Below are 57671 nucleotides of genomic sequence, written 5' to 3'. Positions count from 1 at the left end.
GAGGGCGAGCTGGCGTCGCTGCGGGCCGCCCACGACCGCGCCGACTGGGTGCTCACCCTCGACCGCAACCTCGGCCTGGACTTCTACACCAGCGGGCCGGAGTACATCCTCGACTACGCCCCGGACTTCCTCGACGGCCTCGGCCCCCGCCTGACCGTGACTACCGCGCATCGCGGCGAGGTCGAACGGCTGCTCGCCGACGCGATGGGCGGGCTGGACCTGATGGCCGAGGAGAACTCGGTCCGCTCGGTCCTCGAACACCTGCAGGTGGTGTCGGGCCGGCTGGCCCTGCGCCTCGTCGCCCGCTCCAGCCTGGCCACCGAGGCCGTCGGCCTCGCCGTGCTGATGGCGCACCTGCGGCAGCGCGGCGAGCTGGACGGCACGATCGTCGTGCCCGTCGACGCCCACCAGGAGGTATTCGGCGACAACCGCTCCGGCGACGAGGCCGTGCGGCGCTGCGACGTCCTGCTCGTCCGGACGACGGCGCGGACCGTGCGGATCGACTGCGTGGAGGTCAAGACCCGCCGAGCCACGGCCCTGCCGATGGCGCTGGTCGACGACATGGTCGACCAGCTCGACGCCACCGTCGACATGCTGCACACGACCTTCTTCCGCTCCGACCCGCCGCGCGTCGATGCGGAGCTGCAGCGCGCCCGGCTCGGCGGGATCCTGCGCCACCACGCCGACCGGGCCCTCGCCATGGGGCTGCTGGACGACCGGCGGCGCATGGATGTCGAGCGGCTGGTCGAGCGGGTCGAGGACGGCGCGCTCGTTCCCGAGATCGCGCGGCGCGGGTACGTGGTGAACCTGGGAGACAAGGCCGGGCTGCCGAGCGAGCACCGCGGGGTGCCGATCCACGTCCTGTCCGCCTCGGACCTCGGGGCTGCCGGGTTCACGCCGAGCCGGCGGGAGGGGGCGCGGGCTGTTGAGCCGATCACGGAGCGGCGGCCGTCGCCCCGGCCGCGGCCGATCGCTACGCCACCGGCCAGCGGTGGGGTGCCCGATGGCGCCGCGCCGGCGCGGCCCTCCATGCCGCCTCTCCTTGAGTCGAATCAGCCGGATGCCTCGTCACCGGATCCCGGCTCCAGGCCGCCTGCCGCAGGTTCGATGCCGCCCGCGCCTCTCTCCGGGGCGCCGAACGCGGGCTCGTCGGCTGGTGCGCCCCCGACGTCGGCAGCTCGAACCGGGCTGCCTTCCTCGGCGGCGCCGGACACAAGCTCGTCGGCTGGTGCCCGGCCTTCTGCGGCACCGGCGGAGAGCTCAGCACCGCCCGGCGCGGGGCAGCCGTCGCCGCGCGGGCAGATGCCGCACCCGGGGGTCGCGGACACGTCGCCCCTGCCAGCGGTGACCCCGCCCGCGGGTGGTGAGTCGGTCCCTGCAGCGGTTTCGACCCCGCCACGGCCGTCGCCGCACCCGCGGGCACCGGCAGCCGGGGAGCCATCGCCTGAAACTGGGACCCCGGACGGGGCGTTGCCCCAGGTCGTCGACGTGGTCCTGGGCCAGGACCGGCACGCCGCCGACGTCCGCTGGCGGATCAGCACCGCCGGCAGCCCGCACCTGTTCGTGCTCGGCATCCCCGGCCAGGGAAAGTCGGTGACGACCCGCAGGATCCTGAACTCGTTCGCCGAGCAGGGCCTGCCCGCCCTCGTCCTGGACTTCCACGGCGACATGGCCGCCGCCCCCGCCGGCGGTGCCGCGGTGCTGGACGCCTCCCAGGGCCTCCCGATCTCCCCGTTCGAGCTGGACAACCCCCGCCGCTACCGAGAGGCGGCGTGGGAGCTCTCGGAGGTGATCGGCTACGTCTGCGGGCTGGGGGAGATCCAGCGCAACGTGGTCTACGAGGGCGTCCGCGCTGCGTACGAGAAGCACGGCTACGGCGGCCTCACCGCCCCGACCGGCCAGCCGACGATGGACGAGCTCGCCGCCGCCGTCACCGAGGCCGAGTCCACCGGCCGCAGCCGCAACGTCGTAGCCCGCCTCCGCCCCCTGAGCGACTTCGGCCTCTTCACCGACGACCCCGGCCAGACCTTCGCCGACCTGCTGCGCCGCGGCCTCGTCCTCGACATCCACGGCCTGATGGAGCAGGTTCAGATCGCCGCCGGCGCGTTCGTGCTGCGGAAGGTCTACCGGGAGATGTTCCGGTGGGGGCAGACCGGGCAGCTCCGCCTGGCGGTCGTTCTCGACGAGGCGCACCGGCTGGCCCGCGACGTGACCCTCCCGAAGATCATGAAGGAGGGGCGGAAGTACGGCGTCGCGGTCGTCGTCGCGAGCCAGGGTGTGGACGACTTCCACAAGGACGTGCTGAGCAACGCGGGCACAAAGGTCGCGTTCCGATGCAACTATCCGCAGAGCCGGACGGTGGCCGGGTTCCTGCGGGGGAGGGATGGGCAGGACATGTCGGCGGCACTGGAGCAGCTGGCGGTGGGCCAGGCCTACGTTTCGACGCCGGAGCAGGCGACCGCACGGAAGGTGTTCATGGCGAACCAATGAAGTGATCTCAACGGGTTCCAGGTGAGGCGTCGCTTGCTCACCTGGACGCTCCTGCCTCGATAAGTCACATCCTTGCTCGCTAAGGGCACCCGAACCCACGCGGGAGGCTCGGGTTAGCGCTGGTCCCTTGAGTCCCTACCCCACGTCCCGGGGCTGTCCGGGCGCGCATCCGGCGGCGAGGTGGATCTGGTCGACGAACCACGCAAGCTGTTTGATGAGGATGTCTCGCTGCTCGTCGACGCCGAGCGCGTTCAGCGGGAAGGACGGCCTGAACTCGATCTTCGAGGCGGGCAGGGCAACCGCGGTGACGCTGTTGAGACGCCTGCGTAGGCTATCGCGCAGCTGGGGATCATCGAACGGCTCGCGTACTGCAAGGTACTGGAACACGACCTCGCATCGACCGCTCGGGTACATCGTGAGGGGCCAGATGCCGCTTCGATGACCGAGCGGGTTCGGGGCCATCAGGAAGCAGGATGTCTCGGCCCCCACACCGAAGTGGAGGTATCCGCCCATCTCGGCCCAGGCAACAAGGACACGTTCCACCGCGGCACAGATCTCAGGCTTCTGGCGCTCCGCGAGCTGGTCGAAGAAACTCTGTCGGCGGGCGTTCTGATCGTCGTCGGGAGTGGTGGCGACGCCATCCGTCCCCCGGCCTGCGATCAAGGGCTCGACCGAGCTCTCATGTTCGTCCGATCCAGCGTTCAGGTTCCATGTGTCGGCTAGTAGCTGCATAGCGGCACGCTGACGTTGTTCAAGCAGCTCGGGCGTCCAGTCACGAAGGTTGATGACCTGACTGGTGAGTGCGAACGCCACGACTCCCTTTTTGCCGGTAAAGTACTTCTCCTTCTTGACTGCGAAATCGTAGTTCTGCGCCTGCGCGTTCTTTGTCCGGTTCAGGAGGACGAGGTTGGCGATCCGGTGGGTCCAGTAGGCGCGTTGCCGATCGTTGAACACTCGTCGCCACGTACTCGATGCCGATGGGTTTTGGGGTAGTACGTGTTCGACCGTGATGATTTTGTGGTCGTAGGAGACGCCCGGGGCGTTCGCGAGCTCCTCGTCGAGGCGCAGCAGGACATACCGACGAACGCGTGCCTGCTGGTAGATCTCGCCGCCGAGTAGTCGCAGCATATCCGCCTGCTCGAGGTCGCTGAGTGCCAGCGGTTGCGCGCGTAGGCCGCTGCCTCCTTCCAGTGCCCGGAGCAGGAGCCCATACCGCTGCTGGCGCTCCGTCGGCCCGACCCGACGGATCAGTAGACTCGCGGCGAGTCTTTCGAGATCGGTAAGGAAACGCACCAGCCATTGCGGATCGTTGCCATGCTTGCGCAACGCCCACAGCGCGGGCGGCTGCCAGTCGACGTTGTCGAGTTGCGCCAGCCGTTTCAGCCACAGGTTGACCGCCTCCGCACCTGTGTTCGCCTTGTACGACTGCCCCAAAAGGACGGCGTAGGCATCCGCGTAGGGCTCGAGTATGTCATCGACGAACTCTTTCGACCGCTTGCTGTAGTGGTCGAGCACCTGCTCTGGGAATTCACGCAGTAGCTCGCGCGGGGCCCGCTGCTTGGCGAAGATCATGCGGATATGGGCGAAGAGGCTGGAGAACGCATCCCGTCCCAGCTCCTGCTCGGCGTCCTCCCACTTGCCGTTGTAGTAGCTCCGGTCCGCCTCCGGAATCTCGCCGATGACCCGTGCCTTGAAGTTGTCGGTGGGGCGCAGGTCTAGGCCGCGGTCGTTCATCACCGAGAAGATGCGGTGGGCGCTGTCCAGGTCGGGCGTTGTCACGACGACGAGGTAGGTCCACTTGTCGACCAGCTTTGCCAATGCGGTCCGACGATTGTCAGTCCACCCGGACAGCAGGTCGTAGTAGATCTTGGCGTTGGCCCGGAGTGCGACCTGCGCATCGTTCGTTGTGATGGGGCCCGGCTCGGCCACGAGGGCATGCAGCCCTCCGGGCTCTTGGACGTGCTTGCGGAAGAAGACCCGGTCCCTGGGTCGTAGAGCCAGTCGGGGCTTGGTCTCGATGTCCTGCAGATCGTCGCCCGGCTCCAGGATTCTCTTGTCCAACCCGTCGGCGATGTTCTTGTTGAGGCTTAGTTCCCGAAGTACGGCCAGGAGAATGGTAAGTGTCGTCAGGCGCTGCTGACCGTCGATGATGTCGCAGTCGGGACTCTCGTCTTTCTTGACCAACACGATCGAGCCGAGGAAGTACGGCTCCTCCGGGCTGTGGTCGAGCGCTAGAACCAGGTCATCCAGGAGTTCCTGAGCCTGCTCGGGTTCCCAGGCGTAGGGGCGTTGGTATGCCGGCACGGTGAGGTCGTAGTCACTGCAGAGAACCTTGCTGATCTGGCGTTCGTGCGCTTCGAGCTTCTTGACCACGTGCACTCCATCCCGTCCAGTGGGCTGGACGTTACGCGGGACTGCTTCGAGCCTTCGCGAAAGTCCCCGAAAGCCGCCTCTCGGCAGAGACCACGTCAGGCAGGCGGAAACTAGGTGTGGCCGAACCTGGCCAGGGGCGGGCGTTTCAGATCCCGTTGAGGTCAGGGAGCTTCCGGGACGAGGTGGGATACTGCGATGAGCCGCGCCCTGATCGTCGAACCAACTTTTCGCATCCCGTAGAGCGCTATCGTCTCGCGGAAGACCGCGATCGGATCATCCCATCCGATGTCCGCAGCAACCTGCTCCATCACCACCGCGAGTTCTGCTGGCGGGATCTGGTCGAAGGTCCGGGGCCCGAGCTCACGCGGGACTGCGATCGGCTGATCCGGCAGTCGGAAGGTCCGGGGCTTCACACCCGACTCGCCCAACGGATCGTCCTGGATCAGCCGACCCTGCCGAACGGCCGAGCTGACCGCCGAGTTCAGGATCTTGGCGATCTGGGAACCGACCTTCTGGCCTGCCGCGGCACGGACGTAGACGCTGTGGAGGCGGTGACCGACGATCGGGCCCTCGACTGCCGCCACCTCGACGAGGCCGGCGACGATGTCGGGCCGGGAAGCCGTCACGACGGGATGCAGAGAACCGGCGAATGACGTGTACGGGGCCAGCAGTGGCGATCCCGGATGCACCACCGGAACCACGGGTGTTGCCTCGATAGTGATGGCGTCGGCGAGCGCTGATGGAGCGGAGGAGTGAGGTGTCGGCAGATCGTCTGGTTCGTCGTCGGTCGCGTCGGTGTCGGCGATCTCACCAGGATCGATCTCGTCAGCCGCATCGAGGTCCGGAGTCGCATCGGTGACCGCGGACGGTTCCTCCGCGGGTACCACCACCTGTTCGGAGATCGACGAGGTCCAGCCGGACGGGTGGATCTCCAGCTCCGCCAACCGCTCCCACAACGGCGCCAACGCCTTGGCCGGATCGAGGTAGAACTCCGACTCGAGCACCCGGAAGAAGTGCCACCCACACCGTTCGAGCTCCCGCTGGCGCGCCATGTCCCGCTGGTAGGCGTCGGGGCCGTGCCAGTAGTCCCCATCACACTCGACGGCCAGTCGCGTCTTCCCGCCCACCACGACGAGGTCGATGCTGTAGCCCAGCGCCGGGAACTGTGGGATCACGCTGTAGCCGCGGTCCAGCAGCCGGTTGCACACGCGCTGCTCGAAGAGCGAGCCGAAGGGCGTGATCGGCACGTCCTCGGGGACCAGCGTCTCGACTACCCGGTCGTCCCCGGCTGATGCCCGTTTCTGCACGCCGTAGCAGTAGTCGAGGAGCTGGAAGCGCATGTCCTCCGTGTTGCTCAGCTCGTCGAGCCGCACCGAATGGAACAACCACATCTGGTCCTTCGCCCGCGACGCGGCCACGTTGTAGCGCTGGACGTACAGGTTCGCGGTGAGTGCGGTGAGCCGCCGGTCCTCACGTGGCGCGGCGACCATGGAGAGGAACATGACGTCTCGTTCCGAGCCCTGGAAGTCCGCGGCGTCGCCGCACCGCAGGTCGCGGGCCGTCCACTCCTCCGGCGAGATCCGTTCGAGCAGCATCTTCTCGATCGCCTTGGCCTGTGTCGCCCCGAGAAGCGAGATCACTCCGAAGGTGAGCCCGTCGTAGCGCGGGTCGACGATGCACTTCTCGATCTGGTCGACGACCGCCTCGACCTCAGGCTGGTTGATCCGGCTGCTCGATGAGCCTCGCTCGTACCCGTCCTCGATGAAGACCGTGCGGATCGGCTCGAGGCGGTCCGCGCCGAACTGCCGAACCGGGATCAGGCGCACGCCGTCGGGCTCGTAGGCGATGCGGTTGGAGAAGCCGATGATCTCGGGAACGCAGCGCCGGTGTTCGACGAGCGTGAGCATGCCGCTGAAGCGCATCTTGGCCTCGTCGAACAGGCTGCGCTGCGGATCCTGCCACGTGGCGCGGAACTGGTCGTCGTACAAGTACTGGTTTCCGAGATCGCGGAGCTGCTGCTGATCGACGCCCACGGCGGACGGGGAAACCTGCTTGTCGTCGCCGATCACCACGATCCGCGGGGCGAGGTACTGGAGGAACGACGCCTCCAGGCCCGCCTGTGATGCCTCGTCGACGATGACGACGTCGAACATGCCTGGCTCGATGCGCAGCTGGTCCGCGATCCGATACAGCGGCATGATCCAGACAGGAACTGCGGGGCGGCAGCGGTCCATCGCGTCGCGGATCTCAGCCTGACGCTGCGCGCGGTACTGGCCACCGGTCTTGCCGAATCGGCGGACGAGCGATGCGTACTGCTCCAGGCTGGCGCGCGAGCCCCGGGAGAGCCTGGTGGGCGCAACCGCGTGGGTCCATGCCCGGGTCGCCGAGAGCTCCTGGACGTGCTCGCGAATGCGGTCCTCGACCCGGTTGATCTCTTTCTGCAGCGCGTTGACGTCGCCGGCCGCCTGCTCGGCGATCCACGTCCCCGCGGCGGTCCAGCGCCACGATTCGGCGAAGGTGGGCAGCAGGCCGTCCCAGACTGCGTCGGCCGGATCTGCGGCGACGGCGGCGGCGAGGGCCGGGACGGCAGCCGTCAGCCGCTGTTCGGCGTCGTCGCGCTGGAGCACCTGGGCCCGGACGAGGTGCAGGCGGCCGAGGCGCTCGTATGCGGTGGCGTACGCCGCGTGGTCCCGCCGTCGCACCGTGTCGAGGAGCTCGGTGAGGACGGGCTCTGAGTCCGGCCAGCGTTCCTCGTCGGCGATGTGCTGGACCAACGCCTGAATGGGCCGGGTGGCTTCAGCAGCGGCCTCGGCTGCCGCTACCGCCTCCGGCAGCGCGATGTATGCCTGCAGCTCGCGGGGTTCGTGCCAGTTCGGCCGGGGCAGTCCGGCAGCGTTCAGGTACTGCTCCTCACGGTGCAACTCGACGCCGAGCCCGAGCACCCGGTCGAGCAACCTCAGCTCCATGACGTGCCACTGGAGGCGCTCCTGCAGCGTGTCCTCCGGCGGGATCACGACGGTGGCCGGCCAGGCCCGATCAAGGGCTGCGAGCAGCCGGTCGCCCTCGGCCCACGTCAGGAACGCGCGAACCTGGGGCGCGGTGCAGGGGGCCGAGCCGTTCACCCGGACCCGCTCGAATAGCAGCACGGCTTGCTTGACCTGTCGGGCGGCGAATGCGCCGACCTTGGGGAGCCCGTCCGGCCCCAGCTTGATCTTGCCGCCGCCTTCCAGATGCTCCGCAAGCGCGGTAGCGAGGAGGTCCAGCCCGGCGGCCTCCCCATGGACGCGGACGTCGGTCACCGGTCCAAGCGACTCCAGCACCGGGGCGGTCTGGTCGGTGAGCCGCGCCATCTCGGCTCGTCGCGCGGCCCAGATCTGGCCGCGACCGTTGCGAACGTCGTCGAGCGCCTGGTGCACCCATTGCTCACGACGCTGCATCAGCGCGTGCATCTCCAGTGCGACTCGGTGAAGACGTTCGGTGAGACCGGCGCGCGCCTCGTCGCTCAGCTGCTGTACGCGGGGATACGCCGGATGCCTGCGCAATCCGTCGAAGCGGGCGGCGTTCTGACCTGCTCGTGCCTCGGCCACAGCGAGGTCGGCCAGCCGCTGTGGAGGAACCACGGCGTCGATGGAGACCAGGCGCCGAGCAGCGTGGGGCTCGTCGGCGATCAGCGCCTCGTCGAGCAGTTGGTGCCGCCACCGGATGACCTCGTCGGTGGCGAGCGGGGGCTCGCCGCCCGCGCTCTCCAGGTACTCGTTGATCCACTCGTAGTCCGGCTGCTCTGACTCCCGCTGTCGTGCGATCGCCGCGAGGGTGCCTCGGTAGCCGGCGACCTCGTGCTCCCGGACCTCGCGCTCTCGTGCGTCGAGCAGGCGGTGGTGCAGGCTCGCTCGACGGCGCCGCAGCTCGTCGATGAGACGGAGGTGCTTGCCGATGGCGCGTTGCGCGTCGTCCGGGTCGTGCTCAGCGGCGGTGGACGCAATGCGCTCGACGGCGACCCGCAGGTCGGACATGTCCTCGCGGGACGCCCCGACAACGGCCACGGCAAGTGGCCGGATCGGCTCGGGCAGCTTCTCGCGCACCTCTTTGAGCGCCCGGTCCGTCTGCGCGGTGACCAGCACGCGCTTGCCCTGCGCGAGGAGGTGGGAGATGAGCACCGCGGCCGTGTGCGTCTTCCCGGTCCCGGGAGGGCCCTGGATGAGGGTCTGCGCGTGGGAGTCCACCTGGCGCAGGATCTTCAGCTGCATCTCGTTGACCGGCAGGGGGAGGAAGGACTCGTCGTCCACGCGGACGAGCGCCCCGTCGGTCCGTTCGCCAACCTCTCCAGCAGTGGCCTCGGGGATGTGGTCGGGGTCGATCAGGGGCAGGACGCCGTCGGGGACGACGCCGCTCGCGGTGATCTGCTCGACGATCCGGCGGAAGATCTCGACGAGGCCCTGCTGCGAACGCTTCCGCAGGAGCAACGCCGGCGCGAACGCGGCAACCGGTCGGCTGGTCACCGTGGCGGGAACATCCTCGTCGCGGTACTCGGCTTCGGACGACAGAACGTGGACGATCCGTCGGGCGAGCTCGCCCATCCGGTCGCGGTCGAGTGGGTGGACCTGCTCGGATCGGGCGCGGTCACGCACCGCGTTGATGTGCTGCGGGTTGCCGAGGAGGCGTGGGTCGAGCATCTCGAGTTCGACCCGGGTGCTGCTGTCGGCGCTCTCGTCGATCGAAACGGTCAAGCGCCCGGAGTCGTCATCGAAGTGGACCTTCACGGGAATGGTGAGCATGTGCCGGCGGACCTTCGGATGCCGATCCGGGTTCCAGGCGAGCAGGCCGGCTCCGAGCACGAGTTCGAGCTCCTCGGGGTGGCCGGTCGCGCTCACGTACGTCGAGAAGAGCTCGCCATAGAAGGAACGCGCGGGTTCATCGCGGAGGTCCTGCTCGGCCCACGCGTGCCACTCGCGCTGGTACTGCTCGAAAGCTGCAGTGACGTCAGGACGTTCGTCCAGCGGGATCCGCTGTTGCGCCGGCGGGCCGGCGGGGTCCGAGTCGGGAGATTCTTCTGCGACATAGAGCTCGTCGCGCAGAGTGGGGGCGCGGCGAGGATCGTCGCTCCGACCCTCGAGCCACGGGGCGAGGTCCTTGGATGGCTGTGGCGGGTCGATGCGCAGGACCCGCTCGACGGTGAGCACGGGGTCCGACAACTCAGGTGTACCGCCGTGCAGAGCGGTCTCGAGGGCCGGATGGCCCGGCAACTCGTGGAGCCAGTGAACGGCGCCGTCGCGGCGATAGGAGTCGAGGTCCGAGACGCTCGGGTTCTTGAGTTGCTGGGCCTGGCCGAGGAACGAGAAGAGTCGGACAGCTCGACCGACGAGGGACTCCGAAGCGCTGGCCTCGTCGAGAGCGGCATCGATCACCTTTGTGCTACCCCATCCATCGCGCGCGCAGGCTCCTGCGCTGACATCTGCCCGCAAGACCAGCGAGGCCGACGGAGCGACCTGATGATCGAGTCAGCCCTTCCGCACTTCGCGGTCTGCAAACCGCTCGTTACATCTCGCTGCTCCGGGCGGCCGGCGTTTCGCCAGGGCGCGCGGGCCGCGCTGCTCGGGGGCGCTACTCAGCCGCTGAGCGAGACCCGCGCGTCGTCACCGATCATCGAGTCGTTCAGGTCGTTGGCGGCTCGCGTCACGACGGTCGGCGGGTCGAACACGCCGCCCTGGCTAGGCATCTGCTGCGAGCGCACCCTGCGTCCACCTCGGTCCGCTCCTGCGCTGTGCCCTGATGTGAAAGGGCTCTTACGCGTCTAACCGTCTCCACGCTGTTGGAGCGCGCGGAGCTGGCGGCGGACGTGCTCGGGATCGAACCGGAAGTGCCCGCCGGCGGTGATTAGGTCCGGCTCGATCAGTCCGGCCTTGACGTAGCGCCACAGGGTGCTGCGGGACAAGCCGAGACGCTTGGCGGTCTCGCCCGTCGTCAACAGCTCCTCCTGGGCCACGCGTGCAACGTATGCACCAGAACCGAGGGTTTGGTGGCTACTGAGACGATCGCAACCCATGCTAGCGTTTGCAACGTTTTGGAGCAGACGGGCCGACGAAGGTGCTGGTGACACCCGCGACGGCCCTTGATCCCGACCCTGGCGAGAGGGACGAGACCCATGCATGAACCTACCGATTCGGTCGCCGCTGCCCTGGCTGACATGCCTTACGTGGTCGCGGCGCTCCTCCGCGACCACATACCGGACGCCAACGGGCGATGCCGCGCATGCGGCCGGCCCGGCACCGGAACACCCCACCTCGCCGCGCCGTGCGCTCTGAGCCGGATCGCTGAAGCCGCTCGAGTGATCCGTACACAGCGCCGCAGGTGACCTCCGCCGTGGTGCTCGCCTCACGCATGCGCGCGCGGCCGTGATCGCGGCCGTGATCGCGGTCGCGGTCACTGATCGGCTGGTGGGGACCTCTACCGCAGACTTGCTTCCGATTGTTGCTGCATGACGGCGAGTTCGTCGCGCGCTCTGGTCGCCGCGACGTACACCAACGACCGCCTGCGCAGCTCGGCATCCTCGCGTTCGGCCCCGTCGAGCTCGGCGAGGCGCTGCTGTTCGGCGGCGGATTGCGAGCCGACATCGGCGAGAACCACCTTGGAGAACTCCATGCCCTTGGCCCGATGCATGGTCATGACTGACACGCGGCCCGCGGCCAGGGTGTCGCGGTCGACGATTCGGGCGGCCACGCCACGTTCGGCCAGGCCGTTCGCGAGCCGTTCACAGCGGAACTTGTCGCGGGCCAGGACAGCGATGGTCGCCGGCGGGGTCCCGGCATCGAGCCAGGCAGAGACCTGTGCGGCGATGGCCTCCAACTCGTCGGTCAGAGAGCTGACCGTCACCAGGCGTGGCGCGGGGCCGGTGCGAGCGGAGCGGTAGCCGGTCGACTCCGGGGATTCCTCGAGGTCGGTGTAGTCGGCGCCGTCGAGAATCGTCATTGCGTAACGCAGGTTCTGGGCGGTGGTGCGGTAGTTGAGGGTGAGCCGCCGGGATCGGCCGACGATCTTGATGCCGTAGCGGCCGAGGACCGTCCGGGGGCCGTAGATGCGCTGGTGGGAGTCCTCGGCGATGAACAGGTCGTCCGAGCCCTCTGTGGCGAGCGCACGCAGGAGCTGCCAATGGGCGGGCGAGAGGTCCTGCCCCTCGTCGACGAGCACGTGGTCGGCGAGCGGCCCGCTGCGCTGCAGGTGAGCACCGGCGACGGCCGCGGCCTCGGCGAAGTCGAGTTTGCCGTCGACGCGGACGTAACTTCGGTAGGCGCCCAGCAGCGACCACACGCCGGCCCGTCGAGCGCGGTCGAGTGCGACACCGCGGCCGGGGCGTCGGACCCGGAGGTAGTCGGCCTCGGAGTGAACCCGGTTGGGCAGGACGACGAGGCCGTACTCGGCGGCGAGGAAGGTCTCGTTGGCGATCTCCGTCGGCAGGTCCGTCCCGGCGGTGTCGAGCGCAGAGCGCCAGCTGGTGGACAGGACACGTCCGTTCGGGTCGCTGCGGTCCTCGCCGAGGACCGTGCGCACGGCGTCGCCGACGTCCGGGCCGGCGCCGCGGATGACGGCGGAAGCGAGGGCGTCGACCCCAGTGACATAGACACCGGGCGCACCGAGTTCCGAAGCCTGCGGGACACGAGGATCGAGCTGGGCGAGACTCTCTCGCAGCGCGCTAGCCAAGGTCGTGGTGAAGGTGGTGAGCACGATCCGGGCATTCGGGTTGCGTCTCGCCAGGGCACGGGCGCGGTGGACGAGCACGACCGTCTTTCCGGTGCCAGCGCCGCCGGAGAGCCGGAACGGACCCTTGAAACTCTTGTCGATGTAGCGGCGCTGCTCGGGGTGCAGGAACACCCGCCACGCGCCGAAGTCGCCCTGCTCGATGACGCGGCGCAGCTCGTCCTGGTCCCCGATGAAAGAGAATTGAGCCCGGGCCGCGGGACGCTGCAGCGACTCCAGCAGCTCGGTGTCCTGGCTGTCGGACTCCGGAGCCGGCCGGGTGAGGTCGAGGCGCTCGATGATTTCCTCGACCGTGAGCGCGGAGGCCAGGTCGAGCAGGATGAGGCCGAGCCAGCCCTCGTGCCGCATGGCGAGGGCCAACAGGGCGTCCTCGTTCGGCGCGACTATGGCGGCGTCGGCGACGTCGTCGGGCACACCGAGACGGTCGACGAGATCTCTGCGGGTACGGCCGAGCCTAGTGAGCAATGGCTCCGACTCGGACGCGATGAGCTCGGTGACGGCGGGTTCGGGAACGGCCGGTTGCGGTGTACTCGGGGCAGGTGCCGGCGGTGGGCCGACCTCCTCGATCTGCGGAAGCCCGTTGATCGGGTTCATGCTCAGCCGGACCTTGCGGGCGACGTCGATGGCGTCATCGTGCGGCCAGACACCGTGGATGACGTAGTGCGGTTCGCCATTGCTGTCCAGGCGGAACATCACGGCCCGCCAGAACTGGCTGACTCTGCCGGTGCGCACGCGAGGGTCGGCGGAGTGGGCGATCGGTTCCACGTGCAGGCCGGGGATCGTGTCGTCGGTGGAGAGCTTCTGCAGGAACGCCATGGCCTGGGCGCGCACAGAGCCGTCGAGCTTGACCGGCCACTTGGTCATGATGATCGTGGGCACTACTGGCTCCCTCTCGCGCCGGCGTCGGCGAGTGCGGTGGCGATGACGTCCGCTCCGGGTTCGACGAGATGCCACCCGGCAGTGGTGAGGTCGGCGCGATCCTCGGCAGGCATGTGCGGCATCGCCACAGCGACCTGCAGGGCCGGCCAGGACAGGTCGATCGGAATACCGTCCGGCCCCTCGGCGCCCACCTTCGGGAGCGGCAGGCCGCCGGTCCGCGCAAGTTCAGCTACGAGCTCTCGCTCGACGCCTGGTGCGGCCTTGTCGAAGATCTGCTGCCACTCGGGGGTCAACTCCGAATTTGCCGTCGGTGCGGGAGTCGGCACCGGTTCCGATGCGGCGGCGAGACCGGTCGTAGTGATGACGGTCGGCCAGTCGCGCAGCGCGAGCGCGTTCGACAGCCGCAGCCACTCCCTCCACGCCTCGACGTGGCCGGAATCGAGGACAGCCTCGCGGTCGTCGAGCACGAGTGCGGTGTGGACGGATGCCCCTACCGCCTCGACAGCCAGCGCGCAGGCGCCGGAACGCCAGACCTTGACCGGGCGGCCACCGGGGCCCGTCGCCGTGACATCCAGCAGTACCGAGCGGACGGCCTCGGTGAGGGACGCGCCATCGGGCAAGGTCACCGTCGCCGCCGCAGCGGTCGGGAACAGTGGAACCGCGCGGGCTACGGTCATCGTGTTCGTCGGGGACGGTCTGCTGATCCAGTCGATCAGCCAGTCGACCGGACCGCCACGCAGCCCGTCGTAGGCAGCGGGGGAGGCCATGAACGCCTGCCGCGTGATCAGCTTCTGCACCAGCTTGGGGTTGTACCACGAGGGCGGGGCGGACGTGCCCTTCTCGGCCGCGACGACGTCGGCGGCGGTGACGGCCAGGACGACCCGGCCGGTATCGCGCAGGATCTGGCGCTTGGCCGCGTCGTCGGCGAGCCGGTTGTGCGCGACGGTGGCGTGATAGGCACGGCCGTCGGTGAAGATGGCGACGACGGGCACAGTGGTGTCGTTGGTCTCCAGGATGAAGTCGGGCCGGGAGTTCTGCAGATTCACCTGCGGAGTCAGCGTCCAGTGCCGGTGCTGGCCGGCCAGGGTGACGTGCACGGTGTTGCCGTGAGCACTGGGAACCTCGGTGACGGTGGCGCCGGTCGTGCGCAGCCGCTCGACCAGCACCTTGCGGAAGCGCTGCTCGAGATGGGACTCGGCATCGTCAACCGGAGGCTGGTCGGTGATCGTCCAGGCACTCGGTATGCCGTCCGGGTCGACGCCCAGCAGCGTCCGCAGGTGCCGTTCCGCCGAGGCCCGAGACGCCCGCGGTACCTGTCGGGGTGCGACGAAGGGCAGCAGGCAGCGGTGGCAGGCCTGCCGGGATTCTGCCCGGCACTCGCAGTCGCGGACGCGTTCCCACGCGGTCACCAGCAACCGGTACAGCCGGTCGTGGTCGGCTAGTTCGGCGAGGTAGCCGGTGCCGCCGGGCACGGCGTCGTGCAGCAGTACCGCCTGGTGATTCTCGGAGCCGTCGGACGGGGTCGGGTCGACAACCTGCTCGATGCGGATGTGGTCGGGGTGCCCGCCGAGCTGCTCTCGCAGTCCCAGCAGCACGGCGGCGGACAGGCTGGGGACGGCGAAGTCGTCGCCGATGGTCACTGAGTTCGGCAGCCGCAGCAGCAGGCCCTGCGTGCGCAGGGTCCTGGACAGCGCGACGGTCGTAGTGTTCTCGCCGGTCGCGGTGCGGTAGCGGCACCAGGGGCGGTGCTCGTGCGGGCGGTTGCGGCCGGTCTCGGTGTCGAGCTTGCCGCAGCCGGCGCAGACCCGGAACAGTGCGCCGGAGTACTCGCCGCCGGCGATCGTGCGGTCGCTGCCGTGCCCGGGGACGCCGATGTTGACCCATCGCAGGTCCATGGCCCGGACGAAGGTGGCACCGAACCCGATGTCGTCGACGAACCAACGGCGCCCGATCTGAGCCGGGTCGACGTCGGCGGCGGTGACGACGCCGAAGTTGCGGCTGTCCCGCTGGTCGCGTCGGTCGGAGATGACCGCCTCGTCCCGGCGGATCTCGGCGGTGACGTGGGTCAGCTCGACGACGTCGAGCCGCTGGCCGGTGTCACCGATGCCGGTGCTGCCGCACCGCGGGCAGACCTGCGGGTGCTGTTCAGTGCCCTCGGAGGCGATGTCCACGGCGTAGCCGCAGGCTGGACAGAACACCCACGGCCGGATCGCCACCCGGTCCACACCGAGGTCGACTGCGTCGATGGCGATCTCCAGGCCGCGCGCGTAGAAGCGGTTGCCGGGAGCGAACTCCCGGATCGCCTGCGCCGAGCCGCGCTGCAGCCGGTCGTGCCCGGTCTCGAACTTCCCGGTGTCCGGGTTCGTCCAGCTCAGCCCGATGTCCAGGGTGACGCTGTCGTCGAGCAGCGTGTAGTTGGGCAGCAGCCCGTGCTCCTCCAGCACTCCGATCCAATACTCGCCGCGCAGGTGCGCGAGCTGGCCTCGGGTCAGCTTGAGTGCGGTCTGTGCCGATCGCAGCGCTCGCCGGTCGTCGTCGGTGGCGGCGGAGGAGTCGGCCTTCGCCTGCAGGTCGGGCAACAGCGTCTCGATCCTGGTCCGGCGGTGCCGGAGCGTCTCGACGGTGTGTTGCCAGCGGGCGCTGGCCGTCCGCAGCTGATGGGCGTAGCCGCTGCTACCAGGCCCGTGCGGGGGCGTCAGCCAGTCGGACAGGTCGGTGAGGACGGTCGGTGGGAGATCGTCGAAGGTGGCGCCGAACCGGGCGACGTGGTCCTCGGCGTGCTCCTCGGCGTGCATGATCAGATCACCCAGGAATGAGCCCGGCTCGGCTGAGTCGATCGCGGCGGGCGCCGACTGCGGGTGCCTGCGGTGGGAGTCGCGGGCGAACTCGTCGACCAGGTGCGCGGTGTACTGGCGGCGCAGGATCTCCTCGGCCCGCAGGTAGGTGGCCGGCGGGCGGACCTCCCCGTTGATGACCGAGAGCGGGTCGCCGAGCTTGGGCAGCTGCTCGCCGCGGCCGGTGAGGTAGGCGAGGTTCAGCGCGTTGCCGGTGAGTCGTCCTGCCCGGCCGACCCGTTGCAGGTAGGCGGCGACGGTGCGGGGTAGCGAGGACAGGAAGACCGCGGACAGGTCGCCGATGTCGATGCCCATCTCCAGGGTCGGCGTCGCGACGAGCACGTTCGGTGCTTGTGGACTGGTGTCGGAGCCCTTGAAGCCGTTCTCGTACGTCAGCCGGGTCTCGTCGTCGAGGAGACTGGTGTGCTCGCGCGCGACGACGCGGCGCATGTCGGGGGACGCGTAGAGGCGGCGGTAGAAGTTCTCCGGGGCGAGAGCTCCGGGGGTGAGCCGGCCAGGGCAGCGGATGAGCATGCAGGGCGCACCGTCGAGCTGGTCAACGGTGCCGGGGGTTCCGGTGACGACGTCCCGGCAGGTGTCGCAGGTCAGCAGGTGGCGCCGGGCGGCCAGGTCCTCCGAGGTGGTCGGGGTGACGACCACGCCGTCGGCCGGGATCGCGTAGACGGTGGCGCCGGACGTACTGGTGAGGGTGGTCAGCACGCCGTCACGGGCGAGCGCGTCGAGCAGCAGCCGCGCGAGCCGGCCGCCGTCGTGAGGGCTGACGTCGAGGGCCTTCGACGTCCACTGGGCGTACCAGGACTTGGCGGTGGTGACCGGCTCCAGACCATCGGCCTTCGCCGGATCGCCGGTGCCGCCGACCCGCGGGTAGCCAGGGGCGGGGCGGCCGACACGGCCGGGTCGGTTGCCCGGGAAGGCGGGCATGCCGTCCTGCGGGTTCCTGCCGCCGGTGACCCACCAGCGGTTGCCGTCCTCCCGGCGGTACTTGTCGAACCAGGGGTGGTCGATGGCGCCCTGGGCTCGCATCCGGTTGAGCACACCCCGCACCCAGCGGGTCAGGGTCGCGTCGGTGTGCTCGCCCTCGGTGCTGGTCTGGTGAGCGGTGCCCCCGAGCGCGGTGCGTGCGGCAGCCGCCATCTTCGCGGGTTCGCCTGCATCTACCTCGACGGCGACCGCGCCGGTGAGCTCCAGCGTGCGTCCGGTGCGGGAGTTGAGTCCGAACTCGAGCGCGGCGTCGAGGGCCAGGCGCCGTCGCACCCGTGTCCGGACGCTCTGCGGTGCGCCGCGCAGCGTGGAGCTCGTCCAGAACGGGGCGAACGACTCCCGGTCCGCGCAGTCCGGCGGCAGCAGTCGGTAGCGCTTGATCCGGTCATTGCCGGCGAGCCGGATCACCTCGTCGACGAGCTGTTCCAGGGCCAGCGGTCCGTCCTGGACGGCGGCGCGCAGGACCGCGCGCAGTGTCAGTGTGTGCGACCGGGCCTGGACGAACCCGGCGCGATGTGCGGCGTCCTGCACCGAGTCGGTGAAGACGAGTGCTTTCTTCTCCTTCTCGTTCAACTGGTGGGATCCGAACAGGGTGGACAGCGACACGGACAGCAGGGTGGCGATCGCGCTGCCGAGGAAGCGGATGCCGTCGGCCTGGCCGCAGGCCGGGCAGGTGTCGTTGCGGGCGTCGTCGTCGGCGTCCTGGCCGGTGTTGGTCAGGATCGGGAGCACCCACCCGTCGCGCAGGTCCGGGTCGTCCTCGGCCGGCGCGCTGCTCAGCAGTTCGCGGGTGCGGACCGAGAACCAGAGCAGGCCCGGCGGTGGGGCCTGCCCGGCGTAGATGGCCTCGGCCGCGGCACCTGCGTAGAGCAGCGGCCGGAACCGCCCCTCCCGGCCGGCGTGATCGCGGCGGATCCCCTCGTCGTTGACGGCGAGGCTGGTTCCCACCGGGGCCAGGCTGACACCCCACCCCGAGCGGCCGCAGCGGCGGCAGTACAGGGCAGGGAACGCGGGGCGGACGTCCTCGGTGCCGCTCCCGGCCGCAGGTGGTCCGTCGTCGCCCCACCGGAACTGCGCGGTCGGATCGGCGGCGCGGTCGATGCGGGTCAGTTCGCGCACCCACAGGTGCGCCTCGACCGACAGCGCCGAGCGGCCGGCGAGGGTGCGGACGTGTCCGAGCGCGGCGACGACATGCGACAGGAACCGTTCCCAGTCCGGGTCGGCGCCGGTCGCGGCGAGCTGCGGGGTCGGGGTGGGGCCGAGGACGTGGCGGACCAGGTCGCTGAGGCCGACGGCCTCGTAGGCTTCGCGGGCGAGCGCGGCGACCAGCGGATGTGCCCGGCACAGGTCGGGCAGCAGTGCGGGGTCGTCGGGAACGGTGTCGTAGAGGTGGGTGAGGACGGTCCGGGTGAGCGTCTCCGGATCGGGGTCCGTGCCGAGCTGCTCGACGGCCGCGTTCGCGGCCACGACGTCAATCACTCCGATCTCGACGGCGCCGTGGTCGGCGACTGCGGTGGCCGCTCCGGCGGTCCACTCGTCGAGGCTCAGCCGAGATTCGGTGATGATGGCACCGTCGTCGAAGGGCTCGCCGAACACGGTGTGCGCGAAGTCGAGCATCACCCCGGGATCGCCCTTGTCGCCGAGCGTCGCCGAGGTCGCGACCGGGGTGATCCGGCCCAGCGGGCGCGCCCGGTCATCGGGGGTGATGGTGGCGTCGTGCTTGGGCCAGTGGCTCTTCAGCGCGAGCCCGAGGCGACGCAGCAACATGGCGACGTCGGTGCCCTGGGCGCCGTCGTAGGTGTGGAACTCGTCGAGCACCAGGTACTGGAGGCTCCGCGCAGACTGCCGCCAGATGTCCTGATCGGCCGCCCGCAGCAGCAGCTGGTCGAGCATCTTGTAGTTGGTCAGCAGGATGTCCGGCGCGGTGTCGCGGATGATGCCGCGGTCGGTGATCAGCCCGTCGGCGGTCACCATAGTGCGCTGCGGGCCCTTCTGCCCGGTGTAGATCGCGGCGGTGATCCCGCGGAGCTCGGCGTGCGTTGTGAGGAGCCGGGTAAGCCGCTGCGCCTGGTCGTTGGCCAGGGCGTTCATCGGGTAGAGGATGAGCGCCTTGGCGCCGGTGATTCCCTCACGTCGTGCCCGCAGCACGTGGTCGACGATCGGATACAGGAACGCTTCCGTCTTCCCGGAGCCGGTGCCAGTGGTCACCAGGGTCGGTTGCGGGCGACGTCCGCCCAGTGACGACAGGCGGGCGAACGCGGCCGCCTGGTGCCCGTAGGGCCGGTGCCCCTCGTACCACTCCAGGCTGTCGCGCCAGCCGTCATCGGCTGGGCGGAACGGCAACCGCAGCCGCACGTACGGGCCCTTGAACATGCCCGACTCGGGATCACCGAGGAACCGGTCGAGGGCGTCGCGGGCGCCGGTGTCGGTGAGAGCGAACGTGGTCGTGAGGTAGTCGACCAGGCTGTGGCGGATGTTCTCGGCCTGGACCGTGGGTAGCAGTTCGCTCACGAGCGCTCCGCAAGGAGCCGCTCGAAGTGGGCGTACGCCTGCCGCATGTCGTCCTCGCGGTTGAGGGTGACGAAGGGCAGCTCGTAGACGTAGGTGTTGCCGGTCTGGTTGGTGGCGGTGCGCTCCTCGGTGGTGATCCGCTCGCCCTTCTTGCGCCATACGCTCAGGACGGAGTTCGGGATAAGGCGGCCGTTGGTGTCGTAGAAGTTCACATTGCGGTCGTAGCCGTAGAGGACGGCGAACTGGGTGCGGTAGATCGTGCATAGCTCGTCGGCGGTGAGGCCGAGCATGAGGGCGACGAGAGCGTCGATCTCGACGAGGGCCTGGCGGCGGTCGGCCGCGATCCGAAGCGGGGTGTCGGGGGTCCAGGTGGGACCGACAGCTCCCAGGTCGGGGCGGCGCTGGTGGCTGAGCCCGCCGGTCCAGGAGTCGTGGATGAACTCCGGGGACCAGCACGCCTTCCAGAGGTCGGCGTAGGCGTCGGTGACAGCGTTGAGGCGGAGGGTGCGCAGGATCAGCTCGGCACGCAACTTTCCATCTGCAAACGGGAGGCGGTTGGCGGTGACAGACCTGATGTCTGCTTTTGGCGTCGAGCGGACCGTGAAGTCGCTGATCAGCGAGCTGACGGAGCCGGTGACCGCGACGAGATCGCGCAGTTCGCCACCGGGATTGCCTAGGGAGAACACGCCGTCGACGTGGGCGGGGCCCGGTGGGATGAGTGCCGGGATTAGGGTTCGCTCGCCGGTATTGGCCGCCATGCGGCGCCAGGCGATCCGGTAGTGATCCCGCGCGGGCTCCGGATAGTCATCATCGCCCCAATCAGTGTAATCGCAGTCGTAGCGGTAGCGGTCGCCGATAGGCTTGTAGGCGGTGGCTGGGACGGCATCCGGCGCGAGCGCCTCGAAGTCGGTCTCCGACCAGTCGAGGTGGTGCAGCAGGGTCTTGTTCGGTGTCTTGTACAACGGGGTTCCGACGAACAGGTGTGGACCCTGCAGGATCACGTCGTCCCAGGAGCAAGGAGTGCCCCAGTCAGTTTCAAAGTAGCCTTTCCTGCGACCTGCGGCCTCGTCCCAGCCCAGGGAGAACTGCAAATTCATATTACTTATTCGGGGGGAGCGGGAGAGCTTGTCCAGTACAGAAGCTGCAGCCCGGTTGACCGCGTACACCATGCGAGTCTGGACCACCGGTGTCGCCTGGCCCTCAAGGAGGGTGTGCCAGGTCGTCAGGACCTCGTCGATGACCTCGGTGATCCGCCCGCGATGCGGCCGCTGGTCCCAGTTGCCGTCGTCGTCCTTGAATCCGGGCTCCGGGCCAGACCCGTCGTGGATCAGCGACCGAGCCACCGTGTCGGGATGGTAGAGAGATACGGCATTGCGAAATCTGACCTCGGTGCGATGTCGGCCGTAGACATTGACGCCGTAGTGCTTCTGGTGCTGGATTTCGAAGAGCTCGAGCTCGTTGATGAACTCCCAGTGCCGTCGGAGTCGGCTGTAGGTCTCGGCCCGTAGCAATCCGGCATTGTCGGCGGTGAAGTGAGTGTCAAGATGGATGAGCCCCGCCGTGCCACGCTCAGAACCGGACCGCCAGGTTTGCTCCATGAAGCAGCGATACAGATCCGGCCGCAGGCCTGCCAGGTGCGGGAACTGCGGCGTGGAGGCCAGGAAATCGGCTGCGCACACCACATCGGCGGTGCCAGCGACCACCAAGTCGGTCACTCCGGACAGCGCCAGGGTCTCCGCACGCTTCTGGGCGATCAGTGTCTGGCTTGGTTTCACTGCGAGCTTCCACCACGGATCACCCTCGGCCAGCAGTGCATCGACATCGACATCGGGCCGCACCCACGGCGGGTTCCCCACCTGCAGATCGAACCCGCCCCGGGCGAAGACCGTCGCGAAGTCGAGGTTCCAGTGGAAGAACCCCTGCTGCCGCGCAACCCGCTCACACACCACCAGCCACGGGTGCTCGGCAAGCACCGCGCCGATTGACCGGGCCCCGGCGAAGTCCAATTCCAGTTCTTCTGCGCGACCCAGCTCGTCCCAGCTGGTCGCCTCGGCGAGGGAGATCTGCCCGGGCACGGCGTCGCGCTTCGACTTCTTCCTGGGCTTGCCGCTGAGCTCGGGGTTGCGCCCGAGCAACGCCTGCAGGCCGGTGATCCACTGGTCCACGGTGGGGGGTTCGACCCGGCGGCCGTCGACGGCGGTGGCCGACTCGGTGAGCGGCCAGAACCAGAGCGCGGTCCAGGCGTCGAGCACCCGGCGCAGCCGCCGGTACGCGCCGGCCTCGTCGGCTAGCGACGCCTCGATCTGCTTGCGCTGCACCGCACCGCCGGCAGGCAGCTCGCCGGCACCCCACACCGAAATAGAGCGGCGGATCTCCTGCTCGGCGAGGTGGAGGCGCCGGTAGCTGATCTGCCACAGCGTCTCGACCCGGTTGGACAGTTCGGCCAGGGCGTCGATCTGGGTCTTGGTCGGCTTGGTCTTCGTTGAGCTGCGCCACCGCTTGAGCATCTTCACCGCATCCGGGACCAGGCCCGCGGCTTCCTTGGCGTCGGCGGCGGCGCCCCAACCGTCAGCCGGAAGCAGGAAGTGGTGGATGCCATCACCGAGGTCGGAGCCGACCCGCTCGGCGGCGATGTCCTCGGGAAGCGAGGTCAGCGGCAGGTCGCGGGGGACGGCGCCGAGCCAGGTCTTGTCGGCGACCTGGCTGCGCTTGTAGACAGCGCGCCGGGCCCCGATCAGCGAGTTGCCGCGCCGCAGGTGCAGCCCGAACCACGGCGCGGAGAGCCCGGAGACCATCGTGTCGAGCCACAGCGAGATCTCGGCCAGCTCGACCGCGGTGGCGTTGAGGTCGACGCCGTAGACGTTGTGCAGCGCCAGGTAGGCCTTGACCTCCTGCAGACGGCGCGGGTACTCGTCCGGGTCGATCCGGACGCCCAGCTCGTCCTGGCGGCGCTGGAGGTACTGCTCGGCGAGCTGGCGGACCGCCTCGATGGCGAACGCGCCCGAGCCCAGCGCTGGCTCGCACACGCTGAACGTCAGGATCTCGGCGGCCGAGGTCTTCGCACCGTCCTGGTCGAGGAGCTCTTCGAGCGCCTGGCCGACGGTGAACCTCGTCAGCACCTCGGGCGTGTAGTAGGAGGCGGACTGCTGGCGGTCGCGGCCGGACAGCCGGAACACGAACGACCCCTGCTCGTGCAGCACCGGCTTCTTCTCGCCGGTGACGGGGTCCTCGGCCTTCACGAAGTCGGCGGCGGCGATCCCCTCGGCGCGGTCGACGGGGACGACCCAGGAGCCCTTCTCCGCATCGCCGCCTTTCGCGACCTCGTACAGGTCGGTCTCGGCGAAGAAGCCGGTGTAGGACATCAAGCCCTCGTACACCGCGCCGAGCTGGTTGATGCCGAGCTCGGCGTAGGAGATGAAGCCGCGGTCCTTGCCGCGCTTCTCCTTGCTCAGCAGCAGATGCCCGAGGACCTCCTGCAGGGCGGCGTTGCCCAGCCCGACCTCGTCGAGGAACGCGGTGGCCTTCGGCTCGAAGAGGTCGGCGCGCAGCGCGTTGAACCGCAGGCCTTCGTCGGACTCCGCCGCGTCGTCGGACCGTGCGGGGGAGCGCCCGCGGTCGACGAGCCCGAACAGCACACCCAGCGACGCGTAGAGGTGGGTGCCGGAGCGGGACTGTGGGGTTGCCAGTTCGACCTGCACGAGGTCGCGCAGCCGATCCAGGCTGTATCCGGCGTCGTAGGTCTGGGCGCCGACCGGCAGCACGCCCAACTCGGGGGAGGCCTCGGCGTAGAGCAGGAACAGGATCCGGTAGAGGAACCGCAGAGACTGCTTGGCCAGCTCGTTCGCCTCGGCAGGCGGCAGCGGTTCGAGGCCCAGGTCGCGACGGCGGGTCACCACCTCATTGGCGGTGATCTCGATGGATAGCCGCACTCCCTCGCGGAGGTCCTTCGAGACGCCGACGGTGTGCTTGATCGACTCCTCCAGCACGCCGTGCCACCACAGCGTGCCGTCGGCGCTGGGCGCGATCGACTCTGCTGACAAACAGGTCAGCGCGCGGTCGATCTCGCCGCCGCGCCTGCCGTCGTTGCGCTCGCACACCAGCTGCAGGTCGACGGCCAGGTAGCGGCCCTCGGCCCAGCGGCTCTGCTCGGCGAGTACCGCCCACCGCCCGGCCAGCAGGAGCACCAGCTCGGGGGCGTCGTCGTCGACGAACAGCGCGGACATCAGGCGCGCGGCCGAGGTGAACTCCGGGCCGTCGTCGACAGGGATGTGCGGGGCGAGCAAGGTGGCGCCGTCCCGCGCGATCGCCTCTTCCACCGTAACCACAGGGCGGCCGAGCACCACAGCCAGCGGGGAATCCTCGGTGATGCCGGGTGCGGAGATCCGCAGCACCGGGCCCGTCTCCGCAACGTGCAGCCCGTGATCCCGCAGGCCCAGGACGGCGATCACCTGCTCGTGGACTCCGGTCGCAGCCTTCGCGACGACCTCGGCGTCGGTGGCCGGAATCAGGTCGGGATCGATGAGCTCGGCCAAGCCGGCCAGATCGCGTTCGAGCTTCTGGCGGACCTTGGTTAACCGGGACAGCGGGGTGGAGCGTTGCTCCTTCGCCTCGGCGTCCCAGCTCTTGCGCCGCTCCAGAACTTTCGCGCGGAACGACTGTGACGTCGCGTCCGTGGTGAAGTAGTGCTCGGAAATCCACGCTTCGCCAACGAGAATGGCGTCCGACCCGCTCACTGGCCGCCCTCCGGGACCACGACCAGCAAGGGCCGCACCAGCTGCCGGTCCGGGTTCATCGCCGTCACCAGCTCACGCTCCTTCTGCACACTGAGGCGGTGCTGGGCCAGGTCACTGCGCCGGATCAACGCGCCGGCTTCGTCGTCCCACCGGTCGAGCCGACGCGACCACGCGCTGACTCGCTGGGAGACGTCGGTCTCCGCGGCCGCGAACGTGACGGCCATCTGGTCCTTCGCGCGCCGCACGGCCGGCTTGATCAACGCGGTCAACTCCTCGGCGTCTGGTACCCCACCTGGATTGGACCGCACCTTGTCCCAGCCCACCGCAGCGAGCGCTTCGGCAGCCGATCCGTGCGGGGTGACCGTGCTGAACCCGGGCTCGTCCGGTGTGGGGAACTCGACGGTCAGCCAGGCTGCGGACACCACCTGGCCGCGGCGGTTCGTCAACGTCCCCAACAGCAGGACGGTCGGGCTGTCCACGATGCCGCGGACCGCGAACACCTCGTTGCGACCCAGATGTGCGAGAGCCTGGTCGGCGGCCCAGTCAAGTACGGGGTGCAGCGGGCCGAGGTAATGCGCGTCCGGCCAGGTGGAGTCGCTGTCGTCGCGCAGGGCCGCCGCGAGCCGGTCGATGCCCCGCGCCGGGGTGGTGGCGAGCACGAGCTTCTCGGTGACCCGCCGATCGGCCAGGTAGCTCTGTGGCAGCACCTCCAGGCGCTGCACGAGGTCCTTCGGAGGGATCAGCTCGGCGACACCGTCGTTCACGTGGTGCCGCCAGGACACTCCGGCGTTGCTCGGTGGAGCGGCCGGGTCGACGAACGCGACGTGCAGTGCCTCGTTGAGATAGCTGACGTCGTCCGGGTAGAGACCGGTGCCGACCATCGCGTTTGAACCGCGCTCCGGCTCGGGATCCGCAGCGATCTCGTCCAAATCGGCGAACAAGCCGGCGAGGTCGTCGGCGGCGACGACCTCGCCGGGTGTCCGCACCACGTCGTCGAGCGTCTTCGATCCCGCCAGGACCGCCCGGATCTGCTCCTCCTCGCCCTTGACGTCGTAGCGCCCCATCAACGAGGCCACGTCACCAAGGGCAGCGTGCGCCTCGGCCTCCTTGTCGATGAGCGAAGCCAAGATCCGCACGTCACCAGCGAAGCGCTCGCTCGACGGATCCAACAGCAGCGCAGTGATTCGCGGCGGGTGCTTCTGGCCGTAGCGGTCGATACGTCCGTTGCGCTGCTCGATCCGGATCAGGCTCCACGGGATGTCGAAGTGCACCAGCTCGTGGCACTGGGCATGCAGGTTCACGCCCTCGGAGGCGACATCGCCGGTCACCAGCACGCGCACCGGTGCGTGCTCCTGCTTGAACGCCTCCACGATCCGCTGCTGCTCGTCGTCGGCAAGGCCACCATGCATGATCTCTACGGCGTCCCGCGGCAGGCCCAGGTCCGCCGGCAGGTGCTCGTGCAGCCAGCGCAGCGTCGCGACGCGTTCGGCGAACACCACCACGCGCGCGGGTGAGCTCCTCCCGACGCCGATCTGTCGGAGGTGCTGCAGCAGCTGGGAGTACTTCGCCGAGGGTTCGCTCAGCGCCTTCTCGGTCAGTTCGGCCAGCCGGTCCAACGCATCGCGCTCACGTTCGGCTCCGGCACCGAGCCGGCCGATGCGGTCCTTCACGGTGTCGCGCAGCGCGGCCGGGGACGACAGGAACGCCTTCGCCAGGGTCCAAGGGAACAGACTCGCGTTCTGCCCCGAGTACGGGACCCGCCCATCGACGGGCCACAGCCAGACGTCCTCCAGCTCGCGGGCGATCGCGTCCTCGGCCGGCGTTGCCGGGACGAGGACGTTGAGCGGCTCCTGGCGCTGCGCCCAGTCGGCCCCGACCACCGACTCCACCTCGGGGCTGTGTCGGTGCCGGCGGATCACCAGCCGGGCGATCTCGTCCTTGATCAGCTCACCGTTGGGCGGGATCGCTGAGGGATCGAGCAGCCGGATGAGCTCGGCGAAGGAGTCGGCCTTGCCGTTGTGGGGGGTCGCCGAGGCCAGGATCAGAGCCTCGCATGTCTGCGACAGCAACCGGGCCAGCCGGTTGTTCTGGGTCGAGGAGTTGGAGAGGTTGTGCGACTCGTCGATGACCACGGCGTCCCACCGCTGTTTGCGCAGGCTCGCGTGATAGCGGTCCGACTTCAAGGTGTCGATCGAGATGATCACGCGCTTGAAGTAGGTGAACGGGTTGCGAGTGGCCGGCAGCTTCTGCCGGACCCGCTGGATGCCTGCCGAGTCCAGCCGGACGAACGGCAGCGCGAAGCGCGTCCACATCTCGTGCTGCATCTGCTCCAGCACGTGCCTTGGCGTGACGATGAGGATGCGCTCGCCCCGGCCTCGCCGCACCAGCTCGGAGAGGATCATGCCGATCTCGAGGGTCTTGCCGAGCCCGACCGCATCGGCCAGCAGGAGTCGTGGCCGTAGGTTGGCCGGGTCCAGTGCGCGACGAACCGCGGTCTGCTGATAGCTCAACGTCGTCGCCAGGGCGCCGGCCGAAGTCGTCAGTGAGGCCTCCCCGAGGGGTACCGGCGTCTTGCGGATCGTCGACTCGAGCCAGAGTCGCGCGGTGCGGTTGCGCGGGCTGTGGTCGGGGACGACCTTTGCCGCCGCCGGGTCCAGCGGGACGATCTCGTCGAGGTTGGCGTAGAAGCTCGCGGCGGAGTCGCGAACCAGCTCGCCGAGCCCTTGAACGTGGACGAGCAGGCCGTCCGCGGTCTCCTCGGTGGCCCGGACGAACCACTCCTCATCGCGAACGACGACTACCGATCCAGGAGCCAGGTCCGGGTGTGCGGCAGGACTCATCCGCGTCGTGCCTCGCGCTTGGCCCTCAAGGCTGGCGTGCTGGTCCTGGGACTCCGCGCGTCTGTCACAGCGTTCGTGCTCCGAACTCATCATGCGGCAACCGCACAGTGGGCGCCGCTCCCCCAAGAGGCCCGACCACGCCAGGGCGATCCAGTTGGCGAGGGCATGGCAACACTACGTTCTTGCCGGCCTTTCGTACCCTGCGTCACCGCCGTTACGGAACAGACTCGCCACACCCGCTCGGCCTGAGCTGCTCGCTCCACGATGGCGTGGGCCGCCGGAGGAACGCCGCGCTCGAGCTGGCGCACCTCGTACATCAGGCTCTCTGGCCACGCCCACCTGTCGGCAGGAGGAATTGCCTGCCGCGTCGAAGTCATACCTGTCGGACTGCCGAGATCAGCTTTGGCCCGGCTGGGACAACACGCCAGCCCTCGGCTATGAGGTCGGTACGGTCTGTCTCGTCGAGGGCGAGGTCGACGGCGACCAGTCGGTCCGGCCATGACAGGGAGATCGGGATGCCGCCTGCGCTCTCGAATCCCAACTCCGGGCGTGGCACGCCGGACTGGGCAAGTGTCATGAGCACCTGACGCTCGTCGTCAGCCGCGTTGCTGTAGATGTCGGCCCAGTCGACGGGCAGCCCGTCAGGCGCGGACGGCGGTGCTGACGGCTGCGTGTAGGCCGTGTCGATCTCGCCGTGATCGGCGATGAGCCTGCGCAGAACCTGCTCGGCAGCACCGCGGGAGAGCTCATCGTGGTCACGTTGGTTCTGGTAGCTGCGCAGGCAGCCGTAGCAGGAGGTCTCCGGGCCGCATTCGCAGTCACTGACCCGGTGCAGGGCGGCGGTCAGCACCTCCGTCAGGCTCTGCTCGACCTGCAGGACGTGTCCGGCACCGCCCGCGACCGTGTCGAAGAGCACGATGGACCAGGCCGATGGGCCGATCGGGGCGAGCGAGCCGCCGATGTCGTCGCGGGCGATCTCCAGTGTCTCGCACGCCGCCTCGACCACTGCGTACAGGACCGACTTCCACGCCGGCATGTTGCCCTGAACTCCGGGCAGGCTTACGTCGAGTGTGAGCAGGTCGGTCTCGTATCTGTGGGCGAGGTCGAGCAGGCGCTGCGGACCCGTGCAGGGCTGATTCTTGAGCAGGTGATTGTGCTTGGGCGGCTTCTTGGGGTGCAGCACCCGCGCGGCGCCGTGGCCGCACCAGTCGCAGACCCAGAACCCCATCGCGGTAGGCCCGTCGGCGACCGCGATGAGCGTGCCGCGCGAACCTGCCTCGGCACGGACCGAACCGCCGGCCAGCGCGACTGTGCGGGAGGTCGCCCCCGACGGCGGCGCGAGCACGTGGACGGCGCCGCTCCAGGAACGCCGTGGCGGGTGCGGGCCGGGCTTGCCCGGCTCCCGGTCGGAGACGAACCCGAACTCCGGGATCGTTACCGTTCGCGGAGCGGTCTGTGCGACTTCGCCACAGTGCGGGCACGCGCTCTCGACGTCGTCGACGCCATGTCGGAAGCCGCCGCAGCGCTTGCAGACGTGGTACTTGTACTCGACGAGGTCGCGGCCGGGCAGCCGGTATATGCCGCGTGACGTCCACAGCTGTCCGCCCGCGACGAGGGTGGCGTCAGGGGCGTACTCGTGGATCGCCTGTGACAGGTCTCTGGTCAGGTCGAGGCGAGCGCCCGCCCCCTTGCCGTATCCGAAGTCAGTGCGCAGTTCCACTGTGTCGACAGGGAAGCCGTATTTAGGCAGCACGTTGCGGTTGGCGAGGAAGCCGAGCAGGTTGCGTTTGCGAAGGGTGTTGCCGACCTTCTCGTAGCGCTCGGCCAGGTGGTACTTCTTCGCCGCCGCAGCCTCGTCACGCAGCTGCTCGAGCGTCCTGACGTCGTGCGCGAGTTCCTCGCGGACCTCGTCGAGGAGCCTGACGAGCTCGCGGGCCCAACCGCCGCCCGTTATGTCGAGCTCGGTGGCGACGGACGCGGGCAGTACCCGCCGCAGCGTTGCGGCCACATCGTCCGGCACAGGGGAGAGGAATCCCGTTATCAACTCGACCGACGGATCCCGGTCGTTGTCCGGCAGGAAGAACTCGCCCGCCGTCCGATCGATTCGCCCGGTGCCGTCGAAGAGCCAGCGGAAGAACGCTGATATCGCCACCGAGTGCGCGTGACGGCGGTCGATGCGCTCATTGTCCAGCGGCACGTACGGTGCGCGCACTGCGCCGACGATCATCACCTCGGGCTCGGCGAACCGGGTGAGGTCATGCGAGCGGCGCTGAGCGTAGGTGACGACGAGCGCTGCCGCGCCTGCCCGGCGTCCTGCCCGGCCTGCCCGCTGCAGGTAGTTGGCGGTGCTCGGCGGCATGTTGCGCAGCATCACGGCCTGCAGTTCGCCGACATCGACGCCGAGCTCGAACGTCGTGGAGCACGACAGCGCGTTGATCTCGCCGCGGATGAACTGCTGCTGGATCTCAGCGGCGACGGTGTTCGCCCACTGTGCGGTGTGCTCCATCGCAGTGAGCGGCACAGCGTGCATCGAGCGGTACAGCGTCCGGTAGTGGTCGCGGTCGGTGTTGTCAGGCGGTGGGGCGAAGGAGGCGAGTGTGCCCTCGCATCCCAGCGCCGGGCACACCCCGCGCACCGAGAACGGCGCCGTCCGCCGACATACGTTGCATTGGTACACCGGAGCATCGGTGGTGATCCACGTCAGCCGCAGCTGTTCGTGGTTGACCTGGTAAACGACGCCGAGCCCGGTTTCGCTCGAGGAGCGCAGCCAGTCAATCGGCGTGTGCGGCGCGGTCAGGGACCGCCAGATCCCCTCCAACAGCTGGGCAGGGTCCGCCGATGCCCCCAGCGCCGTGAGCACGCGGCCGACGTAGTCGATGCGCCGGTTGGTGCCTCTGCCGGGAAGCCAGGACAGCACCTTCCGGATCGCCTCCGGGCCGGAGACCCGGGCTCGGATCGGGCCGAGCCGCGGAGCGAAGATCTCGTGGTTGGCGGGCACCTCCTCCGGCATGGTCACCGCGCCTTGCTGACGCAGCGTGCGCACCAGCTCCTGGAGAAACGCCCACGCCTCGTCGGCGCTCAACCCCAACTGCAGCAGCGGGGCCGGCGCCTGCCATGACGGGTCCTGATACAGCGAGACACCGATCAGCCCGAGGCCCTCCAACGACTGCCTGTCGTCGGTGGCCAACACCTCCGCCATCACCCACGGCGCGATCTCCCGCGACTGCTTTTGCGCCGTCATGCCGCCGGGGAAGTGCTTGACGGTTGCCGCAGCCTTGCGGGCGTGGAACACGAGATCGTCGATGTCGACGGGATCCTGGTCAGCGTGTGCAGCGAGCATCCCCTGGGCGATGAGCCGCCGCCGCTGCAGTCTGCCGTAGGAGTCCTGCAGGTAGGGCCCGAAGTACGCAGCGGCTTGGCGGCTGTCGCTGAACGCGAGCAGCTTGCGTCCCTGCCCGGGCCGCTGTCCGTCGTGCGGGTCCGAGCTCGGCGGGAGGTGCTGGTACAGCGAGGTGGTGATGACGGCGCTACTCGCGTCAGAACCGGTCTCGAACACCCGGACTGACCCGGAGCCGCGGGCTCCACAGACGAGACAGCCTGCGATCTCATCACCGCGCTCCTTCAGCTTCCACACGGACCGCAAATCGCCGGAGCCACAGCTCACGCAGCTGGCCACATGCGCTTTGTTGATCGCGGCGCAGGCCGTGCACAGCCGCATCTCGTCCGTGGTGGTGTCGATGCTCTCGTCGGCGACGGCATCCTCGTCCTCGTCGGACACCGCGGCCTGGTCCCCGAGGACGAACCACCTGCCCTTGGCGCCCGCCTTCCGAGGACGTAGGCGGATGACGCCGTGCTCCTGCACGGGCGTGCCGACGGCATGCACCGCGCCGCACCGCTTACAGGAGCCGATCTCGAATACGGGAGTGTCGCAGTCGGGGCACACGTTGTGTCGGGCGAGCTGAACATGCGGGCCCGCCGCGGACAGGCACGTGAACGCGCCCTCGGTTGCGCGCAGGAACAGGTGGTAGCGCGCAGATAGCGGCGTGGTTCCGTCGGGCAAGCGCAGCGAGCTGCCCAGTGCGACAAGCGCAGCCAGGCCTGCCGCGGCATTGTCCTCGGCGGGGAAGAGGCTCGCGGCGACCGACGAGAACGTGCGCGGGCCATCCGCGAGGGTGCTGCGCAGGTCGGCGAGCCGCTGTTCGTGACGCAATGCGTCGGCGGCGTTGTCACTGGCGTGCCCCGCCGTCGCGGCGTGTTTGAGAAGAGCAACCTCCGGATCGGTGCCCTCGGCGATCGCCTCGTACTCGCTGGCGGTGAGCGGGCCCCAGAAGGGCCCCTCGGGCGTCTTGACCCGCTGCGCTGTGATCACGTCCTGGCGTGCCGGGTCGTCGGCGTGCCACTCGAACGGCTGGCCGAACAGGTTCGTCGCGAACCTCGTCACTGCGTCGGGCTCCCCACCGACTGTCGCCGATGTCGCGATGCACCGAATCGGCCGGTCCGGGGCCACCCGGTCCCGGACGCGCCGCAGCAGCATGGCGATCTCCGCGCCCTGGCTGCCGTCGTAGACGTGTGCCTCGTCGACCACCAGGAACCGCCAGCGCGACTCTTTGCCGGTGGCGAACAGCTCCATGTCGAGCGGCCGTAGGAGCAGGTACTCGAGCATCGCGAAGTTGGTCAGCAGCAGGTGCGGCGGCGTGCGTCGCATCTCTTCCCTGCTCAACAGCTCGTTCGGCAGGATCGGCTCACCGATGTTCAGCGCGCCGAACGACTCGCGCGCCCGGACCGGGTCCTGCTCGGTGTCGCCGGTGTAGCGGCCGAAGGTGATCTCCGGATACGGCGCCAGCAGCTGCCGAAGCCGTTTCATCTGGTCGTTGGCAAGTGCGTTCATCGGATAGAGCAGGAGCGCGCGCACGCCGGGGCCGAGCTCGCCGCGTTCATGCTCGCGGACGAGGTCGTCGAGGATCGGCAGCAGGAACGACTCGGTCTTGCCGGAGCCGGTGCCCGTCGCAACGACGATGTTGCGGTTCGCCGCGACCTTCCGGATCGCCTGCTCCTGATGGACGTAGAGCGCGCGGTCCAGCGGCAGCGACGCGCTGGCGAGCCCGGCGAAGCGTGGGGCCAGGACACCCTCGTCGATCAGCTCCCGTATTGACGCGCTCAGCGCGTACGGCGGGGTGGCCTCGAGATACGGGCCCTTGTCGAGCATCGGTGTCGTGTCGATCGCGTGCCGCAGTGCCGCATCGATCTTCGGGTCCCGCACGGCCAGTAGCGATTGGAGGTAGCGACGATATGTCGCCGTGATCTCCGCGGCCGTGCCGACGGCGTCGATGGATGCGGTCACGCGTGCGACTCCTGCTTCTCGTTGAACGTGCTTGCGACCAACAACTCGGCCACGATGAGGTCGATCGTCACCATCTGTGGCGCGACGGCGGCGAGGTGCGCCCAGGTCCGGCGATGCTGCGGCAGCCACTCAGCTACGGCGCGGTGGCCTCGGGCGGCATGGCGGGCCAGGAAGGCGAAGGCCCGCGAGAGCGCTGGTACTGTCTGCCAGCCGCTCGCCGAGGTTCCCGGCCCGTGCTCGGCGAATGCCTCATCTGCGACCGGATCACCGAGAATGCGCAGCATCAGCGAGACGTCGTCGAGCATCGGACGCCGCGCCAATGGCGCGATTCGTGAATTTTTGCGCTGCTTCACGTACTCCATCGCGGCGATCACCCTGCTGTCCGCGGAGAGCAACCCGGTCGGCACGAGCGCGGCCTGCCGAACGAAGTCCTCACGCATCGCGGGGTTCTGATCGAACAGCGTTGCCGCCTGGTCCAGGCGCCCGGCAGCGGCATGGCGGTCGTTGCCCGCCAGCAACTCCGCGACGACGTCGCCGCACGTCTCGACAGCCGCCTCCACCTCCTCCGCCGACCACTCGCCGTCCGCCGCCGAGAGCAGCGCAGTGGAAAGCGCGCCGCGGACGCTCCAGCGCGTCGTGGTGTCGTCATGAGCGGTGGACAGGTTCGCCCAGACCAGCCCAGTGCTGATGAGTAATTCCGGGATCGCCTCAATGGGGGCCTTCGACGGGGCGACGGCGAGCAGCGAATCGCGGACCGACGTGCGAATCCTTGAGTCCAACGCCGCTTTGATCGGATCGGCACGCTGGCCGGTCGGCAAGTCGCGCAGGAGCGCCCGCACCGTCCACAGCCGGGTGAAGTCTGTGATCATCGGCATCGTGCCCGCACCGGCGAGGAACGCCGAGAGCGCCGTGGCCTCCTGGTCGTCGTCCTCGGCGACGTACCCGGATGCCTCCACAAGGACGGACTCGGCCATATCCGGCCACTCGGGAATCGGCAGCGGCGCCCATGGGTCGTCGAGGCGGACGAGCACGCGCAGCGGGCCCGCATTGGTCAACCAGTCGGGCAAGATCACGCGACCATCGGCGATCGGCAGCACCGCCGGATCGCGCCAGGGCGCCCGCGTGGGGTAGACGAGCGCAGTGAGTCCATCGACATCGACGCAGTCAGTAAAGACCAGCTCGGCGCCTGCGATGGCGACTCCGCGGTGCAGACGGCGCGGCCGCACCGACGCGACGACGAGCGCCGCGTCGGCGTCGAGTGCCAGCCGTACTTGGGGATGCACCGCCAGCGTGTCGACGATCTTCGCGAGATCGAAGTGATAGACCCCCGCCCGACCGCCCGCAGGCTCGACCACCTGTATCTGCCTGGAGCCCAGGATGACATGCAAGCGCGGCTCGGCGTCTGCACCTATGTCGAGGATCAGCGTGCCGCGTTGGGCAGTGACGTCCTCGCTGAGTAGCTGCACCGGTTGGATCGACGGATTCGTCGTCATCTGCTTGGTCTGGTAGGCGACCGTCATGTGCGGTGGGGTGACGACGAGCGTTCGGTGCTCGCCGTGCGCGCTGACACGGACCCGGTTCTCCCGGACCTGCGCGGAGTACTCGATCACTTCTGGTGCGACAAGCACCCCGCGCGCGGCCAGCACCCGGGCCGTCGCGTGCTCGAGTCCCTTCGCCTTGAAGCATCGCCACGTCGGGGAGAATGAGACGTCGAGCCCTTCGACGACCGTCAGCGTGCGCGTGGTGCCGCGCCCCCATGGCCCGCGTACGCGCACGGTGAACGTGCCGACCGTCGGCCGCGGGAGGTCCTGCCAGACGGAGTCCGGCGAACCGCCGTCGGCAGAATGCCACTGCGACAGCACCTCACCCACCGCGTCGAGGAGGGTCACGGTCCAGTCCGCGTCGCCGAGCTGCTCGGGGAGATGGACGGTCGGCCGCGCTGCGAAGACGGGGAGCCGGGTCGCGCTGCGCACGCCGTGCACCGGGTCATCGGCGACGACCCGTGCAGCGGCCTTGCTCCGGACGCTGCGCGACCGCCCTGCGTCGCCCACCGCGACCGACGACACGCTGTCGAGGTCGACGAGCACGAGGCACCAGCCCGCCCAGCCCGGCGGCAACGGACTCTCCGACAGCACCGGAGCGTTTCCGACGATCCGCACGTCATCGGGGACGCCGGCGAACAGCAGCCACGTCGGACGCCCAGGCAGCGGCAGACCTGGTTGCACCAGCAGTCCGTCCTCCGCGAACGCGAGTAGTGGGTCGGCGTCGTCGACCACAGGGAGCGTGGTCGTCAAGTCCTCACGCCCGGCCATCGCGACCGACGCAGTGCGCACCGGCGCGGGGATCGGTACGTCGGTCGGCGGCGCGGGCTCCCCGAACTCGGGGAGGAAGAGGCTCGTGGGGATGTGGCGGGTCGTCTCGTCGAGGTTCACGATCCACACGGCGGAGCCGTCCGGCGCCTCCCCGACAGCTGGCAGCCGCAGCAAGAGCCCCTGCCCGAACGGGTCCAGAGCAAGGCGCGGTCGCTGGTCGATCTCGCCCTGCCCGGCGCGGCTCGTCCGGCTGCGGGCGTGAACGATCTCCCCGTCGTCGCGCATCTCCTGCGCGACGAGCCTGAACCGCTCTGGCAGTGGTACGTCCGTGCCGTCACCACCCGCGGCCAGCGCGTCGAGCAGGTCATAAATGCGGTCGGTGACATCGACGGCGAAGTCCCCGCCGTACTGGAGGAAACGCGCCACCGGCTTGTCTACATTGTGAAGTTGGTTGCGCGATGCACGGCTTGCCGCCCACGAGACGAACTCTGCGGGCTCCAGCCCGGGGAACCGAGTGCGGCCCGAGCGGATCAGGCGGTAGTAGTCGCGGAGGCAGAACGTGGGGACACCCGCGTGCATCAGGATGCGGCCGACGAACTTCGACCCGGCGTCCTCGGACCCGCTGTCGAAGGTCGGAAGGTGAAGTCGGTGCAGGTTATCGAGGAACGCCTGACCCCACTCGTGCTGGAACCCGGGATGCCCCTCGACGCCCAGCATCTCGAGCAGCCGCGGCCAGTACGTCCCGTGCTCGTAGTTGTCCGCGGCCACTCCCGCTGTGGCGATCACGTGTACGGCGGGCCAGCGCCGCAACAAGTCCGGCCGGTCTCTCGACTTCTGATACAGGATGCCAAGCGCAGTGAGTGCCTGCTCTCGGCGAGCGACCGGGATGACGTCCAGCACCTCGGCCGCGAGGGAGACGACCTCGATGCGCTTGCGCCACCGCTGCGAGCGCATATCGAGCAGCTCGATGGGCGTTACCCGCCGCGTCGCCGTGCCAGACATCTTCACCCCCGGATGTACAGGAATCCCATGCTCGCAGGCTCCTGCGATGTCATCGGCCCCAAGGACCAGCGGACCGACGGAGAGACCGAATGATCGGTCGACCCACTCGCAGTTCGCCGTCCGGAAAGCTGTCGTTACATCTCGCTACCTGACCCTCGTCGGGTGGTGTGCCCCTGGCCTCTCGGGCCGGCGAGGTGGCCGATGATCTGCGCGAGCGCTGGAGTGTGTCAGTCGTCGCCACCGACGCGGCGGGTCAATGGCTCCCCGAGCCGGCGGAGCACGACCGACCCTGTCCAGGCGTCGTCGTCGCCTGGCGCCCTCCCGTTCAACACGGCCAACAGGGTCGCGGCGGGGATCATGGACACCGCGCGGTCGGCGCCCTCTGCGACGCTCTCGGCGTCGGGGTGCCGGTCGTAGCGGTGCCGGTGGTCAACAACCGGCTCTGGGGAACGTGCGATTCGTGCATTCCCGGTAAAGATTCGGTTCTCACGCAGCTCGGCGGGCAGGACTACCTCGACGACCGCGTCGGCTCATCAGCTCTGCCGACGAATCGAATTCTTCGGAGGACGGCCACGGCGGGACTTCGGTGGCCGCCAGGCCTGGACGTCCTCGATCGTCAGGCCCCACTGCTCCAACTGGTGCGACATGAATTGGCCGTAGTGGGCAGCAACTGCGGTTAATTCCTCCGTCGGCGAGGCGCCCCTCGACCATGTGAACCACGGCAATAACCCGCGAAGGCCGGCAAGGTGACCAGCCGGAATTTCAGTGGGCAATGCCTCGACGGCCGCCGTCGTTGTCGAAGCTCGCCCGAGGTGACCGGCTGCCCCTTCGTACTTGGCTGGCCCTATCAGCCCTTCGAGGCGTTGTGCAGCAGGTCCCACCACGAGACAGTGAACGGTGCTCCCCAAGATGCGCCATCTGGCCTCAATGCGCCAAGGTCAAGCCGACGCAGCCACAAGGGCAAATCGACTATCGTGTCGAAGGCCGCGACGAAGTAGAGGCGGCCGCGCGGCTGCGGATAGCCGGATTGCTCCAGCTCGTCTCGATCGATCGCCCGCCATGATCCCGTTCGTCCGAGCGCGACGATCTGCAGACCGCTCGGTGTGTCTTCGTACAGCAGGAGCAGCGGAGCGCTGAGCTCGCGTCCTCCCAGAGTGACGGCGCCGCGTCGGTCGTCCGCGCGTACGTTGTAGCTTCGTGCCTCTTCTATCCACGTCCGCTGTTCCGGACTTCGGATGTATCCAACCAAGACGTCAGTGTCGGCCGGAGGTCGGTCCAGGAAGGGGGCGGGAGAGAAATGGCTCGAAATCGTCGATGTGTCGGAGTTGATAGTTCCGCTCCAGAACCGTTCGCGTTCGTGTCGGCTCGCCTGGTCGCTGACGTGTGTCAGAACATCGGCGAGGAACTGCTCAAGATCGCCGGATCCGCTGGCGTCCTTGTCCATATCCGGCCGAAGAGGAAAGGCTCCAAGTCCCGGGAGTAGCTCGGTGTAGCGTTCGACGCGCACTGGCACGTCGCCCGGGTAAAGTACATACGCACCTGCGGTGCGATGGATTGCGTCCCGGTACGCGTGCATCTTGAGCAAGTCCTCACGCCTGCTCCGTGCGAGCGCCCCCGAGGTATTAGCTCCGTCTGCCTGTGCCACTTGCTCGACGCCTCTGTCGCTAGTCAGCTGTTCGACAAGGTGTTCAACGCGGTATTTTGCGTCGAAATGAAGCCACATGTCGAGTGCGCCGTGATGACGTGGGAGGTCGGAGACCGGTCGGATATGGAGTGAGCAGTCGGGGCGCATGGCACGCGTCCACGATCCGTCGCTGGAGATTCCGTCTTTTGTCTCGGAGAACTGGCGATTGAAGTAAAGTTCAATCTCGAGATCGCGGCCGTGGCGCTGCACCTTCCAGCGGATAGCTGAAGAGGGTCCGGTGCGGAGGGTCAGCGACAGGCCGTTGCCTCGTGGCGAGAACGCGTGTGCGGTCTTAGGGTCATCGCACACTCTACCGACAATATCCGCGAGAACGAGGTAGCACCAGAATTCGTAGAGCGTTGCGATGTTCCGTTGGGACGCACTGTAGACGTCGTCGATACTCGCGTGCTCGAACACGAGTGCCGGTGCGGTCTCAATGAGAGCGAACATGCGGAACAGCTGACGATAGCCGTCGCGCTTCAAGAGCACCTGGTTGCTAGTCGGAATCTGGGTGAGTCGACCAACGCCCCGGAAGAGATCGTGGCCGAGCAGCTCGTCAAGTAGCTCGACGACACTGCTGGCTGCGGCGCGGCCACGCTTCGTCGGCCCCGGCGTCACGGTACTTGGTTGCCCGAGAACGTCGAGCATTTGCATGGCCATGTCACGCCACCGCTCCATCGCGTACTTCACGAACCGATTCGCCATAGTATCGTACGTCGCCTCGTGCCGCTCGAGCGGAAGATGACGGGGAAGGGTGCGCAGAGCTCCTCGCCCTACTCGCCACGGCCGACGTGCTCCCGGTGTCGTAAGAGCACGGCCAAATGCCGATCCGGATGGGTAGCCCGTTCCGGAAGGCCGCAGCTCTGTCTCGGATTCCCAGCCGCGGTCGGGCTGGTGCAGCACACGGGCCACGGCCGCAGTGAATTCGTCGGATTCAAGTCGCGCCTCTAGCAGAGCGAATTTATTGTAGAGCAGCTCCGCTGGTAGGTCGGACGGCTCCAGCACGAGGCTCGCTGGAGCAAATCCCTGCAGCACCGCCTCAGCCGCGTGTTCGGCGATGTCTTCAAGCATCCGACGGTACTCCCGCGTCTGCTCCAGCTTGGTGGGCGCGACATCAATATCGCCTCGGAGTACGTCGCCAGCGGCCGTCTCCACTGCAATGGTCAGCCGGCCTACTGATTGTGCAGGACGCAGCCGTCCCCGCTTGCCGGTCTCGTCATCGGGGTCGAAGAGCTCGCTAGGCTCAAGCATGATCGAGCCATCGACATCAATAATCTCGTACGTGTAGATGGACGCCTCACGAAGCGCGCCGCCCATCAGGGTGAACTTGTGCGGAAGGTCAGCAACGACCAGCGCGCCGCACCTGGCGCCTGAGCTGTCGCAGAGGATGACTCTAACGGTTCGCGCCAACACTCGATTACTCCGTGAAGCTAACAAATTGGTTGGCGCGGAGGGCGCCGAGCATCCGCCTGAGCTTGCTATGCGTGACGGGCAGGCGCGGAGCCGCTTCTGATCCGTCAGAAACGGCGAGAAGTTTCGTTAGAACATTCTCGATCCTTCTGCGGGATCCGTTGACCTTGGGGAGGAGCTTCTGCATGACGATCAAGTCGGTGGCATTGTCGATATCGTCGTCGCCGGTTGCGGCGTAGAAGGCAGCGAAACGCAGACTCTCATAGAAGGTCCGGTGTCCGAACTCGAGGTCGGCTTCTGCAAGGATGGCATGCAGGTTACGCAGCGTATCCACGATCGATTCTTGCTCGGGGTGCGGGTTCTGTCTGTGCCAATCGTCGTCCGCTGCAAGGTCGCAGACCGCTCGCAGTACCGTGCTGGGGGCTGCCGCCGCAGCGGAAGGGCGTCCGAGCTCTGGGTCGAGCGTTGCTGCGTCTACCCGAAACTCGAACGTTGAGGCTCGATCGAGAACTTTCGGCGAGAACATGTATGTCGTCTCATCGATGTTTACAGTACCCACAACAAAAAGATTGCGTGGCAGCGGAAGTCTAGTTCCGGAGCTGCTCCGTGTGCTCCAGTCGCCGCGCCCATCGTCCTGAACAAGATCAGGCAGTAATCCTTTTCGTGATTCGATCCCGGAGAGGAAGTCGGCGAAGTATCGCTCGACGTGTGCCAGGTTCATCTCGTCGAGGATGAGTAGGTAGGGATGCGTTGGCTCAGCTGTGGCTCGCAGGATGAAGCTGAGTGCCTCGGGGACGAACCAGACTGGTCGGCTAGCATCTGCGCTGCGTAGTGCATCCTCGAATCCGAACAATGCCTCCGGTCCGGTCCAATCCGGTCGGACCGGCAATATCAATGAGCGCGGCCGTCCTGAATCGTCCTGGCCGAACCACTCGCCCAGCCGCATAGCTACCTGAGTCTTCCCCGATCCGGATAGGCCAGTGAGGATGACGAAGGGCTTGGCTAGCAGGCTGCTAATGAACGAGCGGATGAGGTTGGATGATCCAAACTTTAGTCCCGCGGTGCTAACGGCCGACGCGAATAGATCGTGGAGATCGTGCGGAGTTACCGCCGTGACCGATGGCACCGGTGTTATGTCGACGTACTCATCAAGAATTGTCCGGAGTTCGGGAAACCTATCGGCCAATTCTCCGGTGAGCGCGTCGTCCACTCGGTACAGGTAGCCTTGCTGAACAGAGCCAACGGACGTGAACGGCCCTGACTTCGGTACTCGAACCTGCTCAGGGATCGAGGCGAGTGCGATAGGAACGTTGAGCTCTCGGTATTGAGTATGGATGATTCGTCCGTCACGCTGCCATGAATCCGAATCAAGAGGGTTCTCTGCAGGCCGTGCGGTGGATTGGGCAATGCTAGTGGCGCGGAGAAAGCTGTTGCTATAGTGCAAGATAACGTCCCCGGGTGCGACATTGTCCATCGCGTCCCAGTGCCTCTGTGGCCGCCCAGCCTTGTCTCGGAGTGGGGCCCATATGAACTGCTCGTCGCGTGCCCTCCCGTAGGACTCTCCCTGATTTACCCACCAGACATTTGCCTTTGCAAGTCGCCGATCGAAAGATCGGGTAGTGGTCGTGAGAAGAGTATCTCCCTCATTGGTTACTTCACCGCTCGCGCTGATGAACCTGGCTTCCTCGAGTAGCGCTCGGTACCGTGCCCCCTGTGATTCGAACGTGCGGTCCGCCCGCCACTGTTCGGAGTGGCTTGCGTGTGCGAGAGCGCGTCCGAACTGGTGTGCCCCTGGAAACGTTCCATGGCTGATGAGATCGTGGTACACAGCTAGCGCAAGTTGTGTATCTCGTGCCAGTGCGCGGTCCCCATCGGCGAGCAACGCGCGCAGGACAGCCGCTTGTGCATCAGTAACGGTCCACGGGTCGTCGTCCCTCTGGGCAGCTACGAAGGTGTGGCCCGCGGGCGTGAGTGAGTAGGTCCTCCCGGCTTCGTCGACCAAGCCAACGAGCCAGGCGAAGCGCAGGAGGTCCTGAGCACGGTCAGTGGGGTTCCGATGCTGGCGATCGCTCTTGAAAAGGCGCTCGGCGTCGGCGCCGTCCAGCAGTTCGTCAATCCTTGCTGGTCCGCGGACCTCGAGCCGTTGCAGCAGGAGATTGGCATAGCTGAGGCGGAGCGCAGGGATGGCTTGCACCTGGCGAGGCTATCGTTCTGGGCTGCAATGACTAGCTCGACGCGACGGGCCGGAGAGGGTCTCGTGCACGGCTGGTCCACCGACGGCATCAGCGGATCGCCAAGGTTAGTGCCAGTGGGGACGTTGCGTCTGCGACGTCTGCGCGCAGCAGCGCGTGCAGGTCCTCGTTCATCTGAGACCCGACGAAAGCTTACTCGACTAGTCGGGGGCCGCCGGCCTGCTGACCCGGTGATCAAATCGCGTCCTCGCCGAGGGGAGACCCCGCTCGTCTGGCAGCGCCTGCTGCGCGTGCGCAGACCGCGGGCGGACGGCCGCTGCGCCTTGTGCTCCCTCGGCGCCGGCCACGGCCGCCCGCACTGGCCGTGCCGACTCCATGTCGTCGCGGGCTCCGCCGCCGCGCTCGTACGGGATGCGGCCCGATCAGCCCGCGAGTGAGACGAGCGCGCCGCCGGAGAACATCGACTCGTGCAGCTCGATGGCCGTCGGGGAGAGACCCTCCGGGACGTCGAAGACGAGCACGCCGTCGACGCTGTTGCCGGGGTTGATCTCGGTGAAGAACGACTCGCTGTCCGGCACGTTCATCAGCGCCGCGGAGCTGTCGGCCTCGAACTCGCGGCCCTGCGCGTCGAGCAGCGTCTGGTTGCCACCCAGGAACGTCGCCGCCTCGGTACCGGTGTTCGTCACGGTGACGTCCACCAGCACGTAGCTGCCTTGCGCCTCCGTGCGGAGGAAGCTCTCCCCGAGGGCCTGGATACCGGTCTTCACGTCGGTGACGGTGAACGTGAAGAAACCGTCCTGCACCGTGTCGCCGATGCCGGCGGAGGCCGCCGGCGCGATCTGGACGCCCCCCGGAGCCTGCGCCGAAGTCCCGAGCGGCGTCGGCGAAGTCGTCGAGAGAGCCGCGCTGAACGCGGCCGCGTACAGGATGCAGATCAGGAGGCCGATCACCGCGCAGACGAGGCCGGCGATCGTCAGGCCCTTGTTCGTCGCCCGGCCGCTACGTACCTTGGAGAGACCGATTCCCGCGAACACCAGAGCCAGCAGGACCAGCGGCCAGGCGATCACCCCGATCAGCGGGATGAACGAGAACAGCAGTCCGAGCAGACCGAGCACGAAGCCCGCAGTCCCGAGCCCGTTCTGCGGGGGCGGGGGCGGGGGCGCGTAGTACCCGGGGCCCACCGGCGGGTACTGAGGCATGTACTGGGTCACGTGAGGCCTTCCGGGTTGAGATCGTCGGGCAGGCATTCGCTCCCGGGCGGCCGTCCGTTAGCGCTCGATGATCGCGCTGCCCCGTTCAGGTGGTCCCGCGCTCATCTCGTGACGTCCGCGGCCGCGCGATCGATCAACGGAGCGGGTCACGGGAGACGGGAGCATCGGATGCAGGCAGTGCCCACGGGTCCGCGGGCGACGACCGGCCGATGAACCAGGATCACCGGGAAGCCGCACGTGGGAAGGTCGGTTCTGCCGCCGAGGCGACGATCGCCGCCGTCCGGGACTTCGCCGAGCGCGCGGGCGCGCTGCTTACCGCTCCGCAGGCCCTCCGTGACAGCGCCCGTCACCAGATCGAGATCCTCAACGGGGACCGGGTCGCCGCCCGGCTGCGCGAGACGCCGCTCCTGGCACTCAAGGAGGTCGCCGGCCGCGGCGTGCGGCTCGGGGCGTTGGAGCAGCACGGCTTCCGGACCGTCGCCGACGTCCTGAACGCGCACGACCATCGGCTCCAGCAGGTGCCGGGCGTCGGGCAGACCACGGTGCTGGAGGTCAAGCGCGCCGCGCGGACGGTCGCGGTGCAGGTCCATCAGGACGTCCGGTTCCGCTTCGACCCGGACCGTCGCGATCCCGCGCAGACCCAGCTGCTCGCCACCCTCGCCGCCGTGCGGTCCGCGGACTCCGCGGCGACGGCGCTGCACCAGCCCCTCCAGCAGTTCCGCGGCCAGGTCGCGCCCCTGGTGGCCGATGCGGAGCGTGCCGGCAGCCGCTGGTCGATGTTCTTCTCGCGCCGGTCCAAGAAGGACGCGGCGCTCGACGCGTTGGCCCGGCTCGACGCGATCCTGGCGGACCCGCAGGTGCGCGGCCTGCAGAAGGCTGTGCACGCGCGCGAGCAGACGGTCGACCCGCGCAGCTACGAGCCGGGGCAGCTCTGGCGCGAGTACCTGTCCGACGCGGCGTCGGTCAACGCCGTGCTCTCGACCATCGGCGGCACCGGCACGGTCGAGGACGAGGAGGCGGCGCGCGGGTTCGTCCCCGAGGAGCTGCGGCAACGGATCAGCGCCATCCCGCTGGACACGACGATGCTGACCTCCACGCTGCGCGGCTACCAGGTCTTCGGCGCGCAGTACGCGATCCATCAGGAGCGCTCGATCCTCGGTGACGAGATGGGGTTGGGGAAGACCATCCAGGCGCTCGCCGTCCTCGCCCACCTCGCGGCGAAAGGGCAGCGGCGGTTCCTCGTCGTGTGCCCGGCCAGCGTCCAGATCAACTGGTTGAACGAGACCGCCAAGCACAGCGCGCTGGCCGCCCACAGCCTGCACGGCGCCGACCGGGACGCGACCGGCCGCCGGTGGGTGCGGGAAGGCGGGTTGGCGGTCACGACGTTCGGCACGCTGGCACGCCTGCCGGCCGATGTGCGCGACGCGGACGTCGCGATGCTGGTCGTCGACGAGGCGCACTACGTGAAGAACCCCGACGCGGCACGCTCGCAGGCGGTGCGCGCGGCTGTGCAGGGGTCCCAGCGGGCACTCTTCCTCACGGGTACGCCGATGGAGAACCGCGTCGAGGAGTTCCGCACGCTCGTCGGGTACCTGCAGCCGGCCGTCGCGCGGCGGGTCGACGCGGCCGACGCCGTCGCCGGCGCGAAGGCGTTCCGCCGCGCGGTTGCGCCCGTCTACCTGCGACGCAACCAGGAGGACGTGCTCACCGAGCTGCCCGACAAGATCGAGACGGAGTCCTGGGTGCAGCTCAGCGACACCGACGAGGCGAAGTACGAGTCGGCGGTCTCCGGGCGGAACCTGATGGCGATGCGGCAGGCGCCCTTCAGCTCGCCCGGCTCGGCCAAGCTCGAACGGCTCAAGGACATCGTCGAGGAGGCCGCCGAGGACGGGATGAAGGTCGTGGTCTTCTCCTACTTCCTCGGGACCCTCGAGCTGATCCAGGGCGCGCTCGGGTCGGCCGTCGTCGGGACGATCACGGGTGCGGTGCCGCCGCAGGCCCGCCAGCAGATCGTGGACGAGTTCACCGCGCGGCCCGGGCACGCCGTCCTGCTCGGGCAGATCGAGGCCGGCGGCGTCGGGATCAACATCCAGGCGGCGTCGGTGGTGATCCTCACCGAGCCGCAGTGGAAGCCGAGCACGGAGGAGCAGGCGATCGCCCGTGCGCACCGGATGGGGCAGGTGCGCACGGTGCAGGTCCACCGGCTGCTGGCCAAGGACTGCATCGACGAGCGGATCTGCGAGATCCAGCAGGGCAAGCGGCTGCTGTTCGACGCCTTCGCACGCAAGAGCGAGGCCAAGGATGCCGACCTGCGGGCGGTGGACGCGTCGGAGCACCGGCCGGAGGTGCTCGACGACGAGTCGGTGCCGGTGGGGCAGCGGGTCTTGGCGGCCGAGCGGCACCGGATGGGGCTCGACCGGTAGCAGCCGAACCGGCCCTACGCGGTTCAGGGGAACCGCTCCCTCGCTGCTCCGCTCGCCGAACGGGCTGCGCTCGTTCCCTCGCCGAGCGTTCGTACCGTGAGTGGTCCGGTGGCCGCCGGATACGCCTCCGCGCCGAGCCGACATCGATGGTGGAGCATCTGTCGACGACTGCGCGGACGTGAAGCGGGGTGACCCGCGCGCTCGCGGACGTGACGACCGGAGGCCGAGCAGATGAGCGACCCGTACGACCTCGAACGGTTCGTCGACGCCCAGGACGGCGTCTACGAGGTGGCTCTGTCCAAGCTGCGCCGCGGGCGTAAGACCGGTCACTGGATGTGGTTCGTATTTCCGCAGATCGAGGGCGTCGGGTACAGCCCGATGGCGCAGCAGTATGCGATCTCCGGGCTCGACGAGGCTCGCGGCTACGTGGCGCACCCGGTCCTCGGGCCGCGGCTGGTCGAGTGCGCGAGGGTCGTCGCCGGCACGACCGGCCGGACTGCGCACGAGATCTTCGGCTCGCCCGACGACCTGAAGCTGCGCTCGTCGATGACACTGTTCGCCCGCGCGGCTCCGGACAGGGCGGAGTTCCAGCACGTGCTGGACCGCTACTTCGACGGGGAGCTCGACGAGCGAACGCTCGAGCGGTTGTGAGCAGCCCCATTGCCCCATTAGAAGCGCATTCGTGCGTCACGACCCGCAATCACGGACTACTTCCACGGTGGATCCAGGCTGAGCCGAGCGGCTCACCACCACGCCTACGAACTGGCCCCAACCGGGGCCGAGCTGAGACCTGGCATCCCGAGGTTCTCGCCCTCGCCCTCGCCCGCGATCTCGACCAGCGTCGGGACGTAGGAAGCACCGAGGCACGTCCAACCGGACGCGCGGCTACTCCAGCTCGCGCTGCGAAACCGGCCGCAACGCTGTCCACATCGTCGGCTACCGGGCGAGGGATGATCCGCGATCGGACGTCCCGGGGGTCCCCGCTAGCGTGTCCCCGAACAAGCGAGGAGCAGCGATGGCGAAGTACTCGGTAACACAGTCCGCGGTCACACAGCTGTTGGCGGACGTGATGAGTGACCGGATCGCGATCCCAGAACTCCAGCGGCCGTTCGTCTGGGACAGCGTGAAGGTTCGAGACCTGATGGACTCGCTCTACAAGGGCTACCCCGTCGGATACCTGATCACGTGGCAGTCGGTCGGCGCCAAGCTCAAAGGCGGCCAGGTCGCGGCGCACCAGCAGATTCTTATCGATGGCCAGCAGCGAATCACGGCACTCCGCGCCGCCGTGGCCGGCCTCAAGGTGATCAACAAGAGGTACAAGGCTGTACGGATCACGATCGCCTTCAACCCGATCACCGAGGAGTTCGCGACGACGACCCCAGTGATCCGTAAGAACCCGCAGTGGATCGCCGACATCAGCGAATACTTCAACTCCGAGTCGCCGCTGTCCTTCGCTCGCGAGTACCTGGAACGAAACCCCGACGTCGATGCCAAGACCTTCGAAACCAACCTCGCCCACCTCGGTCGCATCCAGAACGCACAGATCGGCATCATCGGGCTCGCCGACGACCTCGACGTCGAGACCGTCTCGGAGATCTTCATCAGGATCAACTCCAAGGGTGTCCCGCTGAGCAGTGCCGACTTCGCCATGAGCAAGATCGCCACGTATGGCGACCGCGGCCGCAACCTGCGCAAGCTTATCGACTACTTCTGCCACCTCGCCGTGGCGCCGCACGCATACGCCGACATCGAAGAGAACGACCGCGAGTTCGCGGATACGTCCTACCTCAAGGCGATCAGCTGGCTCAAGGACGAGGCCGAGGACTTATACGACCCGGCCTACAGCGACGTCATCCGCGTGGCCGGTCTCGTGGGCTTCAGCCGAGGAAAGGCATCAAGCATCGTCAGCGAGCTGTCAGGACGCGATCCCGAGACCCGGAAGGTCGACGAGGAGCGGATCCCCGCCGCCTACGACAAGCTCGAGCGGGCACTTCTCCAGATCGTCAGCAACTACCACTTCGACAACTTCCTGATGCTCATCAAGTCCGCAGGCTTCATCACGCCTGGCATGGTGAACTCAAAGAACGCACTCAACTTTGCCTACGCGCTATATCTTCGCCTCCGACAAGACAAGGAGATGAGCGAGGGCGAACGGAAGCAGATCGTGAAGCGCTGGTTCGTCATGTCGATGCTCACCGGCCGACACTCCGGGAGCTTCGAGTCGACCTGGGAGCAGGACATCCGACGGATCGGCGAACAGGGTCCGGCGAACTACCTCAAGCAAGTCGAGGAATCCGAGCTGTCCGACGCCTTCTGGGCCGTGACCCTCCCCACCGACTTGGAAACGACGAGCACGATCAGTCCGTTCTTCCAGACCTTCCTCGCCGCGCAGGTAGCGAACAACGCCCGCGGCTTCCTCTCCAAGAGCATCACAGTCGCGTCGATGACCCAGCAGTCCGGCGACATCCACCACATTGTCCCCAAAGACTACCTGCAGAAGAACGGCTACCCCGACCGCGGCGACTACAACCAGGTCGCGAACTTCGCACTCACCGAGACGTCGATCAACATCAGTATCAGCAACAGGCCGCCGGCGCAGTACATGGCTGCGATCGCCACACAAATCGGGACCGGCACCCTAACGCTCGGCGAGATCACCACCGCCGATGACCTCGTCGTCAACCTCGCAGAGAACGCCATCCCGGCTAACCTCGGTGAAGTCACGGCAGGCAGCTACCAGGAGTTCCTCGCCAAGCGGCGCAAGCTGATGGCAGCAATCATCCGCGACTACTACCAGGCACTCTGACGCTCGCTGCTCCACCTCACCGCCCGAACAGACCTCACGGGCGGCGACCACCGATGACCAAGGGAGGTGCTCGACGCCCTGCCGGCCCGTAGGGCGGCGGCAGCGGTGGCGGCCGCCCTCGACGAGTGGTGACGGCCGAGGGCTCGATCCACCTCGACCGGCTCGCACGTCTGGTCGCGAACGGGTTCGGGCTGAGCCGGGTGGCGACCTCGCGGAGGGAGGCGATCCTGCGGCACCTTCCGCCGGGGCTGCGCCGTGAGTCGTTCGAACCGGTCGTCTGGCCCGCGGCGAGGGTGCCCGAAGCGTGGACCGGGTACCGGCGCCCGCCGGAGGGAGTCGAGTGCCCGCCCGAGGAAATCCCGCTGCGGGAGTTCGTCAACGCGATGGTGGGGGTGTCGCGGGCGGCGGCCGGTGCCGAGCGCAGGGACCTGTATCGGGAGGTCCTGGCGGTGTTCGAGTGGAAGCGGCGGATCGCCGGGGTGACCGAGCGCCTGGACGTCGCGCTCGACCTCAGCGTGCGCACCGCGCGGCTCCGGTTCGAGGGCGAGCTGGTCGTCGTTCGCTGACGTTCGGGGTCCGGGGCGAGTGTCTCGGCCAGTCGGCGACGAATGCCTTGAGCCGTTCGTGTGGTCGTCCACCGGGGCTGTGACGCGAGGCGCCGGAATACCGATCAAGGCACGGGACATCGGGGTGGATCTGACGAACGGAACATCGGATGACAGCAGAGTGGGGCACCGAACGGCCGCCGCGGCGGAGCATCGCGCTCCCGGCACTACGCAGGCCGGCCACGCAGCCGTCCGCGGGCGTCTCCGCGAAACCGAGCAGTGCCGAGGTGGCAGCCGCCGGGCGGGCGGCAGTGACCCGGGCGGTCGAGTACCGCGGCGGCACAGTGCGGGAGGTCCGCAACGGCCGACGGACCGAGCTCCTGGTCCAGACGCCGACCGGACGGCGGCGGGTCCGGGTGCTCACCCGGCGCCGGGGCGATTGGCAGACCAGCATCCGCGAGGGTGCCAACCCGGCGCCGCGGGCGAACGCGGTGTGGGCGTTCGTCGACCTCGCGAGCGGCGCGACCAGGTACTACGTGGCGCCGGAGCCGTGGGTCGTGAACGACATCCGCAGGGAGCACGAGGACTACCTGGCACGCAACGGCGGGCAGCGAGCGGTGACGAAGGACTCGGAGCACCACGGGATCAAGACCGCCAGGATGGAGTGCTGGCTGGGGCGGTGGGACCTGCTCGGGTTGGCGGACCCCGAGGACGCAGATGCGGGGTGACGTTGGCGCCGCGATGGCCGCTCTCGCTGAGTACCGCCCGGTCTTCCACTCCGAAGCGGACCGCCAGCATGCCCTCGTGTGGCAGCTGCAGAAGGCCGATCCGGCTGCTCGCATCCGCCTGGCAGCGGCGGGATACGGGCGGCGACGATCGAGCCGAGGTACCTGGTCCGCCGGTTCCAGGGGAAATCGACGGCGAGCAGTTCGACCTGCCCGACCAGTCGCCACACGACATCAACCGCTACGACGTGATCAAGGCGGTGGTGCGGACGGAGTCCTTCGTCGCCGAGGCATCGTGGACACCGACGTCGTCGTGTTAACCAACGACCCGGCGTACTGGCGTCCCGAGCCGGCCACCGGAACGAACGACGCGCACTTGCGCCTCCACGAGGGCCGCGTGCTCGAGGGCGCGCTGGGCTGGGAGTGGGCCGGGCGCGGGATGACCAAGGGGCGGGAGGACGCGCTGGTGCTGAGCGGCGGGTACAGCTGCGGTCCGGCAGGACTGCACAGTGTTGGGATCTCCAAGGCCCTTAGCGCGCGCACGTCCGCGGGCTGTTGTCGATCGTGCTCGGACGGTGCCGGGCAAGCGGAAATCTCACCGAACGTCAAACAACCTCCACGCCGGGAACCGCACGGCTGCGCGCCGCGAATCCGCGCTGTCCAACAGCTCCCGCCGGCGCAACATCAGCTGGAGAAGGCGGGATCCATTGGTGTCATCGTGCGAGGCCCGGTCGAGCAGGACTGCGTGGCTGCTGCCGTCGGCGCTCTGCACGAGCGCGTCGGCCCGGTGGCCGTTGATTCGCTCTCCGAGCGTGACCGTCTGCCCGTTCTCCAAGGACAGGGCCTGGTAAAGACGCTGCAGCAAGCCGTCTGCGTCGTCGCTCGACGTGGCTCGGGATCCGTGGTCGTCAGCGGCTTCGAACAGCTTGGCGGCGACTCCACCCCGTGCGCTCCACAGCTCCGCGTCGCCCACGACGATGAGGTGGGTGCGAGCTCGGGTGATGGCGACGTTCCAGAGGTTCAATTGCTGGTCGACCCAGCCGATCGCTCCTGTGTGCATTCCAGTACCGGCGACGAGCGAGAAGATCATGACGTCGCGTTCGCCGCCCTGGAAGGTGTGCACAGTGCCGACGCGGACTTGATTCTCATCGTGCTGCCGAAGCTGGTCGGACAGCGCGTCGGCCTGGGCTTTGAAGGGGGTCACCACCCCGATCGTCGCCTCGGCAGGTAGATGATCCACCAGGCGAGCGACGAGGGTTCCCACGTGGCTCACCTCGTCCTCATTGACCCACGAACCGCCGGAGCGGGGACGCGCCGCCCGTCCTGCGACGTTGCGCCAGGAGATCGGGCGCAGCGGGAGGGAGGGTCGATCGCGGGTGTCTGTGAGGACCGTGAGCGCGCCGTCGTAGAAGAGCTCGTTCGACACGGCGATGATCGCTGGATGGCAGCGGAAGTGCTCATCGAGGAGCCGGCTTCCGCCGACGGAGTGCTCGGCCGCATGGAAGGCCGAATGCCGGCGGAAAGCGAGGCGGTGTTTCTCCAGCCAGTCCGCGCGCAGGCTGACATCGCGTCGAATCATCCCTTCCTTGGCCGGGCTGATCTTGGTGATGTGAGACAGTTGCATGACATCACCGATGATCAAGGCACGTCGGGCTCGGAAGAGCAGGGGCAGAACGTGCGGGATGGCGCACTGGCTCGCCTCGTCGACTATCACGAGATCGAAGAGGGCCGGCTCGGGTGGAAAGCGCCGCGCCGAGTGGCAGGTGACCGCCCAGGCCGGTGCCGCGGGGAACGCGCTCGGTGCGCGGCCGCGTCCGAGCACCTCCTTCACCGCGAACCAATCGCTGCGGTCGGCGTCCCGCGCGCCCTGAAGACCGAGAATTCGGCGAGCCCCGTCGCGGGCGTTCGTCCGAATCACGGACTCCAGGAGATCCCGAGATGCCGCCCGGACCTGAACCTGCGCGGTCGCGAGGGCAGCGGCGAGCTCGCGGTCCCGATCGTGTTCGCCGCGTCCTCGAGCTGCTCGCCAGGCCGACTCTGCTGCTGCGAAGTCGGCGAGTGCACGGCATCTCGGGACCAGGTCGCCCTCGGACCGGGGAACCGCGAGCGAATCCAGGAACCATCTGCGCCGTAGCGCTCCGAAGAAGCGGGCGCTAGCCAGCCGTCTCGCCTTGACAGCCACACGACCTGGGTCAGGCAGGAGCCGGATGAGGTCTGCTACCGGCAACTGGAGCGTCGAGGCATGCATCTCCCGCGCTTCGCCGGTCCGGCGCAGAGTCTGCTCGTCGGCCGCGATCTGGGCGAGCTCCTGGTGGGTGCGTTGCAGGTGACCATGAGCCATGTCCACCCGCGCCGCGGCTGTGGGGATGTTGTGTGTGGGCGCCGGCACCGCGTGAAGTGTTCTGAGGCCGGCACCTTCGGTTTCGGTGTAGTCCCGCTCTCCGCCGGCGGAACCGGTGCGCACCATGCTGCCTGGGACGAGCTTCTCGCACCGTCGCCAGACCTCGTCCACTGCGCCGTTGTTGGTCGAGGCAACGAGAACAGTTTGGCCGTTCGCGACCGCGGTGGCAACCACGTTGGCCACGAGCTGGCTCTTACCGGTGCCTGGCGGGCCGGTCGCGACGGTGATGCGGCGGGTCATGGTTGAGTAGATGACCTCGCTCTGCGCCTCGTTACTGGCGAGCGGAGTGACGGGACGCGCGGGTGGCGGCTCGCTGTGCGCGAGGGCCTCGGCGCGTTCCGCCGGATCGGGGGAGAGAGCGCCGAGTGCCGTCGAGCGGATGTGCGTGGCTCGCTGTGCGATGTCGGCGAGGTCGTCGATGAGCTTCTTCGACGCCCTGTTGTTGCGCGGGGCGAGGAAGAGCACTGCGACGTTTCGGGCGCCATGACCGGGCGTGCGGACGTCGATCTGATCGTCGAGCTGCTCGGGACGAAGCTCCTGCACGCAGGGCAGCTCGAACTCGTTCATGAGGAGGTTGCTCGCGTCGGCTGCCATGCGATCGTGCTGGCCGCCGTGCCAGCTCGACTGGTATGTGTCGATCAGCTGCGCCGCTTCCTCCTTGCCCAACCAGCTCTCGGCCAGACGTGGGTGAGGTTGGACCGGGCCGTAGGGCTGCAAACGGACCTCGCCGCCGGTGTCGACGAGCTCGACGCGGCGCACGAGGAGTGGCGCAAACTTCGGTTGATGCCACGGCCGACCGTCGCGTGGCCCGGTGAGGACCACGGATGGGTACCCGGCCCAGAGCTCGGCGTCCTGCTCGGCCATCGCGTCGACGAGCGGAAGCGCCTCAGGGGGAAGGGCAGTGCAGCCGTCATCGTCCACCTCGCCGCTCAGGAGGCGCTCGAACCCTCGGAGGCAGGTGTAGGAGGTGGCGTGCGGCGACACAGTCATCAGCGAGGGCTCGGTGCCGTCAGCGAGCAGACAGTCCCGGTAGTAGTTCAGCAGGCTGGTCCACGGCGGCTGCTCCGTTCTTGAGGGCGGCGCAGTACTGAGCTCACCCGCAGACCGCTGGTTGAACGGAGCGAGAACCGGGGCGCTGCCGAGGGGGCAGGCCGCGATGATGATGCGGTCGTCGACACCATGCGTCGACTGAACTGGAACCTGGCGCGCGCCGCCATGTCGCATGCGTCGGTTGACGTAGTCGAACAGGTCGCTCATCGACACATCGCCACTGTCGTCCTTGCCGACTTTCCCGGTCCGTAGCGCCTCGACCACCTCGCCCGTGAAGTCGGACGGCCGTACGTTCGCGGGGCCCGCTTCGGCGGCGTAGGAGAGTTCGCCCGCGCGTGACGACGACAGTACGAAGACCCCGCGGCTGGTGAGCGGTGAGGCAGTGCCGGATTTCGCCACTACCGGGGCTTCTCTGTCGGACGCGCGCAGACCCACAGCGAAGCCGCCGCTCTGACAGCAGTCGATCATCACGACCTTCTGTGAGGCCCAGGAATCTTCGAGCACCTCGTTGACGAAACCGGCGCCCACTCCAGTGTCGGCGACGCGGTCGAAGTCGGTGTCTGTGGCTACGAAGTAGAACTCGCCGCCTACCCGGCTCACCCGTTGACCGTGTCCGGAAACATATAGAACGGCCAGTTCGCCATCCTCGCACCCTGCGAGAAAATCGGTAATTGACTGCCGCATCTCGTCGGCGGTCAGATCAGCGAGGACAGTGGCGGAAACGAAGCTGCCGATGTTGCGGTGCAGCAGGATCTGGCTTAGCGCCCAGGTATCGACCTGGGTCGACGGCAAAGAGGGGAAGCGGCCGTCATCGTAGCGCGCGTTACCGATCAGCAGGGCCTTACGCCGGATCAGCCGGGTCATTCGGGCTCCTTGTCTTTCACGCCGGCGCTCACCTGGCTGAGGAATTCGTGGACCATCCGCTCCTGCGTCGCGTGTGGGCGGCCTGTGATCGTGATGGAGTTCTTCCCTCGTGCAACGGTCACCGTGCGGTGCTGGTCCCTGGCGCACCATGCCTTAATCAGGGCGATCAGAACGGGTGAGGCAGGAAGTGCTGCCGCCGCCCATAGTGCTACATCGCCGATGCCTGCACCTTTCTGGCCAGCTTCGATCGCCCCTGTCTCGGTCTCGAACCCGACCTCGATTTCTTCTGCCGTATGCAGTGCCGAGTGCAAGTCGCGGGTCAGTCGCTCCTGTCGCAGCGTGTCTCCGCCGGTCGGCACGACAATGTGCCACCGGATCCCCTCGTCATGCATTGACTGCTCCTTGGAATCGGACGCGTTCGAACTTGATACATGGTGCAAATAGGATTCAAAGGAGCGGATAGGATGAGCGAGGAACGAGCTCAGTCGGCGTGAATCTTGTGACGAAGTGCGGGGTACCGCGCGGGCGGCGGCACCCCGGCAGGCGCTCCTTCCTTCGGTGCGCCTGGCCGGCCACGACACCCGGTTGCCGGAGCGCGGCCGCTAGAGGGCATCGATGGATCGCGGGTGAGCTTCTGATGCGGAGCGGGTGGCCCCAGCCAGGACTTGAACGCGTGACGTCGCCCTACGAACCCCCTCGTCAGCTGCAACTCACTCTTCGTACTCAGCTCGACGCGAGCGGTGTACCCCCGCTTGGGTGACCACATCGTGCTCGTTGTGTTTGCACACCGGGTGCAGGAAGCGCACGGGTCGCCGCCGGGTGCCACGATCACCTCGTGATGGAACCGATCGGCCGACGGATCGCGCTGCACCGCCGTCGTCGCGGCCTGAGCCAGGCTGCAGTTGCCGGCCTCGTCGGCCGCTCGGAGTCGTGGCTGTCCCAGGTCGAGCGGGGCCTGCGCACCGTCGACAACTACAGAGTCCTCCGGGATCTCGCCCGGGTGCTGCGCGTCGACATCGACACTATGACCGGGAGCGGCGGCCAGGCGAGCGAGCCCGGACGCGAACCGTTCGATGCCGACGTCGCTGCGATCGAGCGAGCCCTGCTCGTCGGCGCGCAGACCGGGCCGGGCGTCGATGCCTCGACAGCCGTTCGCGACCTGCATCGCGCCTACCAGGCAGCCCACTACGGCGACGTGGTGGCCGCGCTGCCAGGTCTGGTCGCTGCTCTTGACGGACAGGATCCCGCGGCGGTCGCGGCCGGCTACACCGTTGTGGCGAAGACGCTGACGAAGATCGGTTCACCCGACCTCGCGCGGATCGCCGCTGATCGAGCCCGGGAGGTGGCGCGGAGGAGCGGCGACCCGGCCGACCTCGGCATGGCCGTCTACCAGGTCGTGTGCGCGATGCTTCCCACGGCACGTGCGGCGCTCGCCGAGGAGCTTGCGGTCACGACCGCAGAGCAGCTGACGGGTGATGACCCGGCCGTGCGCAGCGTTGCCGGGTCACTCTGGCTCATCGCCGCAGTCGCCGCGGCCCGCCGAATCGATGCCGCGGTCGCCGAGGCGCGCCTCGAACGGGCCGAGCGACTTGCTGAGCACCTCGGCGAGGACGCCAACCACCGCTGGACTGCGTTCGGCCCAACCAACGTGGCGATCCACCGGGTCTCCGTCGCCGTCGAGCTCGGCGACGCTCCGGCTGCGTTGGCCGCAGCGGAGGCCGTCGACCTCGACCGACTGCCCGAGGGGCTGCACAGCCGGCGGGTGCAGGTCCAGCTGGACATCGCCTGGGCCCAGGCGCAGCGGCGGCGGGACGCCGAGGCCCTCGTCGCGCTGCTGGAGGTCGAGCGCGCGGCTCCGCAGGTCACCCGGCGCAACGCCGTCGCCCGCGACACCATTCGGCAGCTCCTCGCGCGGGCTCGCGGCACAAGTGGCGCTGCCGTTCGTGGTCTTGCGCACCGAGCCGGGGTTGCCGTCTGATGCTGACGCTCGTCGTGTGCGGCGCGCCTCTCGCAGTGCGTGCCGGCGAGGTGGCCGATGCACTGCGCGAGCGCTGGAGTGTGTCGATCGTCGTCACCGAGGCGGCGAGTCAGTGGTACGCGGAGCCGTCCGAGCACGATCGGCCTCGGCCGGATCTTGTCGTCGCCTGCCCGCTCACGTTCAACACGGCCAACAAGGTCGCGGCGGGGATCATGGACACCAGCGCTGCGGGTGCGCTCTGCGATGCCCTGGGAGCCGGTGTTCCGGTCGTGGCCGTGCCGATGGTCAACAACCGGCTCTGGGGGCACCCGGTGTGGGCGTCGACCCTGCGGACGCTTGCCGGCGCGGGTGTCCGCTTCGTCGACCCGCGGTCGGGGCGGGTCGGTGACCCCGCGCCAGTGCAGTCGGGCACGGGCCCGGAGGTGGTCGCCGCGTTCGATCCTGCTTGGGTCGTCGCGGCACTCGGCTGAACCCGCACATTTGTGCGGGTCGCACTCGCGTGCGACGCGCAGCATCCGGTCACCGGTGTGCTTACAGCGTGATCAGTCGTGTCCTTGCAGAGGGCGACCCGCAGGTCTGGCAGCGACTGCTTCGCGAGCACGTCCCTCGGCCGGACGGTCGGTGCGCCCTGTGCTCGCTGGGAGCGGGCCATGGCAGGCCGCACTGGCCGTGCCGTCTGCACGTCGTGGCGGCGTCTGCGGCAGCACTCGTACGGGACGCGGGTCGATCAGCCCGCGAGTGACACGAGCACTCCGCCGGAGAACATCGACTCGTGGCGCTCGATGTCCGCTGGCGACAGCCCTTCGGGCCTGCCAGAGACGAGCACACCTCCGACGTTGTTGCCCGGGTCGATCTCGGTGAAGAACGACTCGTCGTATGGCGCCGCGCTGTCCCTCGAACTCGCGGCCCTACGCGTCGAGCAGCACCGTCCTTCCCGCAGGACCGCCAGAAGCGACGGCGACCGTCCGTCCGATCCACCGCGTGGGGGTAACGCGTCCTCACCACCCGGATAGCGGCTCCACCAGCGTGCATCGGCCGCCTGCCGGTACTCGCCGAGGGCCAGGCCGAGCAGCAGTCCGCGCACCCGGGACAGCCGGTCGGCTCGAAGCACGGACTCCGGCTCCGCCGGTTGCACGGTCAGCGTGATGACCGTGGCTCGGGCTCGACGAGCCGGCCGGCGAGGTCGATGATCGTGTCCCGGCCCTCCACCTGCGCGGCCCAGTCCGGCGGCACCGAGCCCTCGCCGTGCAGCGCGCCGAGGAGGTTGCCGGTGATGGCGCCGGTCGAGTCGCTGTCGCCGTCGTGGTTGACGGCGAACAGCAGCGCGGCGCGCAGTTGGTGCGGTTCGGGATGGGTGAGCGCGGCGTAGACGCTCATCGCGAGCGCTTCCTCGGCGACCCAACCCTCCCCGAGGCCGTGTAGCTGCGTGGCGCTCGCCGGGCCGTTGTCGGCAGCGGTCACGGCCCCGCGCAGCGCGGCGGTCGTCTCCTCGTGGTCGGGGTGCTCGGAGACCAGCTCGATCGCCGCTGACACCGACTCCGCGAGCCCGCGTCCGTCGACGAGGTACCGGACGATCACCGCCAACGCGGCGGCAGCGAGCCGGGCGGTCGGGTGGCCATGGGTGAGGCAAGCGCCGACGATCGCGGCCTCGGCCACCGCGTCCGGTGTGGGCAGCTGGGAGGACAGGCCGAACGGCGCCGAGCGCATCACCGTCCCGCAGCCCTTCGATCCGGCGTTGACCGGTGTCGCGATAGCCCCACGGTGGGGGGCGCGGAGCCCCGACAGGCAGGCGTTGCCCGGGGCGCGGACGGCGTAGAGCCAGGACTCCGCCGCGAGCCCCTCGGCATCCGATGGCGGGCCGGGCTGCTCTTGGGTGACGAGCCAGCGTCGGTACGCGGCGTGCAGCCGGTCGCCGAGGTCAGCCGGGTCCGTGTCCAGCAGCGCTTCGACGGTGAACAGCGTCATCTGGGTGTCGTCGGTGACGAGCCCGGCCGGCCCGTACGGGGACGGCACGAGATCGGTGACGCCGGCCGGTCCGAAGCGGGACCGGATCCTCGCGTGCGAGTCGAACTCGACGGGCGCGCCCAGGGCGTCCCCAATGGCACCGGCCAGGAGGCAACCGCGGGCGCGAGTGCGGCACATCTGCAGCGATTCGATCACGGGGCCAGACCCTATGTCCGCCGCGGTGACCCTCATCCGGCGAGTGAGACGAGCGCGCCGCCCGAGAACATCGACTCGTGCAGCTCGATGGCCGCCGGCGAGAGCCCCTCGGGCACGTCGAAGACGGGCACTCCGTCGACGCTGTTGCCCGGG

The 57671-nt window shown here is 68.4% G+C and carries 27 protein-coding genes (2 of these 27 running past the window's edge); 9 read left to right on the top strand and 18 right to left on the bottom strand.

Annotation, left to right across the window (positions count from 1 at the left end):
* On the top strand, nucleotides 1-2490 hold the final stretch of the coding sequence (locus CFP66_RS50165; protein ID WP_198961638.1) for a helicase HerA domain-containing protein. The gene continues 2769 nt to the left of window position 1, outside the view; the window shows 2490 of its 5259 coding nt (coding positions 2770-5259); its start codon lies beyond the left edge, outside the window; the stop codon is at nucleotides 2488-2490.
* A gap of 135 nt (nucleotides 2491-2625) precedes the next feature.
* Here CFP66_RS50165 and CFP66_RS24210 read toward each other — a convergent pair whose 3' ends face one another.
* The 7 genes from CFP66_RS24210 to CFP66_RS24185 form a co-directional block, all read right to left on the bottom strand.
* Nucleotides 2626-4863: a DUF262 domain-containing protein gene (locus CFP66_RS24210; protein WP_094927441.1), complete on the bottom strand. Its 2238-nt coding sequence runs from the start codon at nucleotides 4861-4863 to the stop codon at nucleotides 2626-2628.
* A gap of 161 nt (nucleotides 4864-5024) precedes the next feature.
* Nucleotides 5025-10268, bottom strand: coding sequence for an AAA domain-containing protein (locus CFP66_RS24205; RefSeq protein ID WP_233159675.1), 5244 nt, complete (start codon nucleotides 10266-10268; stop codon nucleotides 5025-5027).
* Nucleotides 10269-10468: 200 nt separating this feature from the next.
* Nucleotides 10469-10594: a hypothetical protein gene (locus tag CFP66_RS49995; RefSeq protein WP_255413895.1), complete on the bottom strand. Its 126-nt coding sequence runs from the start codon at nucleotides 10592-10594 to the stop codon at nucleotides 10469-10471.
* A 60-nt stretch (nucleotides 10595-10654) separates the two neighbouring features.
* The gene (locus CFP66_RS24200) at nucleotides 10655-10846 is read right to left on the bottom strand and encodes a helix-turn-helix domain-containing protein (protein WP_233159674.1); all 192 of its coding nucleotides are present in this window, start codon (nucleotides 10844-10846) and stop codon (nucleotides 10655-10657) included.
* Nucleotides 10847-11307: 461 nt separating this feature from the next.
* Nucleotides 11308-13494, bottom strand: coding sequence for a UvrD-helicase domain-containing protein (locus CFP66_RS24195; RefSeq protein ID WP_094927440.1), 2187 nt, complete (start codon nucleotides 13492-13494; stop codon nucleotides 11308-11310).
* Entirely contained in the window at nucleotides 13494-19841 is a 6348-nt protein-coding gene (locus CFP66_RS24190; protein WP_094927439.1) for a DEAD/DEAH box helicase, read from the bottom strand. Before CFP66_RS24190 ends, CFP66_RS24195 begins: the two co-directional genes overlap by 1 nt.
* On the bottom strand, nucleotides 19838-23827 hold the full coding sequence (locus CFP66_RS24185) for a class I SAM-dependent DNA methyltransferase (protein ID WP_233159673.1): 3990 nt from the start codon (nucleotides 23825-23827) through the stop codon (nucleotides 19838-19840). The genes CFP66_RS24190 and CFP66_RS24185 overlap by 4 nt, the downstream gene beginning before the upstream one ends.
* Before the next feature lie 432 nt (nucleotides 23828-24259).
* On the opposite strand from CFP66_RS24185, the gene CFP66_RS49320 reads away from it, so the two are divergent.
* Entirely contained in the window at nucleotides 24260-24415 is a 156-nt protein-coding gene (locus tag CFP66_RS49320) for a hypothetical protein (protein ID WP_233159672.1), read from the top strand.
* A 155-nt stretch (nucleotides 24416-24570) separates the two neighbouring features.
* Here CFP66_RS49320 and CFP66_RS24180 read toward each other — a convergent pair whose 3' ends face one another.
* The 6 genes from CFP66_RS24180 to CFP66_RS24155 form a co-directional block, all read right to left on the bottom strand.
* A complete protein-coding gene (locus CFP66_RS24180; protein WP_094927437.1) occupies nucleotides 24571-27414 on the bottom strand; it encodes an SNF2-related protein in 2844 nt (947 codons plus the stop codon).
* Nucleotides 27415-27787: 373 nt separating this feature from the next.
* Nucleotides 27788-32755 (bottom strand): DEAD/DEAH box helicase, encoded by a 4968-nt coding sequence (locus CFP66_RS24175; protein ID WP_094927436.1) that lies wholly within the window; start codon nucleotides 32753-32755, stop codon nucleotides 27788-27790.
* On the bottom strand, nucleotides 32752-36069 hold the full coding sequence (locus CFP66_RS24170; RefSeq protein ID WP_198961637.1) for a hypothetical protein: 3318 nt from the start codon (nucleotides 36067-36069) through the stop codon (nucleotides 32752-32754). The genes CFP66_RS24175 and CFP66_RS24170 overlap by 4 nt, the downstream gene beginning before the upstream one ends.
* Before the next feature lie 847 nt (nucleotides 36070-36916).
* On the bottom strand, nucleotides 36917-39166 hold the full coding sequence (locus tag CFP66_RS24165) for a DUF2357 domain-containing protein (RefSeq protein WP_094927434.1): 2250 nt from the start codon (nucleotides 39164-39166) through the stop codon (nucleotides 36917-36919).
* A 4-nt stretch (nucleotides 39167-39170) separates the two neighbouring features.
* Nucleotides 39171-41357, bottom strand: a complete 2187-nt coding sequence (locus CFP66_RS47350) for an McrB family protein (RefSeq protein ID WP_143517369.1) — start codon at nucleotides 41355-41357, stop codon at nucleotides 39171-39173.
* A 420-nt stretch (nucleotides 41358-41777) separates the two neighbouring features.
* Complete coding sequence (locus tag CFP66_RS24155; protein WP_094927432.1) at nucleotides 41778-42566, bottom strand: DUF4352 domain-containing protein; 789 nt, start codon at nucleotides 42564-42566, stop codon at nucleotides 41778-41780.
* A gap of 209 nt (nucleotides 42567-42775) precedes the next feature.
* Between CFP66_RS24155 and CFP66_RS24150 the strand changes: the two genes are divergently transcribed.
* The 5 genes from CFP66_RS24150 to CFP66_RS24130 all read left to right on the top strand — a co-directional run bounded on the left by CFP66_RS24150 (nucleotide 42776) and on the right by CFP66_RS24130 (nucleotide 49068).
* The gene (locus tag CFP66_RS24150; protein WP_094927431.1) at nucleotides 42776-44989 is read left to right on the top strand and encodes a DEAD/DEAH box helicase; all 2214 of its coding nucleotides are present in this window, start codon (nucleotides 42776-42778) and stop codon (nucleotides 44987-44989) included.
* Nucleotides 44990-45220: 231 nt separating this feature from the next.
* The gene (locus CFP66_RS24145; protein ID WP_094927430.1) at nucleotides 45221-45640 is read left to right on the top strand and encodes a DUF1810 domain-containing protein; all 420 of its coding nucleotides are present in this window, start codon (nucleotides 45221-45223) and stop codon (nucleotides 45638-45640) included.
* 364 nt (nucleotides 45641-46004) lie between these two features.
* A complete protein-coding gene (locus CFP66_RS24140) occupies nucleotides 46005-47795 on the top strand; it encodes a DUF262 domain-containing protein (protein ID WP_094927429.1) in 1791 nt (596 codons plus the stop codon).
* 128 nt (nucleotides 47796-47923) lie between these two features.
* Entirely contained in the window at nucleotides 47924-48361 is a 438-nt protein-coding gene (locus tag CFP66_RS24135; RefSeq protein ID WP_094927428.1) for a hypothetical protein, read from the top strand.
* 149 nt (nucleotides 48362-48510) lie between these two features.
* Nucleotides 48511-49068 carry a hypothetical protein gene (locus tag CFP66_RS24130; protein ID WP_143517368.1) on the top strand — a complete coding sequence of 186 codons (558 nt, stop codon included), beginning with the start codon at nucleotides 48511-48513 and terminating at the stop codon, nucleotides 49066-49068.
* A 592-nt stretch (nucleotides 49069-49660) separates the two neighbouring features.
* Here the strand turns inward: CFP66_RS24130 and CFP66_RS24120 are convergent.
* Nucleotides 49661-53380: an AAA domain-containing protein gene (locus tag CFP66_RS24120; RefSeq protein WP_094927425.1), complete on the bottom strand. Its 3720-nt coding sequence runs from the start codon at nucleotides 53378-53380 to the stop codon at nucleotides 49661-49663.
* Nucleotides 53377-53772, bottom strand: coding sequence for a hypothetical protein (locus tag CFP66_RS24115; RefSeq protein ID WP_094927424.1), 396 nt, complete (start codon nucleotides 53770-53772; stop codon nucleotides 53377-53379). The genes CFP66_RS24120 and CFP66_RS24115 overlap by 4 nt, the downstream gene beginning before the upstream one ends.
* 446 nt (nucleotides 53773-54218) lie before the next feature.
* Here CFP66_RS24115 and CFP66_RS24110 point away from each other — a divergent pair, with 446 nt between their 5' ends.
* Both CFP66_RS24110 and CFP66_RS24105 read left to right on the top strand, forming a co-directional pair.
* Nucleotides 54219-55358, top strand: a complete 1140-nt coding sequence (locus CFP66_RS24110; RefSeq protein ID WP_094927423.1) for a helix-turn-helix domain-containing protein — start codon at nucleotides 54219-54221, stop codon at nucleotides 55356-55358.
* A complete protein-coding gene (locus tag CFP66_RS24105; protein ID WP_094927422.1) occupies nucleotides 55358-55828 on the top strand; it encodes a flavoprotein in 471 nt (156 codons plus the stop codon). Before CFP66_RS24110 ends, CFP66_RS24105 begins: the two co-directional genes overlap by 1 nt.
* A 257-nt stretch (nucleotides 55829-56085) precedes the next feature.
* On the opposite strand, the gene CFP66_RS24100 is transcribed toward CFP66_RS24105, so the two are convergent.
* The 3 genes in view from CFP66_RS24100 to CFP66_RS24090 are tightly spaced (at most 32 nt apart) and all read right to left on the bottom strand, a layout consistent with a single transcriptional unit that may run on beyond the window.
* Complete coding sequence (locus CFP66_RS24100; protein ID WP_143517367.1) at nucleotides 56086-56469, bottom strand: hypothetical protein; 384 nt, start codon at nucleotides 56467-56469, stop codon at nucleotides 56086-56088.
* A gap of 26 nt (nucleotides 56470-56495) precedes the next feature.
* Nucleotides 56496-57518 carry an ADP-ribosylglycohydrolase family protein gene (locus tag CFP66_RS24095; protein WP_198961635.1) on the bottom strand — a complete coding sequence of 341 codons (1023 nt, stop codon included), beginning with the start codon at nucleotides 57516-57518 and terminating at the stop codon, nucleotides 56496-56498.
* Nucleotides 57519-57550: 32 nt separating this feature from the next.
* Nucleotides 57551-57671, bottom strand: the 3' portion of a protein-coding gene (locus tag CFP66_RS24090) for a DUF4352 domain-containing protein (protein WP_094927420.1). It continues 665 nt past the right edge of the window; only the last 121 of its 786 coding nucleotides appear in the window; its start codon lies beyond the right edge, outside the window; its stop codon occupies nucleotides 57551-57553.

This window comes from Pseudonocardia sp. MH-G8 (genome assembly GCF_002262885.1).
GTDB lineage: Bacteria > Actinomycetota > Actinomycetes > Mycobacteriales > Pseudonocardiaceae > Pseudonocardia.
The sequence above is the reverse complement of the archived record's forward strand: the minus strand, read 5'-3'. Positions and strand labels throughout refer to the sequence as shown.

What these genes read in the sequence shown, in the direction of transcription:
- CFP66_RS24180 (WP_094927437.1), bottom strand. Translation starts at nt 27,414, where the DNA reads ATGAGTCCTGCCGCACACCCGGACCTGGCTCCTGGATCGGTAGTCGTC.
- CFP66_RS24170 (WP_198961637.1), bottom strand. Translation starts at nt 36,069, where the DNA reads ATGTCTGGCACGGCGACGCGGCGGGTAACGCCCATCGAGCTGCTCGAT.
- CFP66_RS24150 (WP_094927431.1), top strand. Translation starts at nt 42,776, where the DNA reads ATGAACCAGGATCACCGGGAAGCCGCACGTGGGAAGGTCGGTTCTGCC.
- CFP66_RS24145 (WP_094927430.1), top strand. Translation starts at nt 45,221, where the DNA reads ATGAGCGACCCGTACGACCTCGAACGGTTCGTCGACGCCCAGGACGGC.
- CFP66_RS24140 (WP_094927429.1), top strand. Translation starts at nt 46,005, where the DNA reads ATGGCGAAGTACTCGGTAACACAGTCCGCGGTCACACAGCTGTTGGCG.
- CFP66_RS24130 (WP_143517368.1), top strand. Translation starts at nt 48,511, where the DNA reads ATGACAGCAGAGTGGGGCACCGAACGGCCGCCGCGGCGGAGCATCGCG.
- CFP66_RS24120 (WP_094927425.1), bottom strand. Translation starts at nt 53,380, where the DNA reads ATGACCCGGCTGATCCGGCGTAAGGCCCTGCTGATCGGTAACGCGCGC.
- CFP66_RS24115 (WP_094927424.1), bottom strand. Translation starts at nt 53,772, where the DNA reads ATGCATGACGAGGGGATCCGGTGGCACATTGTCGTGCCGACCGGCGGA.
- CFP66_RS24110 (WP_094927423.1), top strand. Translation starts at nt 54,219, where the DNA reads ATGGAACCGATCGGCCGACGGATCGCGCTGCACCGCCGTCGTCGCGGC.
- CFP66_RS24105 (WP_094927422.1), top strand. Translation starts at nt 55,358, where the DNA reads ATGCTGACGCTCGTCGTGTGCGGCGCGCCTCTCGCAGTGCGTGCCGGC.